This window comes from Daejeonella oryzae DSM 19973 (assembly GCF_000422945.1).
Classification (GTDB): domain Bacteria; phylum Bacteroidota; class Bacteroidia; order Sphingobacteriales; family Sphingobacteriaceae; genus Daejeonella; species Daejeonella oryzae.
In genome coordinates, this window is record NZ_AUHA01000002.1 from 288,356 (window position 1) to 346,026 (window position 57,671).

The 57,671-nt window shown below is 38.7% G+C and carries 49 protein-coding genes, 2 tRNA genes and 1 riboswitch (2 of these 52 running past the window's edge); of the genes, 30 read left to right on the forward strand and 21 right to left on the reverse strand.

Going from position 1 to position 57,671, the window contains the following annotated elements; genetic code table 11:
• Window positions 1-1,020, reverse strand: partial view of an excinuclease ABC subunit UvrA gene (gene uvrA, locus G521_RS0101495; RefSeq protein WP_026896930.1) — the 5' end (the start) only. Its footprint begins 1,824 nt before the window's first position; only the first 1,020 of its 2,844 coding nucleotides appear in the window; it begins with the start codon at window positions 1,018-1,020; the stop codon falls past the left edge of the window.
• A gap of 140 nt (window positions 1,021-1,160) precedes the next feature.
• Window positions 1,161-1,982, reverse strand: a complete 822-nt coding sequence (locus G521_RS0101500) for a lytic transglycosylase domain-containing protein (protein ID WP_081674997.1) — start codon at window positions 1,980-1,982, stop codon at window positions 1,161-1,163.
• Between the two features lie 359 nt (window positions 1,983-2,341).
• Between G521_RS0101500 and G521_RS0101505 the strand changes: the two genes are divergently transcribed.
• Entirely contained in the window at window positions 2,342-3,919 is a 1,578-nt protein-coding gene (locus tag G521_RS0101505; protein WP_456072972.1) for a pseudouridine synthase, read from the forward strand.
• 79 nt (window positions 3,920-3,998) lie between these two features.
• A complete protein-coding gene (locus tag G521_RS0101510) occupies window positions 3,999-5,144 on the forward strand; it encodes a lactonase family protein (protein WP_026896933.1) in 1,146 nt (381 codons plus the stop codon).
• A gap of 5 nt (window positions 5,145-5,149) precedes the next feature.
• Here the strand turns inward: G521_RS0101510 and bshA are convergent, their stop codons facing one another.
• The 4 genes from bshA to G521_RS0101530 form a co-directional block, all read right to left on the reverse strand.
• Complete coding sequence (gene bshA / locus G521_RS0101515) at window positions 5,150-6,286, reverse strand: N-acetyl-alpha-D-glucosaminyl L-malate synthase BshA (protein WP_026896934.1); 1,137 nt, start codon at window positions 6,284-6,286, stop codon at window positions 5,150-5,152.
• 219 nt (window positions 6,287-6,505) lie between these two features.
• Entirely contained in the window at window positions 6,506-6,982 is a 477-nt protein-coding gene (locus G521_RS0101520) for a hypothetical protein (RefSeq protein WP_155975630.1), read from the reverse strand.
• Between the two features lie 43 nt (window positions 6,983-7,025).
• Window positions 7,026-8,876 carry a serine hydrolase domain-containing protein gene (locus tag G521_RS0101525; RefSeq protein ID WP_245580816.1) on the reverse strand — a complete coding sequence of 617 codons (1,851 nt, stop codon included), beginning with the start codon at window positions 8,874-8,876 and terminating at the stop codon, window positions 7,026-7,028.
• On the reverse strand, window positions 8,860-10,488 hold the full coding sequence (locus G521_RS0101530; RefSeq protein WP_026896937.1) for an amidohydrolase: 1,629 nt from the start codon (window positions 10,486-10,488) through the stop codon (window positions 8,860-8,862). The genes G521_RS0101525 and G521_RS0101530 overlap by 17 nt, the downstream gene beginning before the upstream one ends.
• Window positions 10,489-10,705: 217 nt before the next feature.
• Between G521_RS0101530 and mutL the strand changes: the two genes are divergently transcribed.
• Genes mutL through cysS form a run of 5 tightly spaced genes read left to right on the forward strand, consistent with a single transcriptional unit; the run spans window position 10,706 to window position 16,762 of the window.
• Window positions 10,706-12,571: a DNA mismatch repair endonuclease MutL gene (mutL, locus tag G521_RS0101535; RefSeq protein ID WP_026896938.1), complete on the forward strand. Its 1,866-nt coding sequence runs from the start codon at window positions 10,706-10,708 to the stop codon at window positions 12,569-12,571.
• Window positions 12,572-12,589: 18 nt separating this feature from the next.
• Window positions 12,590-13,306, forward strand: coding sequence for a rhomboid family intramembrane serine protease (locus tag G521_RS0101540; RefSeq protein WP_026896939.1), 717 nt, complete (start codon window positions 12,590-12,592; stop codon window positions 13,304-13,306).
• Window positions 13,299-14,156: a rhomboid family protein gene (locus G521_RS0101545; protein ID WP_026896940.1), complete on the forward strand. Its 858-nt coding sequence runs from the start codon at window positions 13,299-13,301 to the stop codon at window positions 14,154-14,156. The genes G521_RS0101540 and G521_RS0101545 overlap by 8 nt, the downstream gene beginning before the upstream one ends.
• The gene (locus tag G521_RS0101550; RefSeq protein WP_026896941.1) at window positions 14,153-15,259 is read left to right on the forward strand and encodes an endonuclease/exonuclease/phosphatase family protein; all 1,107 of its coding nucleotides are present in this window, start codon (window positions 14,153-14,155) and stop codon (window positions 15,257-15,259) included. Before G521_RS0101545 ends, G521_RS0101550 begins: the two co-directional genes overlap by 4 nt.
• 39 nt (window positions 15,260-15,298) lie before the next feature.
• A complete protein-coding gene (gene cysS / locus G521_RS0101555) occupies window positions 15,299-16,762 on the forward strand; it encodes a cysteine--tRNA ligase (protein WP_026896942.1) in 1,464 nt (487 codons plus the stop codon).
• A 63-nt stretch (window positions 16,763-16,825) separates the two neighbouring features.
• Here the strand turns inward: cysS and G521_RS0101560 are convergent, their stop codons facing one another.
• Window positions 16,826-17,509 carry a hypothetical protein gene (locus G521_RS0101560; protein ID WP_162141778.1) on the reverse strand — a complete coding sequence of 228 codons (684 nt, stop codon included), beginning with the start codon at window positions 17,507-17,509 and terminating at the stop codon, window positions 16,826-16,828.
• Between G521_RS0101560 and G521_RS0101565 the strand changes: the two genes are divergently transcribed.
• Window positions 17,508-18,521: a sensor histidine kinase gene (locus G521_RS0101565; RefSeq protein WP_026896944.1), complete on the forward strand. Its 1,014-nt coding sequence runs from the start codon at window positions 17,508-17,510 to the stop codon at window positions 18,519-18,521. The two genes, G521_RS0101560 and G521_RS0101565, sit on opposite strands and share 2 nt — an antisense overlap.
• A 4-nt stretch (window positions 18,522-18,525) precedes the next feature.
• On the forward strand, window positions 18,526-19,398 hold the full coding sequence (locus G521_RS0101570; RefSeq protein WP_026896945.1) for a hypothetical protein: 873 nt from the start codon (window positions 18,526-18,528) through the stop codon (window positions 19,396-19,398).
• A gap of 99 nt (window positions 19,399-19,497) precedes the next feature.
• Here G521_RS0101570 and G521_RS0101575 read toward each other — a convergent pair whose 3' ends face one another.
• Window positions 19,498-20,547 (reverse strand): isoaspartyl peptidase/L-asparaginase family protein, encoded by a 1,050-nt coding sequence (locus G521_RS0101575; RefSeq protein WP_026896946.1) that lies wholly within the window; start codon window positions 20,545-20,547, stop codon window positions 19,498-19,500.
• 45 nt (window positions 20,548-20,592) lie between these two features.
• Here G521_RS0101575 and G521_RS0101580 point away from each other — a divergent pair, with 45 nt between their 5' ends.
• On the forward strand, window positions 20,593-20,910 hold the full coding sequence (locus G521_RS0101580; RefSeq protein WP_026896947.1) for a hypothetical protein: 318 nt from the start codon (window positions 20,593-20,595) through the stop codon (window positions 20,908-20,910).
• On the opposite strand, the gene G521_RS0101585 is transcribed toward G521_RS0101580, so the two are convergent.
• The 3 genes from G521_RS0101585 to G521_RS0101595 all read right to left on the reverse strand — a co-directional run bounded on the left by G521_RS0101585 (window position 20,907) and on the right by G521_RS0101595 (window position 25,332).
• Window positions 20,907-21,872: an AAA family ATPase gene (locus G521_RS0101585; RefSeq protein ID WP_026896948.1), complete on the reverse strand. Its 966-nt coding sequence runs from the start codon at window positions 21,870-21,872 to the stop codon at window positions 20,907-20,909. The two genes, G521_RS0101580 and G521_RS0101585, sit on opposite strands and share 4 nt — an antisense overlap.
• Before the next feature lie 4 nt (window positions 21,873-21,876).
• Window positions 21,877-23,235: a peptidylprolyl isomerase gene (locus G521_RS0101590; protein ID WP_026896949.1), complete on the reverse strand. Its 1,359-nt coding sequence runs from the start codon at window positions 23,233-23,235 to the stop codon at window positions 21,877-21,879.
• A gap of 195 nt (window positions 23,236-23,430) precedes the next feature.
• Entirely contained in the window at window positions 23,431-25,332 is a 1,902-nt protein-coding gene (locus G521_RS0101595) for a peptidylprolyl isomerase (RefSeq protein ID WP_026896950.1), read from the reverse strand.
• A 188-nt stretch (window positions 25,333-25,520) separates the two neighbouring features.
• On the opposite strand from G521_RS0101595, the gene G521_RS0101600 reads away from it, so the two are divergent.
• Together G521_RS0101600 and rdgB are read left to right on the forward strand one after the other, a co-directional pair.
• Window positions 25,521-26,141 carry a hypothetical protein gene (locus G521_RS0101600; RefSeq protein ID WP_026896951.1) on the forward strand — a complete coding sequence of 207 codons (621 nt, stop codon included), beginning with the start codon at window positions 25,521-25,523 and terminating at the stop codon, window positions 26,139-26,141.
• Between the two features lies 1 nt (window position 26,142).
• Window positions 26,143-26,724, forward strand: a complete 582-nt coding sequence (rdgB, locus tag G521_RS0101605) for an RdgB/HAM1 family non-canonical purine NTP pyrophosphatase (protein WP_026896952.1) — start codon at window positions 26,143-26,145, stop codon at window positions 26,722-26,724.
• Window positions 26,725-26,767: 43 nt separating this feature from the next.
• On the opposite strand, the gene G521_RS16235 is transcribed toward rdgB, so the two are convergent.
• The gene (locus G521_RS16235; RefSeq protein ID WP_051189366.1) at window positions 26,768-28,768 is read right to left on the reverse strand and encodes an OstA-like protein; all 2,001 of its coding nucleotides are present in this window, start codon (window positions 28,766-28,768) and stop codon (window positions 26,768-26,770) included.
• A 128-nt stretch (window positions 28,769-28,896) separates the two neighbouring features.
• Here G521_RS16235 and tilS point away from each other — a divergent pair, with 128 nt between their 5' ends.
• Window positions 28,897-30,243 carry a tRNA lysidine(34) synthetase TilS gene (tilS, locus tag G521_RS0101615; protein WP_026896953.1) on the forward strand — a complete coding sequence of 449 codons (1,347 nt, stop codon included), beginning with the start codon at window positions 28,897-28,899 and terminating at the stop codon, window positions 30,241-30,243.
• A complete protein-coding gene (locus G521_RS0101620) occupies window positions 30,233-30,745 on the forward strand; it encodes a hypothetical protein (RefSeq protein WP_026896954.1) in 513 nt (170 codons plus the stop codon). Before tilS ends, G521_RS0101620 begins: the two co-directional genes overlap by 11 nt.
• A 47-nt stretch (window positions 30,746-30,792) precedes the next feature.
• Here the strand turns inward: G521_RS0101620 and G521_RS0101625 are convergent, their stop codons facing one another.
• Complete coding sequence (locus tag G521_RS0101625) at window positions 30,793-31,758, reverse strand: isopenicillin N synthase family dioxygenase (protein ID WP_026896955.1); 966 nt, start codon at window positions 31,756-31,758, stop codon at window positions 30,793-30,795.
• Window positions 31,759-32,001: 243 nt separating this feature from the next.
• On the opposite strand from G521_RS0101625, the gene G521_RS0101630 reads away from it, so the two are divergent.
• A complete protein-coding gene (locus G521_RS0101630; RefSeq protein WP_026896956.1) occupies window positions 32,002-32,694 on the forward strand; it encodes a DUF421 domain-containing protein in 693 nt (230 codons plus the stop codon).
• Between the two features lie 10 nt (window positions 32,695-32,704).
• Here G521_RS0101630 and G521_RS0101635 read toward each other — a convergent pair whose 3' ends face one another.
• Window positions 32,705-33,061: a response regulator gene (locus G521_RS0101635; protein WP_185095038.1), complete on the reverse strand. Its 357-nt coding sequence runs from the start codon at window positions 33,059-33,061 to the stop codon at window positions 32,705-32,707.
• A 357-nt stretch (window positions 33,062-33,418) separates the two neighbouring features.
• Here G521_RS0101635 and G521_RS16240 point away from each other — a divergent pair, with 357 nt between their 5' ends.
• Both G521_RS16240 and G521_RS0101645 read left to right on the forward strand, forming a co-directional pair.
• A complete protein-coding gene (locus tag G521_RS16240) occupies window positions 33,419-33,769 on the forward strand; it encodes an SRPBCC family protein (protein ID WP_245580817.1) in 351 nt (116 codons plus the stop codon).
• Window positions 33,770-33,796: 27 nt separating this feature from the next.
• Window positions 33,797-34,261 (forward strand): VOC family protein, encoded by a 465-nt coding sequence (locus tag G521_RS0101645; RefSeq protein WP_026896958.1) that lies wholly within the window; start codon window positions 33,797-33,799, stop codon window positions 34,259-34,261.
• A 65-nt stretch (window positions 34,262-34,326) separates the two neighbouring features.
• Here the strand turns inward: G521_RS0101645 and G521_RS0101650 are convergent.
• Window positions 34,327-34,398, reverse strand: a tRNA-Glu gene (locus G521_RS0101650).
• Window positions 34,399-34,429: 31 nt separating this feature from the next.
• Window positions 34,430-34,505 (reverse strand) — tRNA-Met (locus G521_RS0101655).
• A gap of 208 nt (window positions 34,506-34,713) precedes the next feature.
• Between G521_RS0101655 and era the strand changes: the two genes are divergently transcribed.
• From era to G521_RS0101675, 3 genes are all read left to right on the forward strand, one after another.
• Window positions 34,714-35,592, forward strand: a complete 879-nt coding sequence (gene era / locus G521_RS0101665) for a GTPase Era (RefSeq protein ID WP_026896959.1) — start codon at window positions 34,714-34,716, stop codon at window positions 35,590-35,592.
• Between the two features lie 150 nt (window positions 35,593-35,742).
• On the forward strand, window positions 35,743-37,044 hold the full coding sequence (gene der, locus G521_RS0101670; RefSeq protein WP_026896960.1) for a ribosome biogenesis GTPase Der: 1,302 nt from the start codon (window positions 35,743-35,745) through the stop codon (window positions 37,042-37,044).
• A 38-nt stretch (window positions 37,045-37,082) separates the two neighbouring features.
• Complete coding sequence (locus G521_RS0101675) at window positions 37,083-37,298, forward strand: hypothetical protein (RefSeq protein WP_026896961.1); 216 nt, start codon at window positions 37,083-37,085, stop codon at window positions 37,296-37,298.
• On the opposite strand, the gene G521_RS0101680 is transcribed toward G521_RS0101675, so the two are convergent.
• Window positions 37,295-38,917 (reverse strand): S41 family peptidase, encoded by a 1,623-nt coding sequence (locus G521_RS0101680; RefSeq protein ID WP_026896962.1) that lies wholly within the window; start codon window positions 38,915-38,917, stop codon window positions 37,295-37,297. The genes G521_RS0101675 and G521_RS0101680 overlap by 4 nt on opposite strands.
• A 299-nt stretch (window positions 38,918-39,216) precedes the next feature.
• On the opposite strand from G521_RS0101680, the gene murQ reads away from it, so the two are divergent.
• From murQ to metF, 5 genes are all read left to right on the forward strand, one after another.
• Window positions 39,217-40,038: an N-acetylmuramic acid 6-phosphate etherase gene (gene murQ, locus G521_RS0101685; RefSeq protein ID WP_026896963.1), complete on the forward strand. Its 822-nt coding sequence runs from the start codon at window positions 39,217-39,219 to the stop codon at window positions 40,036-40,038.
• A 30-nt stretch (window positions 40,039-40,068) separates the two neighbouring features.
• The gene (locus G521_RS0101690) at window positions 40,069-40,635 is read left to right on the forward strand and encodes a hypothetical protein (protein ID WP_026896964.1); all 567 of its coding nucleotides are present in this window, start codon (window positions 40,069-40,071) and stop codon (window positions 40,633-40,635) included.
• A 50-nt stretch (window positions 40,636-40,685) separates the two neighbouring features.
• Entirely contained in the window at window positions 40,686-41,423 is a 738-nt protein-coding gene (locus tag G521_RS0101695) for a Bax inhibitor-1/YccA family protein (protein WP_051189368.1), read from the forward strand.
• Window positions 41,424-41,536: 113 nt separating this feature from the next.
• A riboswitch (SAM riboswitch) is annotated at window positions 41,537-41,642 on the forward strand.
• Between the two features lie 199 nt (window positions 41,643-41,841).
• On the forward strand, window positions 41,842-45,549 hold the full coding sequence (gene metH / locus G521_RS0101700) for a methionine synthase (RefSeq protein ID WP_026896966.1): 3,708 nt from the start codon (window positions 41,842-41,844) through the stop codon (window positions 45,547-45,549).
• A 5-nt stretch (window positions 45,550-45,554) separates the two neighbouring features.
• Window positions 45,555-46,511 carry a methylenetetrahydrofolate reductase [NAD(P)H] gene (metF, locus tag G521_RS0101705; protein WP_026896967.1) on the forward strand — a complete coding sequence of 319 codons (957 nt, stop codon included), beginning with the start codon at window positions 45,555-45,557 and terminating at the stop codon, window positions 46,509-46,511.
• On the opposite strand, the gene G521_RS0101710 is transcribed toward metF, so the two are convergent.
• From G521_RS0101710 to thrA, 4 genes are all read right to left on the reverse strand, one after another.
• Window positions 46,512-47,126: an HAD family hydrolase gene (locus G521_RS0101710; protein ID WP_026896968.1), complete on the reverse strand. Its 615-nt coding sequence runs from the start codon at window positions 47,124-47,126 to the stop codon at window positions 46,512-46,514.
• A gap of 5 nt (window positions 47,127-47,131) precedes the next feature.
• Window positions 47,132-48,436: a threonine synthase gene (thrC, locus tag G521_RS0101715; RefSeq protein WP_026896969.1), complete on the reverse strand. Its 1,305-nt coding sequence runs from the start codon at window positions 48,434-48,436 to the stop codon at window positions 47,132-47,134.
• Window positions 48,437-48,504: 68 nt separating this feature from the next.
• Window positions 48,505-49,482, reverse strand: coding sequence for a homoserine kinase (locus G521_RS0101720; protein WP_407637144.1), 978 nt, complete (start codon window positions 49,480-49,482; stop codon window positions 48,505-48,507).
• Window positions 49,483-49,498: 16 nt separating this feature from the next.
• Window positions 49,499-51,949 (reverse strand): bifunctional aspartate kinase/homoserine dehydrogenase I, encoded by a 2,451-nt coding sequence (thrA, locus tag G521_RS0101725; protein ID WP_026896971.1) that lies wholly within the window; start codon window positions 51,947-51,949, stop codon window positions 49,499-49,501.
• A 347-nt stretch (window positions 51,950-52,296) separates the two neighbouring features.
• Here thrA and rsgA point away from each other — a divergent pair, with 347 nt between their 5' ends.
• From rsgA to G521_RS0101750, 5 genes are all read left to right on the forward strand, one after another.
• Window positions 52,297-53,217, forward strand: a complete 921-nt coding sequence (gene rsgA / locus G521_RS0101730; protein ID WP_026896972.1) for a ribosome small subunit-dependent GTPase A — start codon at window positions 52,297-52,299, stop codon at window positions 53,215-53,217.
• 119 nt (window positions 53,218-53,336) lie between these two features.
• Window positions 53,337-54,440 (forward strand): 3-dehydroquinate synthase family protein, encoded by a 1,104-nt coding sequence (locus G521_RS0101735; RefSeq protein ID WP_081674999.1) that lies wholly within the window; start codon window positions 53,337-53,339, stop codon window positions 54,438-54,440.
• 20 nt (window positions 54,441-54,460) lie between these two features.
• Entirely contained in the window at window positions 54,461-55,474 is a 1,014-nt protein-coding gene (locus tag G521_RS0101740) for an ROK family protein (RefSeq protein ID WP_026896974.1), read from the forward strand.
• Window positions 55,461-56,558, forward strand: a complete 1,098-nt coding sequence (locus tag G521_RS0101745; protein WP_026896975.1) for a DegT/DnrJ/EryC1/StrS family aminotransferase — start codon at window positions 55,461-55,463, stop codon at window positions 56,556-56,558. The genes G521_RS0101740 and G521_RS0101745 overlap by 14 nt, the downstream gene beginning before the upstream one ends.
• 13 nt (window positions 56,559-56,571) lie before the next feature.
• Window positions 56,572-57,671: the 5' portion of a family 4 glycosyl hydrolase gene (locus tag G521_RS0101750; protein ID WP_162141779.1), read on the forward strand. The gene runs 103 nt beyond the window's last position; 1,100 of the gene's 1,203 nt are visible here — the first part of the coding sequence; it begins with the start codon at window positions 56,572-56,574; its stop codon lies off the right edge, out of view.

Sequence of the window (57,671 nt, forward strand, 5' to 3'; positions counted from 1 at the left end):
TAATGAAAAATTGTATTTTTTTGAAAGTGCTTTAAGGATTTGAAAAACCCATGTTTCGCGGTATTCGCCTAGAGGAGCCAATCCTCCCTGCATGATACTTAATTTGGGATTTGGAATAACCGAATGCTGATCTACTTCAAATATATACCCCAGGCCACCGCAACGGTCGCATGCACCATAAGGTGAATTGAACGAAAATGTATTTGGCTGAGGTTCGTCATATGAAATCCCGGAAATGGGATCCATTAGAAACTTACTATAAAAATATTCATTGTTCTCTTTGTCGCTGATTTTCATGATGCCTTTAGAGACTTTCATGGCCGACTGTATGGAATCGTACAAGCGTTTTTTATCTGCCTGACTCACCAACAGACGATCAATCACCATCTCAACATCGTGAATTTTATAGCGATCGAGTTGCATTTTTGGAGTAATATCCAGAATTTCTCCGTCCACGCGAACTTTTAAATAACCTTGTTTCCTGATCTGTTCAAAAAGTTCACGGTAATGCCCTTTCCGGCCTTTAACTACCGGCGCAAGAATATTGACAGCCTGACCATCGAATTTTTCAAGAATATTTTTAATGATCTGATCTTCAGACATCCGTTCCATCTTTTCACCCGTCACATAGGAGTAGGCATCCCCAATACGGGCAAAAAGTAAGCGCATGAAATCATAGATCTCAGTGATGGTCCCTACGGTTGAACGGGGGTTTTTGCTGGTGGTTTTTTGTTCAATAGCAATAACCGGACTTAAACCAGAGATTTTATCAACATCAGGCCGTTCGATTCCGCCCAGAAACTGGCGGGAATAAGCACTGAACGTTTCCATATAGCGCCGCTGCCCTTCCGCATATATGGTATCAAAAGCTAATGATGATTTTCCACTACCACTTAAACCCGTTATAACAACCAGTTTGTTGCGTGGAAAAGAAACGTCAATATTTTTTAAATTATGAACCCGGGCACCCAAAACTTCAACTTCACTTTGCTCCCCAAGGTCGGTATGTGATTTACTCATATATAAAACAGCAGTCTGAAAAATTTTGTAAAGATGCGATTTTTTAAGCTGGCTTTATGTTAAGCCTAAGTCAGAATCATTCATCCTGGAAACAAGAAAAGCCTGAGCATGCTCAGGCCTTTAATTTTTATTAAGATAAATTAGTTCTGTAAAATTTGCATTGCAAGCATATTAGTATTTTGGGCTACAGGTTTAAAATACGCTGTTTTTGGTTGCTTTTTTTCCAGCTTTCTGCTTGCTTTACCTTTATACCCATACAAGCGTGGCTTTTCTATAATCTCTTTCATGGATATCAGCTTGTAAACATAGGTTGCTGTTTCCCTGTTCAGTTTCAGTCTGAAATAATTATCCTCATCCTGACGAGCCATTTGTCTTTTTAAACTTCCTTCTCCAATATTGTATGCGGCAGCAGCCAATGTCCAGCTTCCGAATTCTTTATATAAAGAGCGCAGATATTTAGCAGCTGCTACAGTTGATTTAACAACCTGCTGACGTTCATCAACCTCAGAATTTACACGTAAGCCGAAGTCACGGGCCGTCTGGGGCATAAATTGCCAGTAACCTGAAGCACCTTTTGGAGATGTACCGGCCTGAAGCCCGCTTTCTACAAGGGGCATATATTTAAAATCAGCTGGTATTCCGTAACGTTTTAAGATAGGTTCCATCACCGGAAACCAAATTGCGGCTTTTTGATGCAGCTTATTTGTTTGAAGTTTACTGTGTTTATGAGAATCAAGCATCTTCTTCATTCTCCATTTTACTTTTACTTCCTGTGCCGGAAGATTTTCATCGGCGAAGCTTAAAGTCTGATAGTAATTTACTGTTTCTATTTCTTTTTCCGGATGCTGTTCATTAAACTTTATTACTTCAATGGGGTTAATTCTGGAACTGAAAATAAATAATTTTGCAGTAAGTAAAATGACCAGCATTAAGCCACAAGTAATCATATGTTTTTTTACCATTTATTCCTCTCTTTTTTAAGTTAAAAGCTAAAAAGTTTCCAAAAGTACAAAATATAAGTCTAATTATCAAATAGTTAGCAAAAACTGCTGTTTCAAGTCTCGCAAAACACTATGATTTTTCGTTCATAAATTCATACTAAAAACGATCCCTATCCGCCCGAATCCGTAATTTTTGCGTACATTTGTAGCCGCTCTTTTTAAGAGTTTAAAAGTGTATCATGCCATTCAAAAAAAACAGGAACAGTCGCGACGACAAGTCCAGCAACTTCAACAAATCTGCCCGACCGGAGCAGGGATCTTCACAAACTAACCGGAGTAAATTCGAAAGACCCGAAAGTTCTAACAGCACGAAAAAGAAATTGTTTGGGGAAGACCCTAAGCGCCCCTTCAAAGCAGGATTCGGGAAACCGGGTTTTAACAAAGAAAACAGATCATTCTCCCGCTCTGCCGGCGATGATTCCCGGACTGATAAAAAAACCTACAACAGTGACCGATCTTTTGGAGAAAAGAAATCGTTTAACTCAGAAAGATCATTCAATCCGGATAATAAACGCTCGGATGGGAAATCTTTTGGAGAGAAAAAATCATTTGGAAGCCGCTCTTCATTTGGCGATTCCCGTTCAGAGGGAAGATCATTCGGCAATGATCGTCCGCAAGGTGATAGAAAGCCATATGGTTCACGCCCTACCGGAGATGATAACCGCTCAGAAAGAAAACCATACGGATCACGTTCTACTGACAGCGATAACAAAGGAGAAAGAAAGCCATACGGAGATAGACCGCAAGGAGAAAGAAAACCATACGGCTCACGTTCTAACGACAGCGATAACAAAGGAGAAAGAAAACCATACGGAGATAAGTCACAGGGAGATAGAAAGCCATACGGCTCACGTTCTAACGACGGTGATAACAAAGGAGAAAGAAGATCATACGGAGATAAGCCGCAGGGAGAAAGAAAGCTATATAGCTCACGTTCCAACGACGGCGATAATAAAGGAGAAAGAAAACCATACGGAAATTCGGAGCGAAGCGGAGCCGAAAGAAGCGCTGCTCCCAAAAGATTTAATGACAAGCCTTTTAAATCCCGATCATCTGCGGATGATTCCGGTTCATTTGAAAGACCTAAATATAAAAGTGATGATCGTCAGTGGAGTTCAGAAGAACGACTGAAATCAAATAACAGAAGTAAAAGACCAAGCGTTGCAAAAGATGACGACGGAACAATCCGTTTGAACCGTTACATTGCCAATGCCGGAATATGTTCACGCCGTAAGGCCGATGAATTAATTTCTGCTGGAGTAGTTTCTGTAAACGGGGAAGCCGTTACAGAACTGGGTTTAAAAATTGATCCGTATAAGGATGTGATCCGTTATAACGGAGAAACTCTGAAGCGGGAGAAAATGGTGTACGTTCTGCTGAACAAGCCCAAAGATTATATCACTACTACGGAAGATCCTCAGGAACGTAAAACCGTGATGAGTCTGGTTGAAAAAGCTTCCCGTGAACGTATCTATCCGGTTGGAAGACTTGACCGTAATACTACCGGTTTGCTTTTGATGACCAATGACGGGGATCTTGCAGAAAAACTATCGCATCCAAGAAATAACGTAACTAAAATATACCAGGTTGAACTTAACCGCAATTTATCCCAGGGAGATCTGAATAAGATTACATTTGGTTTAGAGCTTGAAGATGGTTTGATTAAGCCCGACCAGGTTACTTATGTTGCCGGAGGAGCTAAAAATGAAATCGGCATTCAGATTCATAGCGGAAAGAACAGAATTGTGAGAAGAATTTTTGAAAGCCTTGGATATGAAGTTGTAAAACTTGACCGTGTGGTGTATTCACATCTTACCAAAAAAGATCTTCCGCGTGGCCGCTGGAGATATTTGGAAGAAAAGGAAATCATCCAGTTGAAACACCTGATAAAATCTTAATTAAAAAATACCTCCGGAGACCAGGAGGTATTTTTTTTATATGCTTTGCAGCAGAACGTATTAAGCTTATCTTGCTTTTATGAAATTTACTCTGTTGCTATTTTTGAATTCACTTATCCTGCTTGTTCCCGCCATTTCTTCAGCCCAAAGAACTTCCAAAAAAGGATCATACAATCTTCTTATCGGCACCTATACTACCACCGGTAAAAGCGAGGGAATTTATATCTACCATTTTAATTCCCATACGGGAGAATTTAAATTTAAATCTCTGGCAAAAGGGGTAGAAAACCCCTCTTATCTCTGCATTTCTGAGAATCAAAACTATGTATATGCCGTCAACGAGTTAGGTAAATCGCTTGGATCGCTTAGTTCATTCTCCTTTAATTCGCAAAAAGGGGAATTAACTTTCCTGAACAAAGTTTCTTCTATGGGCGATGATCCCTGTTATATCAGCATTGATAAAGAAGGGAAACATGTATTTGCAGGGAATTATTCCGGAGGAAATTTGTCCGTTTTCAATACACTCGAAAATGGTTCTTTAACTGAAGCCATTCAGACAATTCAGCATACGGGGAATAGTATAAATACCAAAAGGCAGGAGAAGGCTCATGTGCATTCCACAGTTTTGTCCCCGGATGAAAAAATGTTGTTTGCGGCAGATCTCGGAACAGATAAAATTAATTCTTACAGCATCAGCCATTCTGAAAGAAGCAATGTGCTAACTCCCAGCACTCCTGTTGCCGTTAAAGCCGGCAGTGGTCCACGCCATTTAACATTTCATCCAAAGAGAAAATTTGCCTATCTCATTCATGAATTAACTGCTGAGATTTCCGTTTATGATTATCAGGAGGAAGATCTGAAACTGAAACAAACGATTAGTATGCTTGATTCGGGATTTAATGGAGCTGTTGGAGCCGCTGATATTCATATCTCCGGAGATGGGAAATTCCTCTATGCTTCTAATCGCGGCGATGCCAACGAGCTGGTAATCTATTCTATTGCAAAGAATGGTGAATTATCCTTTACAGGAAGGCAATCTTCAACCGGAAAAACACCCAGAAATTTTGGTCTCACTCCCGACGGAAAATTCCTGCTGGTAGCCAATCAGAATAGTGATGAGATTGTGATTTTTAAAAGAAATAAGAAAACCGGGCTGCTTTCAGAAACCGGTAAAAAGATAGCTGTAGGCGCTCCTGTTTGTTTACTCTTTGCAGAGACTCGGTAGCAATGTTAATTAACCAGAGTTTTATCTAATACTTCCTTATAATATTCTTCATAAAGAGGCAAAATTAAACTCAGGTCAAAATCTTTTGCACGTTTAAGAGCGTTTTCTTTAAAGAGCATGAGCGTTTCATCATCTTTTAAAATATGAATGGCGTGTCCGGCCATAGCGTCAATATCGCCGATGTTATCCATAAAACCCGTTACACCGTTAACATTTAATTCGGGTAAACCGCCGGTGTTTGAGGTGATTACAGGTACTTTACAGGCCATAGCTTCTAAGGCAGCCAGACCAAAGCTCTCTGATTCTGACGGCATGATAAAAAGATCAGAAACAGAAAGAATCTCTTCAACAGCATCCTGCTTACCTAAAAAGCGGACATTTTCGCTAATATTTAGTTCCCTGCATAATTGCTCGCAATATACTCTGTCCGGACCATCCCCCACCATGAGTAATTTTGAAGGAACTTCTTTTAATATTTTTTCAAAAATCCGAACCACATCCTGAGTTCTTTTTACTTTTCTGAAATTGGATGTATGAACAATTATCCGTTCGTCCTGTGGAGCGATTGCCTTTTTAAAATGATCTTTAGGCTTTAAGGTAAACCTCTTCAAATCTATAAAATTAGGAATGACCCGAATTTCATTTAATATATCAAAATGCTTATAAGTGTCTTCTTTAAGGTTTTGAGAAACAGCAGTTACACCATCAGATTGATTTATTGAAAACGTAACCACCGGTTTATAGGTAGGATCTTTCCCAACCAATGTAATGTCTGTCCCGTGAAGAGTGGTTACAACCGGAATTTGTATTCCAAAAGTGGCTAATATTTGCTTGGCCATAAATGCGGCAGAAGCATGGGGTATAGCATAATGAACATGCAGCAAGTCTAATTTTTCAAACCTTACTACATCTACTAATTTACTGGCCAGCGCTAATTCATAGGGTGCATAATCAAATAAAGGATAGTTGGATACAGATACTTCATGGTAAAAGAGGTTTTCTGAAAAGAAATCCAGTCTTGCCGGCTGACTGTAAGTAATGAAATGTACCTGGTGACCATTATCGGCTAAGGCCTTACCTAATTCTGTAGCTACAACTCCACTACCACCGAAGGTAGGATAGCATACAATCCCTATTTTCATCTGTTTAAATCGTTTTGTAATTTAATGATTTTCTGTTTGCAGAAGATTAATTCTGCCATTTTATTAAATCAAAAAATAATGAGATCAAAAGCTTGTCCAAATATTAATAATGGCATTAATTAATTTGAAAAGTCAAATCCAAAATAAAGGTTTTGAAAGGATATAAATGTTTGCTGATTGTAACAAAAAAGCCAGCTGATTAGCTGGCTTAAGTTATTATTAATTATTCTGGTTAGGAACAAATTCAACTTTCGACTTCATTTCATCAAGTTCAGATTCCAAATCTTTTATTTTTCTTTCCAGATTTCTGATTTCAGTGGTTGATTTGTCCAGGTCGTTATTTAGTTTCCGGGCTCTTTTAGCATCTCTTGCTGACTCTTTGGCAGCATTATCGGCCTTGCGGGATAAGCTCTGATCACCGGGATTTCGGCTCAAACGTGCAGATAAATCCTTTGCTCTTTCTGAAGAAGCGGATGCCTGTTTATTAATATTATCAACATCAGATACCAGATTAGCATTCCGAAGCTTTTCTTTTTCAAGTTCAAGCTTGGTATTATTAAGTTCGGTTGACCTCTTCAGAACTTGCTCCTGAGTTTCAAGCTTATCTATATTCGGATTGCTCAATTTTGACGAACAGGATGTAATAAATACTGAAACGATCAGCATTAAACTCCAGGTATTTATTGAATTTCTCATAGTGTGGTTTTTTCTTAAAATAAGTAAAATTAATTTAAAACCCTTATTTACCTGCAATATCACTTTTAATAATAGAATTATATACTACGTCCTGAATTCTGCTCCTGATATTTAACTTCGACAACTGATCACTTACCTCCGGGTTTACCCGGTTCGACAAGAAAATATAAACCAAATTATACTTCGGATCTACCCAAACACAGGTTCCGGTATAACCCGTATGACCATACGTTTCGCTCGATGCCAGTTTAGACGGATAGCCGTTTTTACTTTCCGGATCCCAGCGATCAAAGCCTAAACCCCTTCGGCTGGCCGGAGATTGACGGGCAGTAAATAAATCCACAGTTTGAGGTCTAAAATAGGTTTGGCCGCCGTAACTGCCGCGATTTAAAAGCATTTGATACAGAATTGCCAGATCATTTGCGGTTGCAAACAAACCCGCATGACCTGCAACTCCCCCTGCCATTGCCGCTCCCTGATCATGAACATATCCTTCCAATAAGGTTTTCCTGAAATGAATATCATTTTCAGTGGGGATGATCTGATCTTTCGAGAATCGGTTTCTGGGATTAAAACCGGCAGTTTTCATCCCCAATGGTTGATAAAATTCTTTCTGAACATAGTTTTCAAGGCGCTGGCCCGATTGCCTTTCAACAATATCCTGCATAAAATACATGCTTAAATCGCTGTAAACATATTTGCCGCGGGTTAGAACCGGGCTTTTAAGCATTTGTGGCCACATTACTTCTTCAAAATACCGCTTACGCAGATAATAATTATCTGCTACTTTAACAGGATAAGCAGAGGAAGAATCTGACTGATAATCCGTCGATTTTATACTTTTATAAAAAGGAATAAAGGGCACAAATCCTGCCTGATGCATCATTACTTCTTTAACGGTTATTTCATTTTTACCGTTTTTACGGGCTTTGGGAATATAAGCGCCGATGTTTGTATCCAGTTTCAGCTTTTCCTGCTCATATAGATGCATCACAGACATGGTGGTAGCAGAAATTTTAGTGATAGAAGCAAGGTCAAAAATATCGGTAATTTTTGTAGGAATAGTAGCGGCATAGGTATGACTTCCATATGCTTTGTTGAAGATCACCTTTCCATCTTTAATAACCATTACCACTGCTCCCGGCGTTGCTTTTTCGCGTATTGCTTCGGCAACAATATCATTTATCGGATTAAGATCCGAAGTATTAATTCCTACTTCTTCGGGAACAGAATATTTAAGACGGGTTACAGAGGTTTCAAATCCGCTTCCATCAGTATATTTTTGAGATATATTTTTTTTCAGTTTTGCTTTCGCGGAAACGCCACCAAAAACCAATTGTGCTGTATACGCTGCGGCCTCATCTGATTTTTTCTCTGTCCAGATAACCGGTGCATTGATTGCGTCAAGTAATTTTAAACTTTTATCATCGCCGTTTAAACAGATTATAATCTGTTTATTACGCTGATTGTCAAGCAAAAATCCAATAGTTGCAGGGTCTTTAACCGATTGATCAGTAAGTTGTATTATTACCGTATTAAAAAACTTCAGGTCATCACTCAGGTCGTCAAGAGTTAAGGAATCAGAATTATAAGCTGTTGCAGAAAAACTGCTGACCGAGGAATACTTGTTCAATAAGCTGTCAAACACAGAAGAGTAAACAGAGCCCATATTTACGCTCGCAATTTTTAAAGCCTCTATGTTTTTTAAAGGAACTATCTTTTTTTGATTGTTAAGCAACACCGTACTTCGCTCCAAAACTTTATCTTCAAAAAGCTTCTTCTCGTTCTCACGATGGTCTGAGTTTTTTGCACAGGCAGTTAAAGAAAGTATTTGCACTATGCAAATGGCCAGAAAAGGCACATATAATTTCATCAGTTTATTTACTAAATACATTTTCACCATTTACAAAAGTTTTTAAAATTTTACTGTTTAATAGTTTGCTGTCTTCAACTTTCAAAATATCCTGATCCATAATAATAAAATCAGCAAACTTTCCGGCCTCAATGCTGCCTTTTTCCTTTTCCTCAAAACTTCCTTTAGCAGCCCAAATGGTCATGCCGCGTAATGCTTCTTCCCTGCTTAAGGCATTTTCCATCTGAAAACCTTTATCAGGAAAACCTTTGGAATCTTTTCTTACAGTTGCAGCATAAAACGTGAGCATGGGATCTATATTCTCTACCGGAAAATCTGTTCCAAGTACCAGCCAGCCATTTTGCTGCAGCAATTGCTTGTATGCGTACGCAGATTTCAACCGCTCTGCACCAATCCGATCTCCGGCCCAGTACATATCAGAAGTGGCATGCGTACTCTGAACTGATGGGATGATATTATTTTCGCCAAATAATTTAAAATCGTCAGGAGACAGAACTTGTGCATGTTCAATCCTCCAGCGTAAATCATTTTTACCATTTAATATACGGCTGTAAATTTTCAATATTTCTCTGTTCGCCGAATCTCCAATAGCATGGGTATTCATTTGAAATCCTTTATCGTAAATTTTACGGGCTACATTTTCATAATGATTGCTGCTGCTTAGCAAAAAACCGGTTTGATTGGGTTTATCTGTGTAGGGTTTCAGCATACAGGCTCCTCGAGAACCTAAAGCACCATCGGCATAAACCTTAAATGAGCGGACATTTAATCTATCGGTTTTAACGGCGCCCTTTTTAAAAAGATAATTATAATTCAATGAATCATCTGAAAGCATAACGTATATACGCATTTTCAAATCATTACTTTTTTGCAGATTATCTATGATATCGACAGTCGGAAAGTCCAGTCCGCAATCAACAACTGATGTTAAGCCTACAGCAAAACAATTTTTCTGCGCATCAAGCAAAGCTTCTCTGGACTGGGTTGCATTTGACCCGAGGATTTTTGAGTAGATCAAATTTTGAGCGTTATCTATTAAAATACCGGTCAGTTTACCGTTAACCATTTCAATATTTCCACCTTCCATTTTCTGACCAGGTTTTACATTTCCCAAAGATAAAGCGGCCTGGTTGGCGATAATAGCATGACCGTCTATCCGGGTTAAAACCACCGGACGGTTGGGAAAAAGTTCATTTAATTTTTCATTGGAAGGAAAATTTTTCTCTGACCAGTCGTTCTGATCCCATCCCCGGCCAATGATCCATCCTTCTTTATTTTCAACAGCATATACTTTTAACTTTTCGAGAATCTCTTCCCAGCTTTGAGTTCCTACCAGGTCTGCATTCTGAAGTCCTTCACCATACCGGTAAAAGTGTGCATGTCCGTCTATAAAACCCGGGTAAATGGATTTACCTTCGGCATCCAGCAATTCTTTAGATTCGTATTTTCTTTTTAAGTCATCAGATTTCCCGACTTCCAGAATTTTCCCATCAGCAACAGCAAATGCTTCGGCAACAGAAAACTGGTCATCTACGGTGTAAACTCTGGCATTAAAAACAAGCAGATCGGCCTGTTTTTTTGTGGAGCAGGAGGCTAATAAAACAGCCGACAATAAAAATAAAAAGGTTTTCATGCGGTAAATATAAACCATAGAGACGAAGATTAATCTTAAACAGGAAATCTAACTTTGCCATATTTTAAAATATGCAATCCGGCAAGCTCTGAAATTTAAAACCTTTATCTAAGTGAGCTGACCTTCACAAAACTAAAATATATTACCTCAAAATTACAAGGCTGCACCATACAAATCAGCAGCTGAGCAAAATAAATTAGCTATTTTAGCGGCAATTATGTTTGATATAATACAGCTTTTACCCGATTCTGTGGCCAACCAAATTGCCGCAGGTGAAGTAGTGCAAAGACCGGCATCGGCAGTAAAAGAACTGATTGAAAATGCCATTGATTCCGGCGCTGATAAAATCCAATTATTAATTAAGGATGCCGGGAAATCACTGATACAGGTTATTGATAATGGATGCGGCATGAGCATTACAGATGCCCGGATGTGTTTTGAAAGGCATGCAACTTCTAAAATTCGCAAAGCGGAAGATCTTTTTGCCATCCGTACCATGGGTTTTCGCGGCGAAGCCATGGCTTCCATTGCCGCCATTGCCCAGGTTGAACTGAAAACCCGCCGGCATGATGATGAACTGGGAAGCCGTATCTGTATAGAAGCATCCGAACTGATTAGTCAGGAACCGGTGTCTGCTATGCCGGGGACCAGTATCAGCGTTAAAAATTTATTTTACAATACTCCGGCCCGCCGTAATTTTCTGAAAGGAAATTCGGTCGAGATGCGTCATATAATTGATGAATTTCAGCGAGTAGCCTTATCTAAACCCGATATATTTTTCACCATGCACCATGATGGTAATGAGGTTTTTCATTTACCTAAGGGAAGTTTGAAACAGCGTATCATCCATCTGTTCGGGAATGCCTATAATCAAAAATTAGTGCCGGTAGAAGAAGATACCACCATTATTCAGTTAAAAGGCTATGCTGGCAAGCCCGAGTTTGCAAAAAAAACCAGGGGCGAGCAGTTTTTTTTCGTCAACAATCGTTTTATAAAAGACCCTTATTTAAATCATGCAGTTTTAACTGCTTACCGCGAAGTTTTGCCTCCGGAGAGTTTTCCGCTGTATGTGTTATTTATTGAAATTGATCCGACAAAAATCGACATCAATGTGCATCCTACCAAAACCGAGATTAAATACCAGGATGAAAAAGCCATTTATGCAATTATCCGCTCTGCGGTAAAGCGGGCGCTTGGTAAATACAACATCAGTCCCACACTCGATTTTAATCAGGAAACTGGTTTCAGCCAGATGATCACGCTGAAAGCTCAGGAAGATATAGTTCCACCGCAAATTAGTTTTAATCCTGATTTTAACCCTTTTGCATCAGAAAAAAACACCGAACGGGAAATCCCTTTTTTACGGAGTTCGGGTGAAACCCAAAGAACTTCAGCAAAGAACTGGGGGTCTTTGTATGAAATCGTTCAATCTGATAGTCATAAGCAACAGGAGATTGAAATGCCCGGAAACCGCGGCATTGATTTAGACAACCAGTCTATAAAAAAAATCGGCGAAAGACAGATATTTCAGTTACATAACCGTTTTATTATTTCGCAAATTAAATCCGGATTTATGCTGATTGATCAGCAGGCGGCGCATGAGCGGATTTTATACGAGCGCTTTCTGGAACAGCTTGAAAACAGGAAAGGTGCCAGTCAGCAAAGTTTGTTTCCACAAACTGTTACGTTAAATCTGGGGGATTTTGAACTTGTACGAGATTTGCTGCCGGATATTCAGGCATTGGGATTTCAGATCAGGGAATTTGGAAAAAATACGGTCATAGTAGAGGGAATTCCGGCAGACATTAGCAGCAACATCAGCGAAATAGAAATGCTGGAACATCTGATAGAGGGTTTTAAAAATAATCAGTTGGCATTAAAATTAAATAAACGAGATAATCTGGCCCGAACATTGGCCAGAAATACTGCTATAAAAACCGGCACCTCCTTATCTGCAGAGGAAATGAATATGATGATTGATGAACTTTTTGCCTGCGAAATGCCGAATGCATCTTTAAGCGGAAAACCGGTAATCATAACTATCACCTTAGATGAATTGATACAAAAATTTGACAAAAACTAAAGCACATACCTATTATACATGAGTACATTCCGATCATCTCCCTTTTCAAATATTCCGCCGGTTGTAAAAAACCTCCTTATTATTAATATCATCTTTTTTATTGCCACCGCTATTTTTGAAAGCAAGGGAATATCATTGATTGAATTACTTGGTGTATATTATTTTGACTCTCCAAAATTCAGCGTTTGGCAGCTAATTACATACATGTTTATGCATGGTGGATTTGCTCATATATTATTTAACATGTTTGCATTATTCACTTTTGGATCCACGGTTGAGAGCATCATGGGATCCAAAAGATTTTTAAACTTTTATCTTATAACCGGTTTGGGTGCTTTAGCATTGCAAATGGTGGTTCAGGCTATAGAAATTTATGGTTTTACAGGTGGTATAATAATCGATCCTGCAACTTATCAGTCGGCTGATACAAAAGCCATTAAAACTTTAAGTGAAATATATTTCACACCTATGGTTGGAGCTTCGGGCGCTATTTTTGGTTTGCTGATCGCCTTCGGAATGCTATTCCCAAATGCAGAATTATTTATTATGTTTATTCCTGTTCCGGTAAAAGCGAAGTTCATTATACCGGTGTACATATTATTGGAATTTTTTTTGGGAGTTGCTCAATTTGCAGGTGACTCGATTGCGCATTTTGCCCATTTAGGCGGAGCATTATTTGGTTTTATTCTTGTTAAATTGTGGAACCTGAAAAGACCGGGTAATTTTTATGAATAGATCTGTTTTTAGCGAGTTATATTATAAGGTATTCCAATCAGGAAACCGCTTATTCCTGTTTATAGGGATAAATGTGATGGTGTTTGTAGCTATCGGATTGATTGCGGTTGGCGAGTTTTTATTTAACAAAAGTACAACAACAACTGATCTCATCGTTCGCCATATTGCCATGCCGGCCTATTTACCAAAGCTGGCTCCAAAATTCTGGACCATCATTACCTATATGTTCGGTCACCAAAAATTTTTTCATATCCTTTTCAATATGCTCTGGCTGTACTGGCTGGGACGGATTTTCCTTGATTTTTTAAATCAGAAACAATTTACCTTCCTCTATTTTGCCGGTGGAATTGCGGGTGCATTATTTTTCATAACAGCCTACTATGTATTTCCTGCTTTTCAGGATGAAATTGAGTATTCGTCATTACTGGGGGCTTCTGCTAGTGTTATGGCTATAGTTGTGGCAACGGCTACCTTACTACCGGATTATACTATCAGCATGTTGCTTCTTGGACCTGTCCGATTAAAATATATCGCCCTGGTATATGTTCTTTTGGATATACTTGCAATAGCGGGAGCAAACCCCGGCGGAAGTATTGCCCATTTGGGAGGTGCTTTTATTGGGTTTTTATATATTAAACAGCTTCGGGCCGGAAACGACTGGAGTAAAATGTTCCTCAAAAAAAGAAAACTCACGGTAGTTAAAAAGGCCGATACTGCGCCGGTAAAAAGAAGTAATCTTCCGGATCAGGATATTATTGATACCATTCTGGATAAGATCTCCAAATCAGGTTATGAAAGCCTGAGTAAGAAAGAAAAAGAGCAACTTTTTAATGCCAGCAAAAAAGAATGATCCGCAAAAAAAAATCAAAATTTAGTTTTTTTAGTAAAAGTGTTTTTGTAGCCAACGTAATGGCTGCAATAATGCTGCTAATTTCTTACTGCGCTGCTTTTGTTGATCCGCAGACTTTCTGGCCATTAGCTTTTTTTGGCCTGGCTTATCCTGCATTCTTTTTTATTAATGTTCTCTTTATTATTTACTGGCTTATCCGTTCGCCAAAATTTGCACTGCTTTCATTTCTTTGCATTTTAACGGGCTATAAATTTGTGGCAAGCCATATTGGTTTCAGGGAAACAACAGCTATAGCAGTTCCTAAATCATCGCAAAATTTTTTACGTGTGATGACATATAACGTGCACAACTTTAAAAAATTCGGCGATAAGAATGACGAATTTACCAAGGACCAGATCCTGGACCTTATCAGAAAAGAGCAGCCCGATGTGTTATGTATCCAGGAATTCTTCTCCCGCAAAAAGGGCGACTATAATTTCATCAAGCTGATTCAGGAAATTATGGACACAGAACATTATTATTTTGAACCAAGCACTGATAATGGCTACGAAACACTTGGAATGGCCATTTTCTCTAAACTGCCTATAAAAAATAAAGGGATTCTTCACTTTAAAGATGTTCAGGGTAATGAAGCGCTATTTGTGGATGTAAAATTTAACGATAAGCCTGTCAGGATATATAATGTTCATTTTCAGTCTATAAATTTCAAACCCGAAGATTATAAATATATTAAGGGGATTACCAAGGAAAGAGATGTTGAATCATCCCGCAGGATTGGAAGCCGGCTTAAAAGAGCGTTTTTAAAGCGCAGCGATCAGGTTAAGCTGGTTAAAAAACACACAGAAGAATTAAACAGTCCTTTTGTTGTAGTCGGGGATTTTAATGATACGCCTGTTTCCTTCACTGTAAATTACATGTCTGATGGATTAAAAAATGCATTCAGAGAAAAAGGAAGCGGATTTGGGATAACATATAACGGAGAGTTTCCAAACTTTCAGATCGATTATATTCTGGTTTCTAAAGAGGTAAATGTTAAAAATTATCTTATAATTGACAAAAAACTATCAGACCATTACCCCGTAAGAAGTGATTTGGAATTTTAATGCAATAGAATACCTTACAATCATTTTATTCAAAAAAACATGACAAACAACATATTAATCTATAATACACTTAGCAGAACCAAGGAGGTATTTGAACCAATCAACGCTCCTTTTGTAGGATTATATGTTTGCGGACCTACTGTTTACAGCGATGTGCATTTGGGCAATTGCCGAACATTTGTATCATTTGATCTCATTTACCGCTACCTGCTTCATTTAGGGTTTAAAGTCCGTTATGTTCGCAACATAACCGATGCAGGTCACCTGGAAGGCGACCGCGATGAAGGCGACGATAAGTTTGCTAAAAAAGCCAAGCTTGAAAAGCTGGAGCCCATGGAAATTGTTCAGAAATACACTTTAGGTTTTCACGATGTGATGCGGCTTTTTAATGCCTTACCTCCCAACATAGAACCTACAGCTACCGGCCATATTTCTGAGCAAATAGAAATGGTGAAACAGATTATTGATAACGGGTACGCTTATGAAGTAAACGGAACAGTATATTTCGATGTAGAAAAGTATAGTAAAGAACATAATTATACCCTGCTTACCAATCGTTTGCTTGAAGACTTATTGGAAGGTACCCGTGTTTTAGGCGGACAGGATGAAAAAAAAGGCCGTCTGGATTTTGCCTTATGGATAAAAGCCAAGCCCGAGCACATTATGCACTGGCCTTCTCCATGGAGCGTAGGTTTCCCGGGCTGGCATATTGAATGTTCTGCCATGAGTAATAAATATCTGGGCGAGAGATTTGATATTCACGGAGGCGGAATGGATCTGGCAGCAACACATCATACCAACGAAATAGCTCAGTCTCAGGCTTGCAATCATACCCAACCGGTAAAATACTGGATGCACACCAATATGCTGACTGTTAACGGTACGCGAATGTCTAAATCTGCCGGTAATGGTTTCCTTCCGGGTGAACTTTTCACCGGCCAGCACCCTTTGCTAAAGCGTGGTTATTCACCTATGGCGGTACGGTTTTTTATGTTACAGGCTCATTACCGCAGCACTCTGGATTTTTCAAATGACGCTTTAGATGCTTCCGACAAAGGTTTTAAACGATTGATGACTGCTATTGCTTTACTTAATAAGCTAAAACCATCAGGTGAGAAGTCAGGCCTGGATATCCAGGATCTCGAAAAGCGTTGTTACGCTGCAATGAATGATGATTTTAACAGTCCGGTATTGCTTTCAGAATTATTTGAAGCGGTGCGTTTTATCAACAGCGTTTATGACGGAAAAGCAGTTGTTACAGAATCAGATCTGGCTTTATTGAAAAAACTGATGAATAATTTCGTATTTGATATCCTGGGTCTGCAGCAAGAAATTCCTCAGTCTAATGACATAAATAAATTAATGGAATTTGTAATTAAACTCAGAAACGAAGCAAAAGCTGCAAAAGATTATGCCACATCTGACAAGATCCGGATTAGTTTAAATGAAATGGGGATTCAGTTAAAGGATAATAAAGAAGAAACGAGCTGGAGTAAAATCTAAGAATTTTAAGATTAAAAAAAATGGCTGCCGCATCCCGGTCAGCCATTTTTTTTGGAAATATTATCACAGAGTATTATAATATTTTACAATACGAATTAAATCAGCTTCATTTTTCACGTTCAATTTATTCTGGCTGATGAATTTTTCCACCATAGGTTCTTGATCACCCGTAAGGGTAAGAAGTCCTGCTTTATCTTTTTTAAATCTGACTATCTCTGCATTGTGAAATATATAGTAAGCCTCCGCCTCTAAAAAATTTCGAGTAACCGATGCTGAATTGAATGGCCGCACTTCATTAATCTCTTGCTTTATTCGTTTCAATAAGGTCATATTTCCTTCTTCAAGTACCTCATAAAAAGTTTTTGAAGTATAGGTATCTGTATTCTTAAATCCGTTTCTAAACAATCTTCCTTGTAAACTATCTGTTTCAGGAAAAACGAGATTAAATTCTGCCACTTGCTCTACAAAACGCAATGGCTGTTGATTTTTGCTTTGAAATATAGGCTCATCAGCAACCAGATCGTATTTCAACAGCACATCCTTATATACTTTTCCATTTAATAGTTTTACAGTTCCATTAATCCAAATGTCAGTTAGAAAAGGGCTTCCTTCAATATTGGTATAACTCGTTTCCCGGTAGGGTCGACCTGTAATATCATATAGAAGGGAATTTTGCGCTTTTGTTAAAAGCGGCATAATTATTAACATACTAATGATGTAGATTTTTTTAAAGAATCTATTTTTCATGGTACTAACATTTCTGTCTGAGATGAATTCTAACTATTATGGTTCTGCTGAAAGAGAGATCCAAAACTTACGTAAACTTAAGATATATATTATTGGCGCAATGTCAATATTATTATTTTCAACCTTAGCATTTTTAATCCTTACCTCCGCCCCAATTAATTCCCTTGCAGGCATATTCATAATTATAAGTGCGCTAATAACACTTTTAGTTATTTTTTTAGTTATCCGGGGCTTTAATCTGGCAATGCATATTTCTGCAGATAAAGTTTCCAAAAAAGAGATATCTGATCCGGTACTGATTTCAGATCATTACGATACAGAAGATCATCTGAATGAAAAAAAGCATTTCAGAAGTATTCTGTCGCATGACATGCGGAGTCCTTTAAGCAGTATGATCCTGGTTGCAAGCATGATCAAGGAGATGAATAAACTTCCGGACATACAGCCTTTTCTGGAAATGATTGAAAAATCAGCAAGAAAAGAACTGGATATGGTAGGTACTTTATTGATATTAATGAATTCAGATGCCGAAAATCAAAAGTATCATGAGCAGGTTTCGTTAAAGAATTTGATGGACAAAGCCATTAATGAGGTACGTGAGATTATACCCGATGGTAAAGTTAGTTTAAGAATAAATATTGAGGAGAACCCTGTACTTCAGGCAAATCCGGATGCTCTTCTGCTGGTATTTAAAAATCTGCTGATTAATGCAATGCAGTTTTCGCCCGAAGGTGGAATTGTTGAGATTAACGGGCGGCAGGATGAACACAATCTGTTTGTAGAGATAACTGATAATGGGCCCGGATTTATCGAAGAAAAACATTTTTTTGAATCTGCAACATTAAATAATCCGGATCGTTTCAGAGAATCGGAAGATAGTATTGGTCTATACTTTTGCAGCAAAATCATTCGGAATCACCATGGCACAATTCATGCTTACAGTGATGGATCAGATAAAGGTGCAAGGTTTGAACTGGTTTTACCCCGACCGAAAGAAAACATTTCTTCTTAATTTCATGAGAAAACAAATTTCCATTTTACTTTTTTTCCTACTACCTGCAGGCGCTATTTACGCACAAACGTCAAACGGTACTGTAAGTTCTTTAGTTGCTGCTGAAAACTATTTTGCCGGAATAGCCAAAGAGAAAGGAGTTAAAAAAGCCTTTTTAACAGTAAGTGATGAAAACACCATCGTATTCAGACCTAATCCTGTTAAAGCAGAAAAATATTTTGGAAAGCAGGACGGGGATGACAGTCAGCTATCATGGCATCCTACTCTGGCAAAGATTTCCAAAAGTGGCGACTGGGGTTTTACAACCGGCCCGTATATTTTTAAAACTTCTTTGGAAGATGAGAAAACCACTTACGGACAATATCTTTCTGTATGGAAAATGAACAGCAAAGGCGTTTGGAAGCTGGCCATAGACTTAGGTATTCCTCATGATAAACCCAAAACTGAAGAGAAACTACACTTTACAGATCCCAAAAACACACGCTTTTTTAACCAGCGATCTGTAAAACGATTACAGCAAAGAGAAGAAATGATCTTAACCAGCGATGAGCTATTTTCTGCCACATTAAAAAATTACAAGAATCTGGCTTATAATGTCTTTCTAGGTGATGATGCCCGGTTGTTATTTCCCGGTTATGAGCCCATTATTGGCAAAACCAATATTACGGACTTTTTAAGAAATCAGGAACTTCAGATTGCTACAGAACCTGTTGAAGCCGACCGTGCTCTTGGAAGCGACCTGGCCTATACTTACGGTACCGCTACAATTGCTTATAAGGGTAAAGAAAGCAAATATAACTATGTTCGTATTTGGGAAGTACAGGACGGGCATAAATGGAATGTTACCGTTGAGGTATTTAGCCCGGCCGGGGAATAATTTATAATTATTGATCTCAATACTCAGCAGGAGACTAGGACCAAAGATCACATCATCACTAAATCAAAAAACGTTCGGCCTGATGTAAAAACAGCAAATCTAATCTTTGTATATAAACACTTCAATGCGGCCATCCTTAGTAACCGTTCCGCGGTACATACCTGCGGTATTGAAAGGCATGGATACATTCCCTTTTTTGTCCAGAGCAATTAATCCGCCGTCACCGCCTAAAGCAGGAACTTTTTTCATCACTACCTCTTCTGCCGCATCATTCACAGATAAACCTTTATATTCCATCAAAGCGGCAACATCATAAGCTACTACATTTCTGATAAAGAATTCCCCCCATCCAGTGCAGGAAATCCCAACATTTTTATTGGCATACGTACCTATACCAATTAAAGGTGCATCGCCAACACGGCCATATTTTTTATTGGTCATGCCACCGGTAGATGTAGCTGCTGCCAGATTTCCATTAAGATCCAATGCTACGGCACCAACCGTACCGAATTTGTGATCGCGATTTTCAACTCCCAGTTTCATGGATTTCTTATTGCCATGATCAAGCTCGGTTTTTGTAGAATCTTCCTTTTTAATAGCCTGCAAAGCATCCCATCTGGATTTCGTCCAAAAGTATTTGGGATCTACAATCTCAACTCCCGATTCCCTGGCAAATTTTTCAGCTCCGGAACCTACCATCATCACATGCTCAGATTTTTCCATTACTGCCCGGGCTGCTGTAATTGGATTTTTTATGGTAGTTACTCCTGCAACAGATCCGGCCATTAATGTTTTGCCATCCATAATAGCTGCATCCAGTTCATTTTTACCTTCATTTGTAAATACTGCCCCTTTACCCGCATTAAACAGAGGCGAATCTTCCATGATCCTTACCGTAGCTTCAATTGCATTTAAACTGCTTTCCCCTTTTTTAAGCTTATCATAGCCGGTTTGTAATGCCTGAGTTAAAGTTTCCTTATATGCTTTTTCTCTTTCGGGTGTCATTTGAGATTTCAGAATAGTGCCCGCACCGCCATGGATAACCATAACAAAATTGCCCTGATCTTTACTGTTTTGAGAAAAAACCATGCTGCTGCACACACATACCAAAAAAACGCTGAGAACAAGTTTGCTGATTATGACTTTCATGATGACTCTAAATTTCTTAAATTTATCAATAAATCATCATGAACCATGAGTGCAAGTCCTAAAAACTATCAAAATTTGTTAGATGCAATAAATGGCTTGCGTCAAAGAGGCTATGATTATGACTTTGATTATGAGAATGCCTGTTTATACTGCAAATTAATAAGCAAGAAATTTAAACCTGAGGACCTTCGGATTACCGAATATTACCGCTTTGAAGGCATGAGCAGTCCGGATGATAATTCAGTTTTATACGCCATTGAAAGTACCGACGGGCATAAGGGAATTCTGATAGACGCTTACGGAGCTTATTCTGATGAATATAAAGCAGCCTTTATTAAAGATATTCCGGTAGTTGCAGATTAAAGCAGGTTGCTGATAAGTTTCTCAACACTCATTCCCTCAGCTTCCGCTTTGTAATTACGTACGATCCTGTGACGCAGAATAGAATGTGCTACTGCCTGTACATCTTCCTTATCTGGAGAATATTTCCCGGAAACTGCCGCATGGCATTTAGCACCTAATACAAGAAACTGGGAAGCCCGTGGACCGGCGCCCCAGCTTAAAAACTTATTGACTTCGTCTGTAGCATTTTCTGTACCTGGACGGGTTTTAGAGGCCAGCGAAACAGCATATTCCAGAACATTGTCGGCAATAGGAATATTACGTACCAGCTGTTGAAAATATCGGATTTCATTTGCATTCAATATTTTCTTCAGCTCTACTTTGCGGTTAGCGGTTGTATTTCTTACAACCATTAATTCTTCCTGATAAGATGGATACGTTAAAGATATATTAAACATAAAGCGATCCAGCTGCGCCTCGGGTAATGGATAAGTTCCTTCCTGTTCTATCGGATTTTGTGTTGCCAGAACAAAAAATGGCTGCGGCAAATGGTGACTAAAACCTCCAACTGTAACCACTTTTTCTTGCATTGCTTCTAACAAAGCGGCCTGGGTTTTGGGCGGAGTACGGTTTATTTCATCCGCAAGAATAATATTTGAAAAAACTGGTCCGCGTATGAATTTAAAAGACCGATCCTCGCCTAAAATTTCTGATCCAATAATATCAGATGGCATCAGATCAGGAGTAAATTGAATACGGTTATAACTCAAATCCAGTACCTGTGCAACGGTTTGAACCAATAATGTTTTCGCCAGTCCGGGAACTCCCACCAAAAGGCAATGACCATTACTAAAAATAGAAATCAACACGGCTTTAATCACATCATCCTGCCCAACTATTACTTGAGCAATCTCTGATCTGATTTCGCGATACGCATAACTTAAAGCATCAACAGCTTGAACATCCGTGCTATATGACTTCATAAAATTAATTTACCGGTGTAAGCCATGACTGCAGAATGCTGCAGGTGGAAAACTCATTATCAATTTTAATATACGTTGTTTTTCTTCGTTTTTCAAACCACTCGCTTACAGTGCGACTAGTCTTATCCTCGAAGGCTGCATCTTTAATTTTAGGAAAATCCTGTTCCAGATTTGCTTTATGAGGACCGGTCTTTGATTTAAGGTATAAGAATCTATACCCCTGTTTTCCATCTGCGGCTGTAAAAATTGACGGCTCAGAATAGCTTCCCACTTTCATAGTATCCACTGTTAAGAAAACCTGAGCATCCAATTTATCAGTAGGAATAAAAGTTGTGCGGCTCTGAACATTCTCTGCATTTAACAGCATGCCGCCATTATACTTAGTTTCGTTGTTACCTGAATACAGGGAAGCTGAGGTTGCAAAATCAAGCTTGCCTTCTTTTACTTTAGTGTAAATACTGTCTATATGTACTTTAGCACGCTGTAAGCTTTCAGAAGTTGATTCAGATTTTATCAGTATGTGGCGAACATTTACCTGCTCTCCCCTGCGCTCAACAACCTGCAAAACGTGAAAACCGTATTCTGTTTCAAATACCGGAGATAATTCTCCTGGCTTTAACTTAAATGCCATAGCCGCAAATTCCTTCACAAAAGTAGAACGGTCGGCAAAACCCAAATCACCACCTTCACGTGCTGATCCCGGATCCTGAGAATATAAGCGGGCCAATGTTCCAAAATCCTCACCACCTTTTATTCTTAAACGTAAAGCTTCCGCTTTATCGCGATATACTTCTTTTTCAAGTTTGTTTAAAGTTGGATAAATTACTACTTCGCCAACTTCCACCTCAGTGTTATAATACGGAAGACTGTCTTGCGGAATGGCATCATAAAAACGTTTTACTTCCAATGGGGTGATACCTACATTTTCTGTAATCTTTCCCTGCATTTTATTTGCTACAAGCTGCTCGCGAATATCCGGACGGATCTCATCTTTATATTGAATAACAGATCTGTTCAGAAACTGCTCTAAACGTTCCTGACCGCCTGCTCTGGAAGTCATTACTCTTAAACGGCGATCGATTTCATCATCTACCTGAGGTTCGGTAACCGTTACAGAATCTATCACAGCTTGCTGAGCAAGTAATTTTTGGGCCAGTATCTGCTGCAGTATTGTACATTTTATTTCCGGATTCTCCGGATTTCCCTGAGCCAGATATTGGGCATATTGCATTTCGATATCAGATTGCAGCACAATGGTACTGCCCACAACTGCAGCTATTTTATCAATTGATCTTTTTTGTGCCTGAACATGGGTAAGCGTAATAAAAAGAAGTGCACTAATTATCCCTAAGGTCTTTCTCATTTTGTTGTATTCTTCTGTTATTTATTCAATTGCCGGTTGAGGCAATTTGTATTTTATAATATTGTATAACCAACCGCAATTGGTTATTTAAACTTTCGCAAAATTATCAGATATATTTATTAATCAAGCATTTTTAAACTTTCGGAATGATATAGTTTTAAAAAGCCCTCCCATTGCCAGTTAAGCAATATTTAATCAGCGAATGAGCCTTTTTAACTCGGAGCGATTTACAACAACCGGATATTTTTGCTTTAATTGTTTAATCCACTCTTCTTCCAGAAAATTCTGATAATCGGATAAAACGAGGCCTCTCACTTCATCAAAAGTTTTTTGGCGGGAAGGGAAAACCTCGTGAATTTGTACAAGTACATGCACATTTCCAACAATTATTTCAGAGTCTGTATTGCTTTTCCAGGTAGCCCTGTCTGCAAACATATGCTCTGACCGCTCATATACACCTTTATTAATTACCAGATTAAGCGGATTACTTTGATTTAACTTTTGCAGTATTTCCTGTTCAGGAATATTTTGTTTCAGCATTTGCTTGGTTTCTGCCAGAAGTTTGGCAGAGCCTGTTACATAAATATTTGCACTGGCTCGCTCCTTCCACATATAATTTTGCCTGTGCGACTCAAAAAAAGCTTTTAAGCCGGCAGTATCCGTTTGTGATAAATCCCAAATCTTACGTTCAGAGTAATTGTATAACAAAATTCCGTTCCGGTATTCATTCATCAAAAATCTAAAATCAGGATAATGGGCTTCCAGATGATTGTTTTCCAGAGCAATAAGCTTGTGATTCATAAAATCCTGGTACCAGTCAGCACTAGTCTTAGCCAAGGGCCCTTCTATCTGCCGGCGTTCCTGAATATATTTGGCCAATGCAGGGAGCAATACCTTTTCTTTGTTAACAGTAAACAAAACTGCATTTGAATATTTTTCAGGATCATTTAAGAGTTTAGTTAAAGCTTCCTCACTTTTATAATCCGAATTTTCCTGCAGCCGGTATTCTTTTTTAAGGCGGCTTATAAATAAATCCTGACTTAATGCAGATCGCTCATCGGCCGTAACCCGGTTCTTCAAAATATTTCTTACCTGTTCTAATGGAGGCAATGGAAATTTTTGGATCAGTTTAATAATGTGCCAGCCATAATTGGATTGAACCGGATTGGATATATCGCCTTCGGAAACTAAAGTGAATGCGGTATTTTCAAATTGCTTTACCGACTGGCCAAGGCTTAATATGGGCAGAAGTCCGCCTTTTAATCCAGAATTTTTATCATCCGAATACTGCTTGGCCATGGAAGAAAAATCCTCACCAGAATTTAACCTTTTATGAATCTCGAATATTTTATTTCTGGCCAGAACGGAATCGGCGTACGAACTATTCGGTGCTACTGCGACCATAATATGAGCCACTTCCCGCTGTCCCGGATTGGGCAGCACATCATTTATTTTAATAATATGATATCCAAAACGTGTTCTTACAATTGAAGATATTTTTCCTTTTGGCGTAGTGTAAGCCGCCGTTTCAAAGGGATAAAGCATCTGGAAAGCAGTGAAATTACCCACACTTCCCTTACTTCCGGCTGCTCCCGGTTCTTCAGAATACCTGGAGGCAAGTTCCTCAAAAGAACTTCCATTTAATGCCTGATCTTTTATATCCCTGATCTTATTGTATGCGATCAATGTATCGGCTGGAGTAGCCTGGGGAGCACATAAAACTAAAATATGACTGGCGTTGATGATCTTTTGAGAACGTTCATACGCTTCCACAATCAGTTTATCCGAAACCTCACGCTCTAATAAATAACGTTCGGCAAGCTTTGCCCGGTAACCGTCAAGTTCCTGCTTAAAACCTTCTTCCTGATCCAGACCGTGAGCTTCGGCATCGATCACTTTCAACCTGAAATTGCTGTATAAATCCAGGTACGATTTTAAACTCTTTTCATCAAAAGCAGGCGGAGTGCCGTTGCTCTTATTATAAACCCATAAAAATTCCTGAACTGTAACTTCTTTTGAACCTAACTTCACAAGAGTTTGAGCTTGTATAGACGAGATGCTGCATAGTATGAAAAAGGCAAGAAAGGGTTTTCTCATTTAGATTAAGGAACAATTGCTTTAGCTAACGAATTTTGGCCTAAGTTAGTCTTTTGGCTTAATAGCTATAGTCATTTAACTCTTTTTAACAGATATCAGAATCGTATTAAAACAGGTATGAAACTCAATACAGAAAGTATTGGCTTTACTAAAATGGATTCTATCTTTGCTCGTAAAAATTATACCTGATGTCAAACTTATTAAGTGATGATCCTGCTGCATTGAAATTGCTCATGAATGAAGATTTGTATTTCATCCGCGAAACTCAGCCCAAAGTTGTAAGTAAGGAGAAAGCCACTGTGCATCAGGTACTTGAAAAAAGCAATACTATTACTGAAGCCGATAAGCTAGTGGAAGTTCCCCGGCCTGATAAGATTCCTGAAGTTGTAATGCCGGCAGATGAACCCAATGCGGGAAAAGCCATATATACGGATTTTAACTACTTAGGTGAAAACAATAAATATTTCCTGGTGCTTATCCAGGATCAGATTCATACACATCTCAATGCTGCTCATAAAGACCTGCTTTTAAATATCCTGAAAGCAAAAAAAATGGATCTTCGTGATGTTGCCATCGTTAACCTCCGCTCCTATCCGGAAGTGACTTTTACGCAGCTGAAAGACTTTTTTGTTTGTAACCGCATGTTGATTCTTGGAATTCCGCCGGCTCAAATTGCTTTGCCTTCCATAACCCTTAACCGGGATGAAAAGCATAAAGAAGTAAAAATTCTGGCTTCCTTCAGTCTTGGTGAGATGCAAAACGATGTCAACAAAAAAAGGGAATTCTGGAACGTACTCAAAGCTTTTTAATATGGAACTGATATTTGCTACCAACAATCAACATAAATTAGAAGAGGTTCAGTCCCTTATAGGATCTGAGTTTAATCTGAAAAGCCTAAATGATATGGGCTACTCTGAGGATATTCCAGAAACTGGTCACACATTTAAGGCAAATGCCAGTCAGAAAACGCATTTTATATTTGAGCATTTTAATATGAATTGCTTTGCGGATGATTCAGGTTTAGAAATAGATGCACTTAATGGAGAACCCGGCGTTTATTCGGCACGCTATTCAGGCAGTCGCGATCCGAAGAAGAACCTCGAACTGGTTCTGGAAAAAATGCAAAACTTAAATAACCGGAAAGCCCGCTTTAAGACTGTGATTTCGCTGATGCTGAATGGGAAGGAATATTTTTTTGACGGAATTGCAGAAGGTGTGATCACAGAAAATCAATCCGGATCAGAAGGTTTTGGCTACGACCCAATTTTTAAACCTGATGGCTATGAACATACTTTTGCTGAAATGAGCCTGTCTGAAAAAAACCGCATCAGCCACCGGGCAAAAGCAATGGAAAAACTCATTTCTTTCTTAAAAGAAATTCAGCAATCATAAGTTGGCCAGAATGTATTAACCAACATAGCTTCAATAAAAAGCGCTAATTTTTCTTTTCATTAGCTGCTTTCTTTACCTCTGTTTTTTTAGCTAAAGGTTTAGCAGGCAATTTTGGCTTTAGTACACGTGCTGCTTTGTTAAAAGACGGAATTATTTCTTCCATTGATTTAGGCCTGTCTTTTGGTTTCCAAATAAATCCTTTTAAAATATCCTCATCAACCGGGATTTTATCAACCGGGTAATAAGTCCCTTCAGGTTTTTTTATGGAAATAATATCCGATAATTTATTTTTTTCAAAAAGAACTTTAATGCGGCTGCTTACCATTCTGTTCATTCCGCTATATTCATCTTTCTCCTTGACATAATAAATACTTTCTGCATTTCCATCCACAAACAACCTGTCCAGCCGGCTCTCTTTAAAAAAGCCGGTGATTACTTTTCCACGAACCTGATTAAAGTGCAGAGAGTCATTTTCTTCAGTATTCACAATAAAGCTGTTATGCTGTAAAAGCATATTATCCAGCTTTTTATTCTTTAACTGAAGATAAACAGTATCTCCGGAAAGCTGAGAACCCTGGGTCCAGAACATGGGATTGATGTAACACCGAACGGTTGAATCTCCATAACTAAAAAACATAGAATCTGATTTAGCCTGCAAGTCTGACTTAAATATTTTAGCACGATGGTAAGCCATTACAATTCTAACTTTTGCTGTATCCTGATCAAGTGAATCTTTCAGCAACACAACCGGTTTTTCAGTTACTTTTTCAGCAGCCTGCTTTCTTGCCTCACGCTTAGTTAACTTAGGTTTTACTGTATCGGTTTTGGCTTTAATTACATCGGGTTTCGGTTGTAATATAATCAGCGAATCGGGTTCAGGATTCGTTTTCACAGAATCTTTGAGAATTATTTCATCTTCCTGTTTCTCTTCAATTGCTTTTTTATCCTTGCGGTTTAAACGGGCACTTTTTGCCGGAGCCGCTTTTACCAGTTCCTTTTTATCAGAATAAGCTGCATTAACTGCATCTTCCGGACTTGTTTTTGGTTCAGGTTCATCCAATTCAGTATCTTTTTTTAGCTCATCCTTACGGTAAGGTGTTACCAGGCTTTTAAGAACTACTTTACTAAAAAGCGTATCGGCAGTCATATAAATGGAATCCACTTTTGAAGAATCTGATTCTGTGGTAATGATCACATACGCATTTTTTGTTGCTACAATACTTTGGTCATCTTTTCTATAAACACCCATATCACCTTTAAAAGTGATTTTTTGTGCTGCATCCAAGAAAGTGATATTCTTTATAGCCCTACCGTAACCTGCCCGGCGGTCGTAAAAAAGACTGTCGCCTTTGAGAGATTTGCTCCCTTGCGTATACAGGTTCTTTTTCCCAAAACGAGCCTGATCATTACTGGTATTATATTGTCCGTTTTCCGTATAGAGGGTGTCATCTTTACCATAAATATTGGTTGGCCCGTAGAAAAAAGCAATTTTTGAAGTGGTATTATATCGTAAGGTATCTGATTTGATCAGAGCCTCGGGCGAAGTCACGATCACATTATTTCTGAAAAAGGCATCTCTTGAATTCGCAAAATAATACCCTCTCTTACTGGTAACTGTATTTTGTCCGTTAACAATTTTCCCGCCTCCGGTATAACTTCCAACTTTAGTACCCATATTATAGGTTAAAAAGTCAGTAGATAAAGTTGCATCACCATCAATCAGCCGCACATTTCGGGTTAGAATAGCCAGTTTATTATTTCCGTTGTAATTTAGCAGTTCTGAATAAACCGTAGTTCCGTTACTTTGAGTAATAACCACGTTTCCAAAAGCATCGAAGGTATTTTGACTCTGATTAAAATTGGCACTATCCGCTGCCAGTGTAGAACCGTCGTGAGAAAAAATTGGCCTTATAATTCGCACCAAACCCTTTTGCTGCAGTCCTTTTAGCAATTGCGATGAAACCAGCTGAACCTGCTTGGGTTGCTGCGCAAAAGCAGAAAATGACAGAACAGAAATAATAACTAAAACAAAATATTTTCTCACACCACAAAATTAGAGTTTTGAACAGGGTTTTATAATTAAAAATTAAGGTCGTAATTATATATTGTATTCATGTATTTGTTAACGCGGCATTAGCAGTAATTATATTTATCCTTTGTAATATTGCATCAATGACCGAATTAGAAAGATTTCTTTCCTTTATCAAACAACATGCCCTGTTCGGCGAAAGCGAACGGATCTTACTTGCGGTTAGTGGCGGACGGGATTCTGTACTAATGAGCCACCTTTTTAAACAGGCCGGTTACCATTTTGGCATTGCTCATTGTAATTTTAATCTCCGTGGAGAAGAGTCAATAGCCGATGAAGAATTCAGCTCAGATTTGGCTTTTAAGCTTGATGTTCCTTTCTATGGAACGAGTTTTAAAACCGAAGAGTACGCACGTGAAAACCATATTTCTATTCAAATGGCGGCACGCGATCTGCGTTACCAGTGGCTGGAAGAAATCAGGAATGATTTCGATTATCGTTACATCGCGGTTGCTCAGCATCAGAATGATGTTGTGGAAACGGTTCTGTTGAATTTAACCCGCGGTACCGGTATTGCCGGGATGCATGGCATTTTACCTAAACGAGGCAAAATTATCAGGCCGATGCTGTTTTTAACTCGCGATGAAATTAATGATTCCGTCGAAAAAGGAAATTTGTCTTACAGAGAAGATAGTTCAAACAGCTCTACCAAATACGCCCGCAATAAAATCCGGCTGGAAGTAATCCCCAAATTAAAAGAACTGAATCCGCATCTGGAAGAAACCTTTTTAAATAACACCAAACGTTTTGCAGACCTGGAAATTCTACTAAATAATACGCTTCAAAACCTGCGAACTAAAATATTCCAGAATTTAGACTCAGATGAATACCGTATTAATCTGGATGATTTAAAAAATCTGAATCCTTTAAACACGCTGTTATTTGGCCTTTTCCAACCTTTCGGATTTTCGGAGGCTGTTCTGAATGACCTGGTTAAAAGCTGGGAAGGAAACTCCGGAAAGATGTTTTATTCATCCACTCACCGGTTAATTTTAGACCGTAAAAGTGTATTATTAAGCCCGAGACTGACGGAAAAAATTACAAACTATACACTAAATGAAGCTGGGGAGTTTAGCTGGAATAATAGTTTTTACAATAGTTTTGTAACAGATGCCGGCAATCATCAACTAATTAAAGAAAAGCACGTTTTACAGGCTGATTATTCACTTTTGATATTTCCTTTAATCTTTAGAACCTGGCAGGCAGGAGATTTTTTTTATCCTTTGGGGATGAAAAATAAAAAGAAACTGAGTGATTTTTTTATTGAACAGAAAATTCCGCTCACTAAAAAACAGGAAGTTGGAATACTTGTAAACGGCAATGGTGATATAATCTGGATTTGTGGGTACCGGCCCGATGACCGGTATAAAATCAGAAAGGCCACAGAAAAAGTTTTTATCTTAGTGAAGCAAAATATACATGGAAAATAAACCGCTATTTGTAGAAAAACAATATTTAGGCCGTGATTACGGTCGAATCAGTGTCCGAATGGTAATGGCTATATTCTGTTTTGCGGCTTATTATTTCAGCGAAGGCCGCGAAGGTACCAGTGATCTTTTCCTGGTTGTAGGAACGGGTATTCTGGTGGTTTCAGTCATCATGATGTTTTTACTTCATTACCAAACCATTGTTCAAAATAAGAGCATTATCCTGAACGGATTGTGGACCACCAAAGTTGTTAAAATTGATTTGAACAGCATTGTGAATATTGAAAAAATAAAGTACAGCCCTTATCTCATTAATAATCCGGTTTATAATCTCCACCAAAAAGGAACGATTAAATTTTACGCAGGTGGTAAAGACGCCATTAAATTAACCGACCGGGATGGATTGCACTATATCATCGGCACCCATACTCCTTCTGAATTAGAGCAAAGCTTAAGATTAGCTTTAAAAGATGCTAAGCTGAGTTTCAATAAAAATGCTTCTTAAAACAAAAACCCCGCTGTTAGCGAGGTTTTAAGTATAGATTTCTTAATTTATTTTTTCAATCCAATTTCGCGTAAGCGCTCATCCAGATAGTTTCCTGCAGTAATATCATCATATGCTTTCGGATGATTTGCATCCACACATGATTCAAGGCAGGTTAAATCCATTTGTGATTTTGGATGCAGGAAAAAAGGAACAGAATATCTTGATGTTTTCATCAGTTCAACCGGAGGATTTACTACGCGGTGAGTGGTTGATTTTAATTTGTTGTTAGTCAATCGCTGCAACATATCACCAACATTCACTACAATATCTTCAGCGTTGGCCTTAACCGGGAACCATTGTCCGTCGCGGGTTAAAACTTCCAGTCCATCGGCGCTGGCACCAATTAAAAGAGTAATCAGGTTAATATCTTCATGTGCTCCGGCACGAACTGCATCATCCGGAAGCGCTTCGGGATTATCTAAGGGAAAATAATGGATGGCTCTAAGAATTGAATTTCCGTTGTGAACTTTGTCATCGAAATAATTTTCAGGAAGCTCCAAATATATCGCAATAGCTCTGAGTAAATATTTGCCCGCATATTCCAGGCGCTGGTAAACCTCGCGGGTTACTTCATTAAATCGCGGCAATTCCTCCACTGTTACGTTATCAGGATATTCTTCCTTAACAGGATCTCCATCAGTAACAACCTGTCCGCTTTGCCAAAATTCTTTTAAATCGGGAGTTTTAGAATCTTTTGCTTTTTCTTTGCCTTTGCTGGTATAGCCCCGCTGACCGGCTAACTCAGGCTTTTCATATTTCAGTTTATCTTCTTCCGGAAGAGTAAAAAACTTTTTAACCTCAGCATATAATTCATTCATCAGCTCCTGAGTCATTCCGTGATTTGCAATGGTTACAAATCCGGTCTCGTTGTACGCTTTACCAATATTATCAGAAAATTTCTTTTTTTGCTCTGGACTGCCTTTGATGTAATCATTCAGATCAAGGCGTGGAATATTTACTTCTGCTGACATGTTGTAATTTTTGATTTTGAACTAATATACGAGCATTTGTGGATAAGCCCATAAAATTTAAAGACAGGCAAATGCAAATATTTAATTATCAGAATTTTATGTTATCAACATCAATGCTATAAAACAACCTAAGCCGCTTGCTGTTTGCTAATTTGATTTACAGCCAACAATTAGTCGCTTTGCGAATTTTACATTTTATGATAAGTAATGAAGATGATCGTTTACAGCTCTGATCCTGAATAAATGAAAGAAATATTTGAATGGAACCGATTCTTTTTTAATGACCTGCCATTAATTTTTCTTCTGGAGATTGTTGTTCGGGCTACAATCATGTTTGTAGTAATCCTTATCGCCTTGCGATCTTCAGGAAAACGCGGCGTTAAACAGCTTTCGGTATACGAACTGGTATTAATTATCGGTCTGGGTTCTGCGGCGGGTGATCCGATGTTTTATGAAGATGTTGGTATTGTACCCGCAATCACTGTTTTTGTTATCATAATATTATTGTACAGAACCGCCACCTGGTTATCCGGCAAAAGCAAAAAAATTGGACGCTTACTGGAAGGCAAACCTGTAACTCTGATTGAGGACGGACGATTTTCGATTCAAAATTTCGAAAAGGAAGATCTTGCACAGGATGAATTTTTCTCCGAGCTACGACAGCAAAATGTAGAGCATCTTGGCCAGGTTCGTGTAGGGCTGATTGAACCAAGCGGCGAAATAAGCTTATTTTTTTATGAAGATGAGGATGTAAAATCCGGTCTGCCTTTAATACCCGAAGTATTTAACAGAAAACTGGAAATTATTCCCAGCAAAGGAATTTATGCCTGTGCTTTTTGCGGAGAAACTAAAGAAATCACACAAGGTTCTGCTACATGTCCTGTTTGTAAACGGAAAGAATGGGTTAAAGCACAAAGCAACCGCCGGATTTCTTAGAAAGAGGGGATTACGAAACGCTCGCAATTACACGCTCAAGCTCTTCAATGTCAAAAGGCTTTGCTAAAAATGTATCTGCACCGGCTTCTTTGGCCAGAGACTTAATGTCGTTATTTGCCGAAAAATAAATGATTGGGATTACTTTATATTGCTCAACACTTTTAATGGCCTGCGTAGCTTTAATTCCGCCGCCATCCGGAATCCAGTTATCCATTAGAATCACCTTCGGCTGAACCTCTTCCACCACGTTTAAAATGTCATTGCAATGTGTACGGGTATGAACTTCCCAGCCCTGCTCTTCAAGTATATAAGTGCAGATGGATAAGATATCCGTATCATCATCACATATTAAAATTCTTTTAGACATTTTATTCATTATTAGCGGCAACAAAAATATAAAAATATTTATCACACAAGCATTTTTCCTTACAGAGAAATATTTTATTGCATATCATTAAGATACAACCTTCAATATAGGATCATCAAGATGATTACAGACTCTTTTTATCCCAATTTGATGCATAACCAGCAGTGACATTTTCTACATTTAATAAATGTTTAAAATATTAACTTCTTAAATATTAAAGTTTTATAACTTAACATCGCTTTCTATCATCAATTCAAAAGATAATTTAAAATCAATGATAACAGAGCCATTTATAATTGAAAAAGTATTTGATGCGGGCATAGACCAGTTTGGGAAGCCATCTCAAAAAAGGACCAGATGAAAAAATGGTATTTCGATATTGATCCGTTCGAAGCAGTTGAAGGATTTGAATTTAATTTTCAAGGCGGCTCTGAAACTAAAAAATATAAGCACCTGTGTAAAATAACAGAGGTAATTCTTCAAAGAAAATTGAGTTACAGTTGGAAATATGAAAACTATACCGGAAATACACTGGTTACTTTTGAGCTGTTTCCGCAGGATGATAAAACACTATTGAAACTTACCCATCAGGGCTTAGATAGTTTCCCTTCTGACAATCCTGATTTTGCTAAAGAAAACTTTGCACAGGGATGGACGCATATTATTGGTGAAAGCTTAAAAGATTTTTTAGAAAATAAAGAGAACTGATTTTAAAAAATATAAAATATTCCATATATGAACCTATCCGGAAAATTAAAAATTATGCTGCTGATCCTTGCTTTGGGAACAGCTGCAAACGGGGCTTCTGCACAAAATATTAACAAACCCTCATTAAATCACATTGCACTGTATGTTCAAAACCTGCAGGTTAGCACAGAATTTTACAGGGATATTGTCGGGCTGGATACTATTCCCGAACCTTTTAAAGATGGAAAGCACACCTGGTTTACGCTTGGCATAGCCGGACAGCTGCATTTGATTTCCGGTTCCGGAGAAAGTCAGGTACACAATAAAAATTCTCATTTATGCTTCAGCGTAAACTCTATAGAAAGTTTTATTTCCAAATTGGATTCCAATAAAATAGAATACATTAACTGGAAAGGCGACAGCAAATCGCCGACAATTAGAGTTGATGGAGTTATGCAGATCTATTTCCAGGATCCAAACGGGTATTGGATTGAAGTAAATAATGATCGGTAACCAATGCGGTTTAAAGAAAATTTATAAAAGCAAAAAACCCGCTCTACTTTCGTAAAGCGGGTTTGTAGCCCGTAGGGGAATCGAACCCCTGTTTCCAGAATGAAAATCTGGCGTCCTCACCCCTAGACGAACGGGCCTTCATAAAAAAGTTGAAGTAAACTTCAACTTTGGTAGCGGGAGCCAGACTCGAACTGACGACCTTCGGGTTATGAGCCCGACGAGCTACCAACTGCTCCATCCCGCACTGTATTTATTTTTCGGGTTTGCTTCCCGCATAATTTTGATTGCTCCGGTTATGATTCCGGTGAGATTAGTTCTGATTTGGTGATCAGCTTTTTTCTCTTTTTCCAGTTTTTAAAAGCTTCTGATTTTTCGTCGTCGTCCTTTTAAATTGGTCTGCAAAGATATATTTCGTTTCTTTGCAGACCAAATATATTTTAAAATAAATTTTCATGTCACATAAAGCCGGATTTGTAAGCCTCGTTGGGAAACCAAATGTTGGAAAATCCACACTGATGAATGCCCTGGTTGGCGAAAAGCTTTCTATAGTAACTCCAAAAGCCCAAACTACACGTCATCAAATTTTAGGAATTGTGAATGAGCCTGATTATCAGATCGTTTTCTCTGACACACCCGGGGTTATTAAACCGGTGTATGGGATGCAGGAATCGATGATGAACTTTGTAAATGGTTCATTAGTGGATGCAGATATCATTCTTTTTGTAACAGATATTAATGAAAGGCATGATGAAAATGATGTGCTGGAAAAACTTTCAAAAACATCTTCACCCATCGCCGTCATCATAAATAAGATCGATAAATCGACCGAAGAGTTCGTAAAAGAGAAAATTGAATACTGGCAAAACACCTTAAAACCACAGGCTGTTTTTGCAGTTTCGGCCCTTCATGATCATAATGTTCCGGCGGTTATGCAGTTCATTATGGATAATTTGCCCGAACATCCGGCGTATTATGATAAAGACGTACTGACAGATCGCACTGAAAGGTTCTTCGTTTCTGAAATTATCAGGGAAAAAATCTTCAAATTATACGAGAAAGAAATTCCTTACAGCACCGAAGTAATCATTACAGCATTTAAAGACGAGCCAAAAATTGTCCGCATCAGCTCAGAAATAATTGTTGAAAGAGATTCTCAAAAGAATATTATTATAGGGAAGGCCGGCGAAATGCTCAAGAAAGTTGGAACCTATGCCCGAAAAGACATGGAAGAATTTCTTCAGAAAAAAGTTTTTCTGGAAATGTTCGTCAAAGTGATTCCTGACTGGCGTAACCGCAAGAATTATCTGAAGCGTTTTGGCTATGAAGACTAAATTAAGAATACGAATTGATCAGCAACAGTAAAGAATAAATAAATAAAACGGTTTTTGGATCCGGCGATGTGATATCGATATCTGAAATTAAAAAGGGTTTTAGCTCAGCGACATAAAATCGTAACCTAAACCTAAAATCAAAAAATTAAAATGAGTAACATAGTAGCAATCGTTGGTCGTCCCAACGTAGGAAAATCAACTTTATACAATCGTTTAACGGAAACCCGCAAAGCCATAGTTGATGATTTAAGCGGGGTTACCCGCGACAGGCATTACGGCACCGCAGAATGGACCGATAAGAATTTTACAGTTATTGATACCGGAGGATATGTAGCGCACTCCGAGGATGTATTTGAAGCAGCTATCCGCGAGCAGGTGGTTATTGCCATTGAAGAAGCTACCGTGATTCTTTTCATGGTGGATGTAACCACAGGAATTACCGATTTGGATGATGATATAGCCAAATTATTAAGACGCAGTAAAAAGCCTGTTTTTGTGGTGGTAAATAAAGTTGATAACAACCAGCGGTTGAATGATGCACATGTTTTTCACGGAATGGGCTTAGGAGAATTGTATTCTCTTTCGGCAATTACCGGATCTGGAACAGGTGAATTGCTGGATGAAGTAATTAAACATTTTGAAGATATTCCGGAAGATGAGAACCAGCTTCCAAAATATGCCATTATCGGGCGGCCGAATGTTGGAAAATCATCTCTTATTAATGCATTGATTGGCAAGGACCGCAATATTGTAACTCCTATTGCCGGTACAACCCGTGATTCCATACATATCCATTACAACCAGTTTGGACATGAATTTATGTTGATCGATACGGCAGGTCTTCGTAAAAAAACCAAGGTTAAAGAGAACATCGAGTTTTACTCGGTAATGAGAACCATCAAAGCATTAGAAGAAGCAGATGTAATCATGCTGATGATTGATGCGGTAGAAGGTATTGAATCACAGGATATCAATATTTTTCACCTTGCAGAAAAGAATAAAAAGGGTGTGGTTATCCTTGTAAATAAGTGGGATCTGGTTGATAAAGATCATAAAACTACCAAAGAATTTGAGGAGAAAATCAGGCAGAAACTGGCTCCTTTTAATGATGTGCCTATTGTTTTTACCTCGGTTACCGAAAAACAACGTATCTACAAATCCATTGAGGCTGCTGCCCATGTTTATAAAAACAAGCTGAAGAAAATTCCTACTTCAAAGCTGAATGATGTAATGCTTCCGCTTATCGAAAGCTTCCCTCCTCCGGCTGTAAAAGGAAAGTATGTAAAGATTAAATACATTACGCAGATTAATGGCGCATCGCCTATGTTCGCATTCTTTTGCAACTTACCCCAATACGTAAAGGAACCTTATAAGCGTTTCGTGGAGAACAAACTTCGTGATCATTTTGATTTCAGCGGGGTTCCAATCCAAATTTATTTCAGACAGAAATAATCAGACATATTAAATTTATTGATCCAAAAACTCAACAAATGAAACATTTATTAATTTATTCTGCCATTGCATCTATGCTGATTATTGGAGCATGTAATTCGGATAATTCGGCAAATGCCAAAACTGATTCACTGGAAGCCGCAGCTGCTGCTGATTCGATGCTACAGGAAGTATTGACTTCTGATTCATTACAAAAAGATACTGTTAAAGCTGCTGATACTACTTCATCTGCAGCTCCGGAATCTTTTAACTAATCTGCCTGCTGTAAAACATCTAAAGACCGGGTTATAATCCGGTCTTCAGCATTTAAGACCTTATAAAAACCTTCATCACCAAGGTAATAACGGGCCAGCAAAGCTTTAACATCTGTTTCAATCAGTTTTTTAGACAACTCCATCTGCCGCGGCGAAGGACCTATTTTTTGTGCCAAAGCCATTTGTGAAATCTCCTGGTAATCTGCCGGACTTAGTTTAAAGCTCTTCATATAAACCTCGGGATTTATTAAATCGCCCTTTTTATTCAGCAGATGCTGAAATACAAAATCGTTTAAGATTCCCTTTGCTGAGATAGAATAATAGTAATTAGAATATCCAAGTGTGTCTAAAGGCACGTAGATATCGGGCATGATTCCGCCACCGCCGTAAACTACTTTTCCTGACTGGGTGGTATAGGTTTGTTGCTTTGAATACGAAGTATCGCTTAAGCCTTTGCCGTCAGAATAAATCTCTCCGTTTTTAAAGCGCTTTCCAACTTCTTTGTAATATTCTTCTTTCCCCTTTACGTACGATTTCTGAATTGAGCGGCCAAGCGGGGTATAATAACGGGCAATAGTAAGGTTTAATGCAGAACCATCGCCAAAATTAAATTGTTCCTGCACCAGTCCTTTTCCAAAAGAGCGGCGGCCAATGATCGTTCCCCTGCCCAGATCCTGAACCGCACCGGCAACAATTTCACTTGCCGAAGCCGTATTTTCATCAATAAGAACCACAAGTTTTCCCTGCTCAAATTTCCCTCCCGCGGTGGCAAAGTAATCTGTTCTAGGTTCATGTGCTCCTTCGGTATATACAATCAATTTTTTGTTTCCCAAAAACTGATCTGCTAATTCTGTTGCGGAGTTTAAATAACCTCCCCCGTTTTGTCGCAAATCCAGAATTAGGTTCTTCATCCCTGCGTTTTGTAATTTTATTAATGAGCTAAGAAAATCTTCATCCGTTTGATCTCCAAATTTGCTGATTTTAATATAGCCCGTATTTTTGCTGATCTGATAAGCCGCATCAATACTGCTGATTGTGATCTTATCACGCAATACGGCTATATTTTTTAAAACGTTTCGTCTTTTTAAAAGGATGTTAACTTTTGTACCTGCCTTGCCGCGAATATTTTCTACAACCTGCTTGGCGCTGATGCCGATACCCGCAACCTGCTTGTTATTTACTTTCAGAATTTTATCTCCGGGAAACATGCCGGCCTTGTATGCCGGGCCTGATTTATTTACTGACGTTACCAGCAACGTATCATTAAGGATATAATATTCAATTCCTATTCCGTAAAAATTGCCTTCCAAATCTTCAGAAAGTAGTTTTGCATCTGCAGGTGGCAGATAAGAGGTATGAGGATCCAGGTTTTTTACGATTTCTTCAATCACTTTATCCTGAATGGTATCAATTTTAATGGGATCAACATATTTTTCATTGATGATCTGAAGAACTTTATTGACTTTATCCGACCGGTCATTTATTCCGAACTGCAAAAAAGAACCATTTTTTGTATTCGCATTTTCATTTGCAAACTTTGGTCCGGCAATCATCCCCACAATTAAAACTGCTGAATACCCGGCAGCAATTAGCAAATTTCTCTTAGTCAGCGCTCTCATTTCCCCATTAAAGTTCAAATTTATTTAAAATCCTTAACATTCAGCACGGGATTATGTAATCGTAAAAGAATTATCAATAATCATTCTAATCAATCGATAATCGGTGAAACATCTTATAATGGCAAGCGGGAAATGTTTTCTACACCTGCTATTCATAAAATGGCGGCATTTAGTGTCAATTCACATGACTCCCTAAAAAATTATTGCAGTTCCAGCACGAAAATTCGTTCTGGATTTTTATTATAATGTATTTTCGGCTTTTAGATAATATTCCGATTTTTACAGAATAATTTTGAACCATGAACAGAACTACCGAAGAAGCATCTCATTACAACGACCTGGAAAAAATGTCTGTTAGGGAACTTCTTGAAGGAATGAACAGGGAAGACCGCTCTGTACCATATGCGGTTGAAAAAGAAATCCCTCATATAGAAAAATTGGTAGAGGTAATCGCCGGTAAAATGAGTGCGGGCGGACGTTTGTTTTATATAGGCGCCGGAACCAGCGGACGGCTTGGTATTTTGGACGCTTCGGAGTGTCCTCCAACGTATGGAGTTCCATTCGACATGGTGGTAGGTATAATTGCCGGCGGTGATACAGCTATAAGAAAAGCGGTTGAAAATGCCGAAGATGATATGGAACAGGCATGGATAGATCTTCAGGAATATAATATCAATGAAGGTGATGTGCTTATTGGAATTGCGGCTTCGGGAACTACACCTTATGTAATTGGCGGTTTGCGCAAAGCCAATGAAATGGGTTTAGAAACGGGTTGCATTGTTTGTAATTATAACAGTCCGGTTGCCGCTGAAGCCAAATATCCTGTGGAAGTGGTCGTAGGTCCTGAATTTGTAACCGGTTCAACACGGATGAAATCCGGCACGGCACAAAAACTCGTATTAAATATGATCAGCACTTCGGTAATGATTCGTCTTGGACGGGTAAAAGGAAATAAGATGTTTGATATGCAGCTAACCAATCATAAACTGGTTAACAGAGCCGTTAATATGATAATGGAATCCACAAAACTGGACGCAGAAACTTCCATGAAGCTTTTAGAAGAATTTGGAAGTGTTAGGAAAGCTGTAGAAAATGCGCCTGACCGCAACCATCAACTATAAAAACAGCTTCCTGTAAAGGAAGTTTTGAGTATGCACGATATAGAACCCTATTACCGCTGGCGTGATGATTATATTGCTGCCGAAGATGAAAAATCTCCTTTTTTTGAAACGCAGTATAGCGAACTGAGTTTTGATAAGCAGATTTACAATTATTATATCCATCCGCAATGGGATTTTTTCGGATCTCAAACGCTTTACATGAAGGTGATTTTTGCAGATTACGGTCTCGGGTTTGCAATCATAGAATTTATCGGTGAGTGGAATGATGCTCTTTATAATGATATCATGCTTTTAAAGCGGGAGATTCTGGAGCTGATGATGGATGAAGGAATTAATAAATTTATATTACTTGGTGAGAATGTTTTAAACTTTCATTCTTCTGATGATTGCTATTACGAAGAGTGGTTTCAGGATGTTGAAGATGGCTGGATTGCAGGAATAAATTTCAGGGAACATGTCATCAGCGAATTCAAAAGAAATAATATCGACTATTATATCAACTTTGGAGGTGCTCTGGATCAGATTAACTGGCGGCATCTCAAACCGCTACAGTTCTATAAAATAGTGGAGGAACAGCTTACCAAAAGACTCACCTGACAATTATTGCTGCATCGGAATCAATTACTTACTTTAGAAAAAAATATACAATGAAAGAACAGGAAACTATTTATCAGTTAGACGAGAACGGCTTAGCAATTAAAGAAACCGGCATTACCTCCAAAAACTTTTTAGCCAATGTATTTTTATGGATGTTTGTTGCGCTGGGCATTTCGGCCTCTTTTGCCTTTTACTTTTCCCAGGACCCATCACTTCTGAGCATATTAGTCAATACAGAAACCGGAAGAATGACCGGCCTGGGTAAAGCAGCCATGTTCGCTCCGCTGGCTTTTGTTTTATTAATGTCTTTCGGACTAAACAGATTATCCTTCCCGGTTTTGGCATTACTATTTGTAGCCTATTCTGCAATTACTGGCATCAGCTTAAGCTTTATACTTTTCATTTATAGCTCCTCTTCTATATTAACCTGCTTTCTTTCTGCTTCAGCCCTTTTCGGGGTAATGGCAATTGCGGGATATACAACAAATCAGGATCTTACCAAATTTGGATCAATTTTAATGATGTTCCTTGTTGGGATCATTATTGCCAGCGTGATTAATTTTTTCATGCAAAGCAGTCAGCTTGATTACATTATTAGTTTTGTAGGAGTAGCCATATTTGTGGGATTAACGGCGTATGATGTTCAGAAATTAAAACGCATAGGCGAAGGTTTGGAATATGGAACCGCGGGAGCAAACAAAATGGTTATCATGGGAGCTTTAACACTTTATCTGGATTTTCTTAATCTCTTCCTTATGCTGCTTCGATTATTTGGAAGCAGAAAATAAATTACAATATTAAATTTGCCCAAACAGGTAATTTGAGGGCTCTATTCGGAAGATTATTTCGAATAGAGCCCTTTTTCATTTGTATTTTAAAAAAATTCCATACATTTTTGCACTGCTTATTAAGAAAGACGGAGGGATTAGACCCTGCGAAGTCTTAGCAACCTGTGCTTACAAGGTGCTACATTCTATTCCGGATATTTTACCGGGAACAGATAAGTGAAAGTCATCAGATTACCGACTTTTCGAAGATAAGCTTGTTTTAAGATTTGAGATATTAAAACTGGGAATTTAGATTGCTTAATCTAAAACTTCTCCAGCTACTTATCTCCTTTCTAAACTGAGATTAAGTTGATGAAATGAAATTGCGGTTTTCTGGAACCGCTTGGATTTCATATCTAAAATCTCATATCAAATAAATATGAATATCAGAGAAGAATTAAAAAAGCGAATTTTAGTAATTGATGGGGCAATGGGCACCATGATTCAGCGCTATAAATTAAAAGAAAACGATTTTCGCGGAGAACGTTTTAAGAATCATCCATGCGATGTTCAGGGAAATAATGATCTCCTTAATCTCACCAGACCCGATATTATCAAGGCCATCCATGCAGAATATTTGGTAGCCGGAGCAGATATCATAGAAACGAATACATTCAGTACACAGCGTATTTCTCTGGCAGACTACCAGATGGAATCACTGGCTTATGAACTTAGTTTTGAAGGTGCACGTTTAGCCAGGGAGGTAGCGGATGAGTTTACAAAAAACAATCCGTCAAGGCCGCGTTTTGTAGCCGGTGCCATCGGTCCTACAAACCGTACCGCCAGTTTATCTCCCGATGTTAATGATCCCGGATATCGTGCCGTTACTTTTGACGATTTAGTTGAAGCCTATTACGAGCAAGTCCGCGGACTTGTTGATGGTGGTTCAGACGTATTAATTATCGAAACTATTTTTGATACACTGAATGCAAAAGCCGCGATATTTGCAATCAAAAAATATGAAGAGGAATTAAAGAAATCCAATTCTTCTGCCTTGGGAGAAAAGTTTAACGGAAGGCTTGAAATCATGGTTTCGGGCACCATTACAGATGCCAGCGGCCGTACTCTTTCCGGACAAACTGTTGAAGCTTTTCTGAATTCGGTAAGTCATGCCAACCTGCTGAGCATTGGGTTAAACTGTGCTTTGGGCGCAAAAGAAATGCGTCCGCACATTGAGGAACTTTCAGATAAAGCTTCCTGCTATATTTCCGCTTATCCAAATGCAGGTTTACCTAACGAGTTTGGAGCGTATGATGAGGTTCCTCATGAAACTGCTCATCTGGTTGAAGACTTTATGCAGAGCGGCTTCGTAAATATAGTGGGCGGATGCTGCGGAACTACCCCTGAACATATCAAATTCATCGCCGAAAAGGCAGTTAAATATCCTCCGCGAACTCCTGCGGTTATAAAACCTTTTCTTCGCTTAAGCGGATTAGAACCAGTAACCCTTACACCCGAAACCAATTTTGTTAATATCGGGGAACGAACCAATGTAACGGGCTCTCCTAAATTTTCTAAGCTAATTTTAAGCGGAGATTTTGAAGGAGCACTTTCTGTAGCCCGCCAGCAGGTAGAAGGCGGAGCCCAGATCATTGATGTAAATATGGACGAAGGCATGCTCGATTCTGAATCGGCAATGGTTGAGTTCCTAAACCTGATCGCTTCAGAACCTGATATTTCCAAACTTCCGATCATGGTCGATTCATCCAAATGGAGTGTAATTGAAGGAGGTTTAAAATGCCTTCAGGGAAAGGGCATTGTAAACTCCATCTCGCTGAAAGAAGGGGAAGAAAAATTTAAAGAATACGCCGTTAAAATCAAACAATACGGAGCTGCAGTAGTAGTAATGGCCTTTGATGAACTGGGACAGGCCGATACACTGGAACGCCGGAAAGAAATCTGCCGGCGATCTTATGATATTTTGGTTAAGGATCTGAATTTTCCCGCTCAGGATATCATTTTTGACCCCAATATACTGACGGTTGCCACCGGATTGGAAGAACATGCTAATTATGCGGTCGATTTTATTGATGCAACCCGTTGGATTAAAGAAAATCTGCCGCTTGCTAAAGTAAGCGGCGGCGTAAGCAATATTTCATTCTCCTTCCGGGGAAACAACACGGTCAGGGAAGCCATGCATTCAGCATTTTTGTATCATGCCATTCATGCTGGCCTCGACATGGGAATTGTAAATGCCGGAATGCTCGAAGTGTATGAAGAAATTCCGAAAGACCTGCTGGAACTTGTTGAAGATGTTTTATTAAACCGCCGTGCCGATGCTACCGAGCGCCTGGTAGATTTTGCTGAAACAATTAAAACCAAAGGAAAAGTTTTGGTTAAAGATGAGGAATGGCGCAAGGGAAATGTAGAAGAGCGTTTATCTCATTCACTTGTCAAAGGAATTATTGATTACCTGGATGATGATGTGGAAGAAGCCCGGCAGAAATATCCCAAACCTTTGGAAGTAATCGAAGGTCCGCTGATGGATGGAATGGGAATAGTTGGCGATCTGTTCGGTCAGGGAAAAATGTTTTTGCCCCAGGTGGTTAAATCTGCAAGGGTTATGAAAAAAGCAGTAGCCTATCTGCTTCCATTTATCGAGGAAGAAAAATTAAACAATGCAGACAGCAACCAGCGTAAAAATGCAGGCAAAATACTTTTGGCAACTGTAAAAGGCGATGTTCACGATATTGGTAAAAACATCGTGGGTGTAGTTCTTGCCTGTAATAATTTCGAGGTTATCGACCTGGGGGTTATGGTTCCGGCTCAGCGAATAATCGAAGAAGCTAAAAATCACAATGTGGATATTATTGGCTTAAGCGGGCTGATCACTCCTTCTCTGGATGAAATGGTTCATTTTGCAAAAGAGATGGAGCGGCAGGAGTTCACAATTCCCTTGATTATTGGCGGAGCCACCACTTCCCGCATTCATGCAGCTGTAAAAATTGCACCCAATTATTCCGGGCCAACCGTACATATTCTGGATGCTTCCAGAAGTGTGACCGTTTGCAGCACGCTGATGAGCGATGAAAATCGTAAGCAATATATCGATAACACACGTAGCGAATATGACAAAGCCCGCGAAGATCATTTAAACAAGCGTTCTGACAAGCGGTTTAAAAGCATCGGCGAAGCCCGGACCAACAGGTTCAGAATTAATCTGGATTTACATACACCTCCAAAACCTGCTTTTTTAGGAACACGATCGTTTACTGATTACCCTCTTGAAGAATTGGTGCCATATATAGACTGGACGCCATTTTTCCACACATGGGAGTTACGGGGAAGTTATCCGAAAATTTTCAGCGACAGCTTTGTAGGCGATGAAGCAAAAAAGCTTTTTGATGATGCCCAATTACTTTTAAAAAAGATTGTTGATGAGAAATTATTAAGGGCAAACGGTGTTATTGGTTTCTGGCCGGCAAACTCTGTTGGTGATGATATTGTTTTAGACTCTAATCTTTCGGGTAAACCGGGAGCGGTTATCCATACACTTCGCCAGCAGTCAGAAAAAGTTGCCGGTGAACCTTATTACGCACTAGCGGATTTTGTAGCCTCTAAAGAAAGTGGAATACAGGACTACTTTGGCGGATTTGCGGTTACAACCGGATTAGGCTGCGACGAGCTGGTTACCGAATTTGAGAAAGATCATGATGATTACAACAGCATTATGACAAAAGCTCTTGCAGATCGTCTGGCAGAAGCTTTCGCAGAGCGGATGCACGAGCTGGTGCGTAAAGAATTCTGGGCTTATGCTCCTGAAGAAAGCCTCACTAATGAAGAACTGATCAAAGAAAAATATGCCGGCATCCGCCCTGCACCGGGTTATCCTGCCTGCCCCGATCATACCGAAAAACGCACCCTGTTTGATTTGCTGGATGCAGAAAAAACAACAGGAATTCATCTGACAGATAATTTTGCCATGCACCCGGCCTCGGCTGTCAGCGGCTTTTATTTTGCTCATCCGGAATCACGCTATTTCGGGCTGGGAAAGATCGGTAAAGACCAGGTTGAAGATTACGCAATCCGCAAAAACATGTCTATTGACGAAGCCGAAAAATGGCTGAGTCCTAATTTAGGTTATTAAAATAAATGAAAATCACCGACCATATAAAAAACGCTGGAGGTAAAACTCTTTTCTCTTTCGAGCTGCTGCCGCCGGTTAAAGGACAAAGCATCCAGGGAATTTATGATGCAATAGATCCTTTGATGGAATTTAATCCCCCTTTTATTGATGTGACCTACCATCGGGAAGATTATATTTATAAACAGCATGAAAGCGGCTTACTTGAAAAAGTATCTTACAGAAAACGCCCCGGAACCGTAGCCATTTGTGCTGCAATCATGAATCGTTATAAAGTAGATGCTGTTCCGCATTTAATTTGCGGTGGTTTTACAAAAGAGGAAACAGAAAATGCCCTGATTGATTTGCAGTTTCTGGGAATAGACAATGTGCTTGTTTTAAGAGGAGATGCCCGCAAAGCAGATACTTCATTTATTCCTACTCCGGGTGGTCATGCTTTTGCAACCGATTTGCTTGAACAGGTTTACAATATGAATAACGGAAACTATCTTCACGAAGATCATGACACTTCTTTCAGTACTAATTTCTGTATTGGCGTGGCCGGATATCCCGAAAAGCATTTTGAAGCCCCCAATATGAAATCAGATTTTAAATACCTGAAAAAGAAAGTGGAGATGGGTGCCGAATTTATTGTTACCCAAATGTTCTTCGATAATTCTAAGTATTGCGATTTCGTTAAATTATGCCGCGACAACGGAATTCATGTTCCGATTATTCCGGGTTTAAAACCTATAACTTCATCCAAACAATTAATCAGTTTACCTAAAATGTTTCATATCGATATTCCCGAAGAGTTGAGCGAGGAAATACAGAAATGCAAAACAGAGGCGGATGTAAAAAAAGTTGGAATTGAATGGATGATCAACCAGTGTAAAGAACTGATGAGCTATGGAGCCCCAGTACTTCATTTTTATACGATGAGTAATCCGGGACCAACAAAAAAAATCGCGGAAGCTATTTTCTGATTAAAATCCGTTCAGTAACCCTTTCTGATTAAGAATAGTATTCAGTTGTTCCGGTGAAATAAAATGAATACTCTCCCAGCCTATTTGCCGGGCGGCTTCGATATTCCGGAGATTATCATCTATAAACAGAAGTTCTTCAGGTTTCACCTGGTACCGGTCTGTCAGTATCTGATAAAATTCAGGATATGGTTTTCGATTCATTTCGGTTCCGGAAACCACTATGCCGTCGAACCAGTGCAAGAACTCAAAACGGTTTAAAGCGAGCGGAAATGTTTCTGCCGACCAGTTTGTTAAAGCATAAATTTTATACTTTTCTGTTGCTTTTAATTGCCTGAATATTTCTACGGTACCTCTTATTTCTCCGCCCAGCATTTCTTCCCAGCGATCGTAAAAAGCTCTGATGTTTGATTCATGTTCCGGATATTCCTGAACAAGGGTATCGGTAGCAAATTTTAAAGAACGCCCTGCATCCTGTTCTTCATTCCAGTCTGGAGTACAAATTGTATCGAGAAAATCCTGCATTTCCTTTTCATCAGCAAACAGTTTCTCGTATAAATAAACAGGATTCCAGTCAATTAAGACGGCTCCCAAATCAAAAACAATTGTATTTATCATATAAATTATTTCAGCATATACTTTTTAAAATCCTCAAAATCATTGTTAATAGCAACCTTTAATTTTGTTCTGCTTTCCAATTCTTTAACCTGTTCAGGTACCCTAATGCTTCGGGAAATATTGTCTGGAAAAACTTCCGGAAATTTGCAGGGATGAGCAGTTGACAAAAAGACATTCGCACTTTTATCTTCAGGGTGATGAATCTGCCATTTCTGTAAAGCCCGGAAGGCAATTGCGGTATGCGGACAAACCACATATTTGTAATCTTTGTAAACCTGCCGTATGCTTTCAATCGTATCCTCATCCGTAAAGCTGTATGCGGTAACCAGCTTCTTTAAATCGCTGACATTTTCATCAAATAAATCCATTATGCGAACCCAGTTACTGGGATTACCCACATCCATGGCATTAGAAAATGTTTGAACAGATGGTTTTGGTTGATATTTTCCATGCGTTAAAAATGCCGGAACCGTATCGTTTACATTTGTAGCCGCTAAAAATTGTTTAACCGGCAAACCCATTTTCCAGGCCAGCAAGCCCGCTCCTATATTTCCGAAGTTACCGCTTGGCACAGAAAATACTACATACTTTTTACCCTGTTTAAGCAATTGAGAATATGCATTGAAGTAGTAAAAGGTTTGCGGAATAAGCCTGGCAATATTGATTGAATTAGCAGATGTCAGCCTGTATTTCTCATTTAATTCCCGATCGGAAAAAGCTTGTTTAACTAAAGCCTGGCAATCGTCAAATGTTCCCTCTATTTCTACCGCCCTGATATTCTGCCCATGTGTGGTTAATTGTAATTCCTGAATCGGGCTTACTTTACCTTTGGGATATAAAATGGTAACCTGAGTATTTGGAACACCTGCAAATCCCAGGGCGACCGCTCCGCCAGTATCGCCCGAAGTGGCAACCAATACATTCAATTCCTTTTCCCCCTCTTTAAAAAAATGAGCCATAATCCGGCTCATAAAACGGGCGCCAAAGTCTTTAAATGCTAAAGATGGTCCGTGAAACAACTCAAGCACATACAGATTATCCTCCAGATGAATTAACGGAGCCGGGAAATTTATCGCATCACCCGTAATTTTTTTTAAAATTTGTGAAGGAATTTCATCCTTTAAAAAAGCCGAAGCTATTTCAAACGCAATATCCTGAAAAGAATAATCAGCCAGATTCTTAATAAATTCCGGCTTCAGAAATGGAATTTCAGCAGGCATATATAAACCTTTATCCTGAGGAAGACTATTGAAAATAGCTTCTTTAAAAGAAACCCGAAGCGCTTTATTTTGAGTACTGTAAAATTCCATTTTGTTGATTTATGCGTTGAATGAATTACAAGTTTTTGAAAAACATGTGGCAGGTATTTATTAGTTTTTTATAAAACCCTGGGTCCTTCGTTATTAATTGTAGAAATGTAAGCCAGGCTCCTGATGTTTATACTTTCCAGATGCTTTCGCAATGCAGATGTAACTTTCCTTCCTGTTTCTTCATCTTTAACCAAAGCAAAAACAGAAGGGCCGGAACCCGAAATCCCAAAACCCACAGCCCCAGCTTTCATAGCCAGTTCACGTAACTTATAAAAATCAGGAATAAGAATCGAGCGGACCGGTTCAACCAGCACATCTTTCATGCTTCTGCCGATTAAATCAATATCATTAAGAAACAAACCGCTGACCAGGCCGGCAACATTCCCCCATTGTATAACCGCATCCTTGAGCTGGATTTTAGAACGTATCATTTGCCTTGCATCTTTTGTTGGCACATCCACCTCGGGATAAACTACCGCTGCATATAATCCGGAAGGTGTTGGCAGGGCGATCAAATCCAGCGGATCATAACTGCGTATGAGCACAAAGCCGCCCATTAATGCCGGTGCCACATTATCGGCATGACCGTAACCGCAGGCAAGTTCTTCGCCTTTCATGGCAAAAGGAACCAATTCACGGGCTGTGAGCAGATTGCCCATAAGCTGGTTAACAGCAAATAAACCTGCTACGGTACTTGCAGAACTTGAACCCAGTCCGCTTCCGATTGGCATTTTTTTGTGTAGCTCGATTTCAAGCCCAATATCAGGACGGTTTAAATGGCGCAGGTAATGCTGAACACTGGCGCTGACTGTATTCTTTGCTGCATTTAGCGGAAGTCGACCATCATCGCCGGTAATTTTAAGCAGCCTGATTCCGGGCTGCTCTGTTAATCTCATTCTAACCTCATCGCCCGGTTCATTCAGGGCAAATCCAAGAACATCAAATCCGCAAACTACATTGGCCACAGTAGCCGGGGCAAAAACAGAAATTTCAGAACTGATATTGGCTTTTTTCTTGAGAGGATTTATTTCCATATTGATTAGCATGCAATTTCATTTAAAACTAATGAGTTCCTACATTAATGATATCTGCAAAAACTCCCGCAGCTGTTACCTCGGCACCGGCTCCCGGACCTTTTACCACCAAGGGTCGTTCTTTATACCGGTCGGTGCTGAATGAAATAATATTATCGCTTCCCGAAAGGGTATAAAACGGATGATCTTCTCCAACCATCTGCAGCGTTATAGAAACTTTGCCATGGTCCAGCTTACCGATATATCTTAACACTTTTTTGTTTTCGGAAGCCTGATGTTTTAATTGATTGAAGTAATCTGCATTCAGCTCCAGTTGCTGATAGAAATCAGCCACTGTGGATGCTTTTAAACATGCATCGGGCAACATAGATTCAATAGTCACATCTTTTTCTTCAAGAGGATAACCGGCGTCACGGGCAAGGATCAGCATTTTTCGCATAAAATCTTTCCCGTTCAGATCATCCCGGGGATCGGGTTCTGTATATCCTTTGTCCTGAGCTTCTTTTACAACTTCATGAAATGCCTTATCCCCTTTAAAATGATTAAAAATGTAAGAAATTGTTCCGGATAAAATGGCTTCAATCTGTTCAATTTTATCACCGCTCATCATCAGATCTTTTAAAGTACGAATGATGGGCAAACCTGCGCCCACATTGGTCTCATAATAAAAATCTACCCCAAATTTTCTGGCTGTATTTTTTAATTTTTCATATTGTGCAAGACTGGCCGAATTGGCGATTTTATTACAGGTAACTACCGAAATACTTGCCTCAAAAATTGACTGATAAAAAGGAACGGGCTGCGGACTTGCAGTATTATCTACAAAAACACAATTAGGTAAATTCATCGCTTTCATTTGAGCCACAAAAGAATCCAGATCAGCTACTTCGCCCTGATGATTCAGAGCATCTTCCCAATTGTTTAACGAAATTCCTTCAGGCGATAAAAGCATTTTACGTGTGTTACTGATGCCCGCAACTTTTACCTGCAGATCATTATTCTCTGCCAGAAAAGGCATCTGAACCTGAAGCTGCTTAAACAATGTTTTGCCAATATTGCCTGTTCCTAAACAGAACACATAGAGTGTTTTATTAAGCTCGGTATAAAATGCATCATGTACGGCATTTACAGCTTTTGACAGATCCTGATGAGCTATAATAACAGATATATTGTATTCGGATGAGCCCTGAGCAATGGCATGAACATTTACGCCGTTTCTTCCCAACGCCTGAAACAGTTTTCCCGAAATCCCCGGAGTCCGTTTCATATTCTCGCCCACTATGGCTAAAATAGAAAGTCCATTTTCTACTTCGGGTTCATCCAGCTTTTTTGCCTTCAGTTCAAGATCAAATTCCTTTGAAATATGTTCAAGAGCTTTAACTGCATCGGCGGGTTTTACTGCAAATGTAATGCTGTGTTCTGATGAGGATTGTGTAATCAGTACTACATTAATCTGCTCACGCGATAAAAGAGAAAAAAGTCGGCCACTGAAACCAGCCTTCCCAACCATTCCGCTTCCGGCTAAATTAATGATGCTGATCTCGTCAATTGAAGAGATTCCTTTAATTGGCAGAGCGGATGGTTTTGCGCCATGTCTGATGTATGTGCCTTCAAAATCCGTATCAAAAACATTGCGGATCACGATGGGGATTTTTTTCAGGAAAGCAGGCGTCATGGTTGGAGGATAAATAACTTTTGCTCCGAAATACGAAAGTTCCATGGCCTCGGTATAGCTAAGCTCAGGCAATGAAAAAGCTTTTTTAACCATCCGCGGATCGGCGGTCATCATTCCGTTTACATCAGTCCATATTTGTATTTCTTCGGCATCCAATGCCGATCCTAATATAGCGGCAGTATAATCACTTCCTCCTCTTCCTAAAGTAGTAACCCGGTTAGTATCGTTACTTGCTATAAATCCGGTTACAAACAGCATTTTCCCCTGATTTCGATTGATTAAATCTTTAATCAATAGGTCTGTGAGTTCTACATTAACTTTTGCCTGTCCAAAGTTATTGTCGGTTTTAATAAAGGTGCTGGCATCAGCAAATTCAGATTCCGGAAACTGCTGCTTTGCAATACAGCAGATCATAAAAGTAGAACAGCGCTCGCCATAGCTTAACACCAAATCTTTAGCCTGCAGGCTCAGCTCCTGTAAATTATAGATGGCTTGCAGCAGATCTTCCAGCTCGTTAAAATAAATTTTAAGACGGGTTAAAACCGGATTTTGAGCCGAGGCAGGAAGTAAAGCTCTGAGAGTTTCGAAGTGCCGGTACTCAATGGCTTCAAGTTCAGTACTGTAATCCTGACCAAGAGCAGCTTTCTGGGCCATGTCAATAAGCAGGTTTGTGACCCCGCTCATGGCCGATAAAACTACTACAGGTTTTTCGGCCTTTTCCCGCTCCTTTTTTAAAATTCCTAATAATGCAGTGATGCTTTCTATTGAACCAACTGAGGTGCCGCCAAATTTTAAAATATTCATATTTTAAGGTTAAAAAAAAAAGCGCCCCTGGGTGGGGGCGCTTTTTTGTATTTATTTTTCAATTATACCATTAGCATCTCCCCAGCCGAAATTCCCCGGTTGTTGATGTAATTGTAATCATAATAGTTATCAGGTTGTTAAGCATGCTTTTTACTTGTTGTACTTTGTACACTCTAAAGTACTGTTTAATTTCTAAGTCAAAGATTATTTTTGGATTAATTTAAAATTAATGTAAATCTCATCCGCATGTAGCTATTAAATTTCGATCAACCTGATTTAAAACGAAGTGTTCTTAATTAAGCGTTTAAGGTGTAACAAAAAATGTTTTCCTACTTTTACAGCATTATATGCAAGGATTAGTTATTAAGTCAACCGGAAGCTGGTATGAGGTATTAACCCCGGAAGGGAATAGCGTTAATTGCCGAATTAAGGGAAAATTTCGTACACAGGAGATTCGCACCACAAACCCCATTGCAGTTGGAGACCGGGTAGAATTTGAACCGGAACCCGAACAGCAGACCGGCGTAATCAATAAATTACTGGAGCGCAGAAATTACATTATCCGCAAATCGGTAAATTTATCCAAGCAATCGCAGATCATTGCCGCAAATCTCGACCAGGCATTTCTTATTGTTACCCTAGCCTCGCCACGAACCTCTTTAGGTTTCATAGACCGATTTTTAGTTACCGCCGAAGCGTATCATATTCCGGCTAAATTAATCTTTAACAAACTGGACCTTTTCAGCAACGAAGGACTTGAAATACTTGCAGAATATCAATCCATATATGAGCGACTTGGCTATCCCTGCTACAGTGTTTCGGCTACCGAAGGAACTAATCTGGAAAATATTAAAGCTTTGCTAAAAGATAAAGTCACGCTGGTAACCGGTCATTCCGGGGTTGGAAAATCTACATTAATCAATGCACTGCTTCCGGGATTTGAACTCAAAACAGGTGAAATTTCTGACTGGAGCGACAAAGGAAAACATACTACAACCTTTGCCGAAATGTTTGCTTTGCCTTTCGGCGGATATTTAATAGATACTCCCGGCATACGCGAATTAGGTGTGATAGATATTGAAAAAGCCGAGCTTGGGCCGCTGTTTCCGGAAATAAGAGAGCGAATGAGCCTATGTAAATTCCATAATTGCCGACACCTAACAGAGCCCGGATGCGCAGTACTTTCTGCAGTGGAAGAAGGTGAAATTGATCCCTCCAGATATGAAAGTTATCTGAGTATTTATCATGGTAATGAAACAAGGAATTAATATATTCATGTAACTAAATTAAGGCCTCTTATTAACTAATTATCATTTAATAAATTATTATATGAATTTAAAATAAAATAAATATATTGTAAGTATTAATTACACCTGTAAAAGTTATAATGAATACAGAATTCAGATTTACTATGTCAGTTGAGAATTCTATACAATATGAAGTAAGAAGGATTTCTAATTTATATAAATTGGATAATCCGATTCTAGCTGACTATATTAAAACGAGAAAAGCCTTTTGCATAATCGACTCTAATTTACATCACTACGTCAGACAGCTTGAAGATTATTTTATCGCACATCATATAGAAGCATATTATTTCTATCTAACAATCACAGAACACGAGAAAAACATAAAATCTATTATGGATTTTAGTTCTTTCTGTTTCAAACACCAAATTAGCCGTCGCGATACTATTATCGCTTTCGGTGGTGGCATCATCTGTGATTTGGGCGGCCTCTGCGCAAATTTATTAAGACGTGGCACTCCTTGTATTAAAATACCAACAACACTTCTTGGAATTATTGACGCTTCAGTGGGAGTTAAAAATGGAATTAATTTTGCTGGAAGCAAAAACTCAATAGGCACTTATTGTCCTCCCGAAGCAGTTCTTATAGACTTAAGCTTTCTTCAAAGTCTTTCAAAAAAAGAAATTAAAAGCGGTTTAGTTGAGATGATAAAAATCATAGCGTTGAAAGACATTGATACTTGGAATTTATTGAAAAGGAATATGTCCAAATTTTTGAATAAAGATTTTGATAGTCAAGCAATCGAACTAATAGACAGGTCAATAGCTTTTATGTTATCTGAACTTAGAAGCAATTTATTTGAAGATAATTTAAACCGAATTGTAGATTATGGTCATGAATTCGGGCATCTAATTGAGATAATAACCAATCATGAACTCTCGCATGGGGAGGCGGTTGGAATAGGCATGTTATTATCAAACCATATTGCCTTTAAGAAGGGATTAATGGATCAAAGTGATTATGAAGATTTTCAATTGATTTATGACAAATTACAACTGCCCTCTTGGCACAATTTACTTACATCGCAAAAGTTATATGATCAAAAGGATTTCATTAGTAGACATAAAGGCGGAAATTTCAACATTGTAGCTTTACAGAAAATTGGTTCCCCTATTTTTATTAATCAGTTAAGCTTGGATGACATTGAATATGCTGTTAATATCTTAGCTACAGATGTAATTTAATCAAATAAGAGTTAAAAATCATGATTGATTGTTTAGTTTTTGATATAGGAGGAACTAATTTACGTGCTGGAAGATATTTGTTCAGAAAGAATAAGCTTGTAGAAGTTATAAACAAGCCAACTCCAACTATTTGGAATACAAACGATAAAAGTGAAATTTATTACAACTACTTAATCACCAATATGGAGGAACTGACAAAAAAAATATTTCCGGAATGTTCTCCAAAAGTAGTTACAATTGCCTTCCCGGGTCCAATCACTTTAGATGGTGAAATTCTACGTACTCCCACAATCTGGGGTAACAAATTTATAGCTAACTCCTCTTTTGTTTCAGATCTAAAAAGCGTCTGGCCAAATTCAGTAGTGAATATTATAAATGATGTTTCAGCTGCAGGCTATTTCTTGTGTAGTAAATACAGTCAAGATTTCTGTGTAATTACAGTTAGCTCTGGGATTGGTAGTAAGCTTTTTATCAACGGGAAACCATATACTGGTGAGACGGGACGCGGTGGTGAGATTGGGCATTGGGTGACCGATAATTCTAAAGATGCTTTTAAGTGTGAATGTGGAGGGAAAGGACATTTAGGAGGAATTGCATCGGGTAGAGGAGTGTTAGCCATGGCAAAAAATCAAGCTAAAATATATCCCGCAATTTTTCAAAAGTCTTTGATAGCTCAACGCACAAAGGGCAATCATGCTATTATAACTAACGAATTGCTTGTAGAGTCATATTTGGAAGAAGATGAGTGGACAAAAGTCGTAATAAACAAATCAGCCAAAGAACTAGCCAAAGCAATTGCTCTGATACATACTACCACGGGAGTTGAACTATTTATAATCATTGGCGGTTTTGGAATTGCCTTAGGTGAACCATATCGAAAGATACTGGCAACTTTTGCTAAAGACTTCTGTTGGGATTTAGGGCAGGATTGGAATGAAATGATAAAGTTAGGCCCTAAAAACACTGAAATGGGTTTGTTGGGAGCGGGCATATTCTCAGAAACAGTAAGAAGCTCAATCTATGAAAATAACTAGGTACGCGTATTCTAAACAATTCGGAATTGACCATGATATATTGTTCGAAGACCTTAGAAGAATGATATTAAATGGTGATTATGTTCTTACCAAAGAGGTTACAGTTTTTTTAAATAACTTTTCAAATTTCATCCAAGCCGGTTTTGCATGTGGGACCAATTCGGGCACAGATGCTTTAATATTAGCTATGAAAGTTTTGAATATAGGTCCTGGTGATGAAGTAATCACTCAAGCTAACACGTTTAATGCAACTGTTGCGGCAATAAAATTTGTAGGCGCTACACCTGTATTAGTAGATGCTGATGAAAACACTTTCTTAATGAATGTCGCTCAGATCGAAGAGAACATTTCAAGCCGATGTAAAGCGATCATCCCTGTTCATCTTTATGGGAAACCCTCGCCAATGGAGCAAATTACCGAGCTTGCAAGTAAGCATAACATTTATATCATCGAAGACTGCGCACAAGCACACGGTTCAAAGTTGAATGGCAAGAATGTTGGTACTTTTGGCAAAATCGGATGTTATAGCTTTCATCCGAGTAAAAATTTGGCTGCTGCTGGAGATGGTGGTTGTATTGTCACTAATGATGCTGAATTGTTTGAAAAATGTCAACAGGTTTCAAGCTTGGGACAAAAGGGGCAAAACAATCATGTAGTGATGGGATTCAACAGCAAGCTTGATGCTTTACAAGCCAGAATCTTGGATTGGAAATTGCCTTTTCTATCTGGGTGGAATATCGCCCGAAACCAAATTGCCGATCGTTACTATAAACAATTAAGCCAACTTCCAATTAAATTTCAGCAAAGAGCTTCCAATGAATTTCATACTTATCACCTCTTAACCATAAGAACCGAAAAAAGGAATGAGTTACAGGAATTTTTAAAAGTAAAAAATATTGATACAATAGTTAGGTATCCAACTCCGATCCATTTACAAAAAGCTTTCGAGAAAGAAGGGTGGAAAAAAAATCAATTCCCGGTTGCCGAAAAACTTGCCAATGAGCTTTTATGCTTACCGATAAGGCCCGATATGAGCACAGACGAGATCGATTATGTGTGTGACAATGTTAAACATTTTTTCTGAAAATTTCAGCAAAATGAAATCCTTGCGCAAACTTACGATACTTGGTGGTAGTAGTCCGTTTACAGTAGAGCTTATCAATTGTATTCGTGAGGGTAATTTAGAAAATCAAATAGGCCCCTACCATCTTTTTCTTTTTGGACGGAATGAGAGAAATCTCCAACTTTTATTTGAGTATAGTCGTTTTAATCTTGATAAGATTGGCTGGAAAGTGGATTTTTCCACTAATATAAATCATGCCCTTTATGGTTCTTCTGTAGTTATTCATCAGAGCAGATATGGAGGGTTAGAGGGCAGATTAGATGATGAGATTTTTGCTAGTAAAATGGGCGTTCCTTCTGACGAAACGTTAGGACCTTCTGGATTAAAATCAGCATTAAGGATGGCTTCTGATTTAAAAGTATTAGCAAGAAAAATCAGTTCGCTTTGCCCCGAAGCATTAATAATCAATTTAACAAATCCATTAAGTATTGCCGTTTCTATTTTGCATCATGAAGGTGTATCAAATATATTAGGTATTTGCGAATTGCCACTTGTTACTTTGGATAAAGTAGCAGATATATTAAAAATCCCAACCGAACAATTGCATTGGGAATATTCGGGTTTGAATCACAGAGGATTTATCCATGGAATTAAGCTACAAGGACAGGACGTCATGCCTTTATTTTTAGATCGCATCTCTATTTCAGGTTTCGATGGATTTCATAATTCCTTGATAGAAAACTTAGAAGCTATTCCCCTAAAATATTTCCATTTATTTTATAAGGCTCACTTTAATCAAGTTAGGGCAAATCAAGTAAAGCTTATTGGGGAAAGCATAATTGATGAACTTATCCTAAACCCCATTAAATCGCCGGTAAGTCTAAAACACAGAACCATGGATTGGTATAGAAAAGGAATAATTCCTGTTTTACAAAGCATCAATTCTTCTAAATCTGCCATTCTTATTATTAATAAACCAACAATAAATACTCTTACAATTGAAAGCAAAGCTTATGTTTCAAATGATAAAATTACGTTGATTAAATCCGCGAAACCTCCTGCACAGGTAAGGAAATGGCTAGAAATTTTTGTGGAACATGAAAAAGCTACTTTTAAAGCAGCAATGGATCCATC

Coding starts and splice junctions, on each gene's coding strand:
- G521_RS0101500 (WP_081674997.1), bottom strand. CDS start 1,982: ATGGTAAAAAAACATATGATTACTTGTGGCTTAATGCTGGTCATTTTA.
- G521_RS0101510 (WP_026896933.1), top strand. CDS start 3,999: ATGAAATTTACTCTGTTGCTATTTTTGAATTCACTTATCCTGCTTGTT.
- bshA (WP_026896934.1), bottom strand. CDS start 6,286: ATGAAAATAGGGATTGTATGCTATCCTACCTTCGGTGGTAGTGGAGTT.
- G521_RS0101520 (WP_155975630.1), bottom strand. CDS start 6,982: ATGAGAAATTCAATAAATACCTGGAGTTTAATGCTGATCGTTTCAGTA.
- G521_RS0101525 (WP_245580816.1), bottom strand. CDS start 8,876: ATGTATTTAGTAAATAAACTGATGAAATTATATGTGCCTTTTCTGGCC.
- G521_RS0101530 (WP_026896937.1), bottom strand. CDS start 10,488: ATGAAAACCTTTTTATTTTTATTGTCGGCTGTTTTATTAGCCTCCTGC.
- mutL (WP_026896938.1), top strand. CDS start 10,706: ATGTTTGATATAATACAGCTTTTACCCGATTCTGTGGCCAACCAAATT.
- G521_RS0101540 (WP_026896939.1), top strand. CDS start 12,590: ATGAGTACATTCCGATCATCTCCCTTTTCAAATATTCCGCCGGTTGTA.
- G521_RS0101545 (WP_026896940.1), top strand. CDS start 13,299: ATGAATAGATCTGTTTTTAGCGAGTTATATTATAAGGTATTCCAATCA.
- G521_RS0101550 (WP_026896941.1), top strand. CDS start 14,153: ATGATCCGCAAAAAAAAATCAAAATTTAGTTTTTTTAGTAAAAGTGTT.
- cysS (WP_026896942.1), top strand. CDS start 15,299: ATGACAAACAACATATTAATCTATAATACACTTAGCAGAACCAAGGAG.
- G521_RS0101565 (WP_026896944.1), top strand. CDS start 17,508: ATGGTACTAACATTTCTGTCTGAGATGAATTCTAACTATTATGGTTCT.
- G521_RS0101560 (WP_162141778.1), bottom strand. CDS start 17,509: ATGAAAAATAGATTCTTTAAAAAAATCTACATCATTAGTATGTTAATA.
- G521_RS0101570 (WP_026896945.1), top strand. CDS start 18,526: ATGAGAAAACAAATTTCCATTTTACTTTTTTTCCTACTACCTGCAGGC.
- G521_RS0101575 (WP_026896946.1), bottom strand. CDS start 20,547: ATGAAAGTCATAATCAGCAAACTTGTTCTCAGCGTTTTTTTGGTATGT.
- G521_RS0101580 (WP_026896947.1), top strand. CDS start 20,593: ATGAGTGCAAGTCCTAAAAACTATCAAAATTTGTTAGATGCAATAAAT.
- G521_RS0101585 (WP_026896948.1), bottom strand. CDS start 21,872: ATGAAGTCATATAGCACGGATGTTCAAGCTGTTGATGCTTTAAGTTAT.
- G521_RS0101590 (WP_026896949.1), bottom strand. CDS start 23,235: ATGAGAAAGACCTTAGGGATAATTAGTGCACTTCTTTTTATTACGCTT.
- G521_RS0101595 (WP_026896950.1), bottom strand. CDS start 25,332: ATGAGAAAACCCTTTCTTGCCTTTTTCATACTATGCAGCATCTCGTCT.
- G521_RS0101600 (WP_026896951.1), top strand. CDS start 25,521: ATGTCAAACTTATTAAGTGATGATCCTGCTGCATTGAAATTGCTCATG.
- rdgB (WP_026896952.1), top strand. CDS start 26,143: ATGGAACTGATATTTGCTACCAACAATCAACATAAATTAGAAGAGGTT.
- tilS (WP_026896953.1), top strand. CDS start 28,897: ATGACCGAATTAGAAAGATTTCTTTCCTTTATCAAACAACATGCCCTG.
- G521_RS0101620 (WP_026896954.1), top strand. CDS start 30,233: ATGGAAAATAAACCGCTATTTGTAGAAAAACAATATTTAGGCCGTGAT.
- G521_RS0101625 (WP_026896955.1), bottom strand. CDS start 31,758: ATGTCAGCAGAAGTAAATATTCCACGCCTTGATCTGAATGATTACATC.
- G521_RS0101630 (WP_026896956.1), top strand. CDS start 32,002: ATGAAAGAAATATTTGAATGGAACCGATTCTTTTTTAATGACCTGCCA.
- G521_RS0101635 (WP_185095038.1), bottom strand. CDS start 33,061: ATGTCTAAAAGAATTTTAATATGTGATGATGATACGGATATCTTATCC.
- G521_RS16240 (WP_245580817.1), top strand. CDS start 33,419: ATGAAAAAATGGTATTTCGATATTGATCCGTTCGAAGCAGTTGAAGGA.
- G521_RS0101645 (WP_026896958.1), top strand. CDS start 33,797: ATGAACCTATCCGGAAAATTAAAAATTATGCTGCTGATCCTTGCTTTG.
- era (WP_026896959.1), top strand. CDS start 34,714: ATGTCACATAAAGCCGGATTTGTAAGCCTCGTTGGGAAACCAAATGTT.
- der (WP_026896960.1), top strand. CDS start 35,743: ATGAGTAACATAGTAGCAATCGTTGGTCGTCCCAACGTAGGAAAATCA.
- G521_RS0101675 (WP_026896961.1), top strand. CDS start 37,083: ATGAAACATTTATTAATTTATTCTGCCATTGCATCTATGCTGATTATT.
- G521_RS0101680 (WP_026896962.1), bottom strand. CDS start 38,917: ATGAGAGCGCTGACTAAGAGAAATTTGCTAATTGCTGCCGGGTATTCA.
- murQ (WP_026896963.1), top strand. CDS start 39,217: ATGAACAGAACTACCGAAGAAGCATCTCATTACAACGACCTGGAAAAA.
- G521_RS0101690 (WP_026896964.1), top strand. CDS start 40,069: ATGCACGATATAGAACCCTATTACCGCTGGCGTGATGATTATATTGCT.
- G521_RS0101695 (WP_051189368.1), top strand. CDS start 40,686: ATGAAAGAACAGGAAACTATTTATCAGTTAGACGAGAACGGCTTAGCA.
- metH (WP_026896966.1), top strand. CDS start 41,842: ATGAATATCAGAGAAGAATTAAAAAAGCGAATTTTAGTAATTGATGGG.
- metF (WP_026896967.1), top strand. CDS start 45,555: ATGAAAATCACCGACCATATAAAAAACGCTGGAGGTAAAACTCTTTTC.
- G521_RS0101710 (WP_026896968.1), bottom strand. CDS start 47,126: ATGATAAATACAATTGTTTTTGATTTGGGAGCCGTCTTAATTGACTGG.
- thrC (WP_026896969.1), bottom strand. CDS start 48,436: ATGGAATTTTACAGTACTCAAAATAAAGCGCTTCGGGTTTCTTTTAAA.
- G521_RS0101720 (WP_407637144.1), bottom strand. CDS start 49,482: ATGCTAATCAATATGGAAATAAATCCTCTCAAGAAAAAAGCCAATATC.
- thrA (WP_026896971.1), bottom strand. CDS start 51,949: ATGAATATTTTAAAATTTGGCGGCACCTCAGTTGGTTCAATAGAAAGC.
- rsgA (WP_026896972.1), top strand. CDS start 52,297: ATGCAAGGATTAGTTATTAAGTCAACCGGAAGCTGGTATGAGGTATTA.
- G521_RS0101735 (WP_081674999.1), top strand. CDS start 53,337: ATGAATACAGAATTCAGATTTACTATGTCAGTTGAGAATTCTATACAA.
- G521_RS0101740 (WP_026896974.1), top strand. CDS start 54,461: ATGATTGATTGTTTAGTTTTTGATATAGGAGGAACTAATTTACGTGCT.
- G521_RS0101745 (WP_026896975.1), top strand. CDS start 55,461: ATGAAAATAACTAGGTACGCGTATTCTAAACAATTCGGAATTGACCAT.